Source organism: Streptomyces sp. NPDC058701 (genome assembly GCF_042715295.1).
Lineage (GTDB): Bacteria > Actinomycetota > Actinomycetes > Streptomycetales > Streptomycetaceae > Streptomyces.
The window spans coordinates 173,015-230,685 of the sequence record NZ_JBHXSY010000011.1 but is presented as its reverse complement, the minus strand read 5'-3'; the positions used below and the strand labels follow the sequence as shown (position 1 = coordinate 230,685).

Genomic DNA, 57,671 nt, shown 5'->3' with positions numbered 1-57,671 from the left:
AGTGGGACGCCCTCTGCCAGAACCCGGAGAAGGCCGACGCCGTCATAGCGGAGACCTGGTGGCGGCAGCCGCCGGTGCGGGTGGAGAGCAGGATCGCGCAGGAGGACGTCGAACTGGCCGGAGTGCCGATCCCCGCGGACGGGCATGTGGCGATCCTCCTCGCCGCCGCCCAGCGCGACCCGGCGGTCACCCCTGCCCCGACGGAGAACGGCACCGGCGCCCCCGAACAGGGCGACGGCGTCGGCGTCCCGCTGGGGCTCCTCGGCGATGCGCACTCCACCTCTGCCGCCCGGACGGTCCGCGCCCTCTCCCGCAGTGCGCTGCGGGTGCTAGCGCAGGAGGCACCGGGCCTGCGGCCGAGCGGGACCGCGGTACGCCTCAGGCGGGCACCCGTCACGCTCGGCCACGCCCGCTTCCCCGTCGCCCGGACGGGCTTTGGGGCACTGACCGACGCGGGTGCGGCATGAGCACCCGCGACGAACACCGACTGCCGAACGGGGAGACGAGCCGATGCGCGTCCTGATGACGTCGATTGCCCACAACACGCACTACTATCACCTGGTGCCGCTAGCCTGGGCCCTGAAAGCCGCAGGCCACGAGGTGCTAGTGGCCAGCCAGCCCCGCATCACCGACATCATCACCGGGTCCGGGCTCACCGCCGTGCCGGTCGGTGACGACAAAGACATGATGGAGCTGTTCGCCGAGATCGGCGGAGACATCACCCCGTATCAGGAGGGACTGGACTTCGCCGAGGAGCGGCCCGATGCGCGGTCCTGGGAACATCTGCTCGGCCAGCAGACCGTTCTGACCTCGCTGTGCTTCGCGCCGCTCAACGGCGACTCCACGATGGACGACATCGTCGCGCTGGCCCGCTCCTGGCAGCCGGACCTGGTGATCTGGGAAACCTTCACCTATGCGGGAGCGGTCGCCGCCCATGCCGTGGGCGCGGCGCACGCCCGCATCCTGTGGGGTCCCGATGTCATCGGTCAGGCCCGGGAAGGGTTCTTGGACGCCAAGGCACAGCAGGCTCCCGAACACCGGGAGGACCCGATGGCCGAGTGGCTCGGCTGGACCCTGGAGAGGCTGGGCCTCCCGGCAGCCGGAGACGGGCTGGAGGAGTTGCTGAACGGCCAGTGGGTCATCGACCCGGGCCCGGAGAGTGTCCGGCTCAACCTTCGCGAGCCGATCCTGCCCATGCGCTTCGTTCCCTACAACGGCCCTGCCGTCGTACCCGGCTGGCTGTCCGAGAAGCCGAAGCGACCGCGCATCTGCCTCACCCAGGGAGTGTCGGGGCGCGAGACCCACGGCAAGGACATCGTCCGCTTCCAGGACCTGCTCACGGCGCTGGGCGACCTCGACATCGAGATCATCGCCACGCTGGACAGCACCCAGCGGGAGAACCTGACGGAGGTCCCCGACAACGTCCGGATCGTCGACTTCGTCTCGATGGACGTGCTGCTGCCGAGTTGCGCCGCGATCATCTACCACGGTGGTGCCGGCACCTCGGCGACAGCCCTGCTGCACGGCGTTCCGCAGATCGTCATCGGAGCGCACTGGGACGTGCCGGTCAGGGCCCGGCAGCTCGACGACCTGGGCGCCGGCATCTTCATCCGGCCCGAGGACCTGGACGCGCCCACACTGCGCGCGGCGGTTCAGCGAGTGCTCACCGAGCCTTCCCTCCAGCAGGCCGCGGACCGGCTGCGGGCCGAGATGCGATCCAACCCCACCCCGGCCGAGACCGTACCGGTGTTGGAGCGGCTCTCCCAGAGCCACCGGCAGTCCCGCTGACCACCCGCGGTACACGGTGCGGGCCCACGTGCCGGGGGCACCACCGTTGCCGGCGGTCGTTCGGATCGCCACCCGGTCATTTCCCGGCACCCACGGACGGAGCAGAACAGAACATGGAATTCGAAGGCCAGGTCGCGCTCGTCACCGGGGCCAGCAGGGGGATCGGCCGTGCGACGATCGTCCGCCTGGCGGAAGCCGGATGTGACATCGCGCTCCACTACCACAGCTCGAAATCGCAGGCTGAGGAAGCCGCCGAGTGCATTGCCGCACTGGGCCGCAAGGTCGAACTGTTCCCGGGCGACATCTCCCGCCCCGAGACTGGGCGGCAGCTGGTGGCCGCGGTGCACCAGAAGTTCGACCGGATCGACATTCTGGTGAACAACGCGGGCATAGCACGGGACAAGCTTCTGCTGACCATGGAGGCGAACGACATCCACCAGGTCATCGCCACCAACCTCGTCGGCCCGATGTTCCTCACCCAAGCAGTCGCGCTCACCATGCTGCGTCAACGTTCCGGGCGCATCGTCAACATCTCCTCCGCGGCCGCGAGCAAGCCCGGAAAGGGCCAGGCCAATTACGCTGCGTCCAAGGCCGGTCTGGAGGCGTTCACCAGGGCCATGGCGGTGGAACTCGGATCCCGTGGAATCCTCGTCAACGCGGTCGCTCCCGGCATCGTCAAGACCGATTTGACCGAGGCTCTCCGTGATGGGGCGGAGCCGGAACTCCTGGCCCGGCAGGTGATCGGTTCCTTCGCCGAGCCTGAGGCGGTGGCGGAGGCAGTGGCCTACTTGGCGAGCCCTCGCAACACGCACACGACGGGCACGGTCCTCACCGTCGACGGCGGCCTCAAGATGGTGTGAGCGCCACCGGGCATACCCTATTCGGATGAACCGATGATGCGGCCTGTACCTCTGAGGGGTGCCGGCCCTTGAACTTGACATGCCGATATCTCGTTCGCGTCGGTTCCCCTCCGAGGGCAGCGGCGCCAAGACGGTCAACGGGGTGGCGTACAAGATCAGGTACAAGGCGCTCTCCGCGTACATGACCTCGACGACCAACTACGCGGGGGCGCGCACCGCGACCCTGAAAGCGGCGGCCGACCTGTACGGCGCCCCCCCGACACGAAGTACCAGCAGGTGGCGGCCGCTTGGGAGGCCGTCAACGTCAACTGAGCCCTGCTCGGGCGCCGCCGACGGGCAAGGCGTTGGCCGGGAGCGCGGAACCGCGCTCCCGGCGTGGGCCCCCGTCCAGGCGTTGCCCGTCGGCTCCTGGGGGAACCGCGCGCTATCCCCGGTCCGACCCGGTGAGCGGGTCGAGCCCGAGGTGGTCGCGCAGCGTCGTACCGGTGTAGTCGCTGCGGAAGAGCCCTCGTCTGCGCAGTTCGGGGATTATTCCGTCGACGATCAGTTCCAGGCCCTCCGGAAGGTAGGAGGGAAGGAGCATGAAGCCGTCCGCACCACCCTCGGCCACCCACTTCGCGAAGCGGTCGGCGATCTGCTCCGGGGCGCCCACGACCACCAGGTGGCCCGCGGACATCACCTCGGCCTCGATCAGCCTGTTGATGCTGTACTTCTCCTCCACGGCCAACTGCCTGAAGATCTCGTACCGGCTCCTGCGCTCCTGGACCGTGTCGACCGCGGGCAGGAGTTCCTCCGGAACGGGCTTCGACGGGTCGAGGCCGGAGATGTCGATGCCGCCCAACTGCTTGGACAGCCAGGTCATCCCGGTGTCCATCCGGATGAGGTGGCGGAGCTCGTCCTCCATGCGCAGCGCTTCAGCCTCCGTGCTGCCGACGAGCGGGTGGACCCCGGGGAAGACCTTCACCTTCTCGGGGTCGCGGCCCTCCGCGCGGACCCTGGCCTTGATGTCGCTGTAGAAGTCCTGGCAGCCGGCCAGAGTCTGCTGGGCGGTGAAGACGACCTCGGCGTGCTTCGCGGCGAAGGTCCGACCCGTGGCGGACGACCCGGCCTGAACGAGCACGGGGCGTCCCTGGGGGCTCCGGGGCACGTTCAGTGGGCCCTCGACCTTGAAGTGCTTGCCCACGTGGTCGATCCGGTGGACCTTCGCGGCGTCGGCGTACACCCCGTTGGCGCGGTCGAGGACGATCGCGTCGGACTCCCAGCTGTCCCAGAGCGCGGTCACGACCTCCAGGTACTCGTCCGCCCTCTCGTACCGGTCCGAGTGGCTCGGCAGGGAGGCGTCCCCGAAGTTCAGCTCCCCGTGTCCGGAGGTGACGATGTTCCACGCGGCGCGGCCCGCGCTGATGTGGTCGAGCGTCGCGAACTGCCGGGCGACGTTGTAGGGCTCGCTGAACGTCGTCGACACGCTGCCCACCAGGCCGATCCGGCTCGTGCGCGCGGCGAGCGCCGAGAGCATGGTCATCGGTTCCACGTGCGGGAACGAGGCGCTGGCCAGGCGGGGTCCGTTCACGGACAGGCCGTCGGCCATGAGCAGGGCGTCGATCTTGCCGCGCTCGGCGAGTGCCGCGATGTCACTGTAGTAGTCCAGCGTCATCGCGCCTTCGGCTCGGCTGTTCGGACGCCGCCAAGCTCCTTGGTGATGGCCGACCCCGCCTATCAGCGAGAACAGGTGCATTCAAATCTCCTGATTGTCAATATCGTGCATCGATCACGCGCAGGGTCGTCCGGCTCAGGAACCCCGCACCGTATGTGTTCGTATCGGTTTCCGCGTCACGTGAGAGAACCTCCAGGTGCAACGGCACGACCGGCGTCGGCTCCTGCCCGGTGGCCTCCCTGAGCCAGGTGCCATCGGTACGGTGCCCCGTTGGCCGGTCGCCGTCGTAGGCGACGAGGAGGCTGGGGTCGGAAAGGGCCGTCAATCGAAGCACCAGATCCGCCTCGTCAGCGGTCTGCATGGGGTGGGCGTCCGGCTGCAGCAGCTTCAGCGGGACCGGGAAGAGCCCGAACCTGCTCTTGAACACGAAGAGGCCCGGCTGGACTTGGTGTCCGTAGATGCTCGGATCACTGCCCAGCGAGACCCACCGATGGCCCCGTTCCCGCGCTTCTTGGAAGGCCGTCAGATAAATCGCGCGGACGAGCTTACCGTCGCGGTCCTCGTCCCCCAGGGCGGTGAACCGGACTCGGACGATCGACATCGCCGCGTCGATTTCGCAAAGGCACGCGCCCATCAGCGTACCGTCCGCATCCTCGGCCCTGACCGTGAAGTAGTTCTCCGGCCTATCCAGCAGTTGGTCACGGACTCGCCGGGCATACGGAACACCGTTCCGCAGGGTGGCGATATGGGCCTCGTACAGCGTGAGGAACTCGTCCATCTGGGTGGGGTCGAGGGGCGACCTGACGGCCAGCTTGATTCCGCGTTCCGCCAGAGCGGCGGGACCACTGCGAGCCCCGCGCCGAGAGCGGCGTGACATGCGCGTCAGGAACTCCTCTTCACTCGCGCACGCGGGCGCGAGCCAGGTGATCCAGCCGGGCTTGACCGTGAAACCGGCTCCGCGAAGAGCCGGCCAGTCCGTGACGTCGGGAGCCTTGACCCGTACCAGGTCGGCGTCCGGCCGTTCCTCACGCCAATCACGGGCGAGAGCCTCGTCTGCATCGACGTGGGCGATCACGATGCCGTTCTCATAGCTTGTGTGCACGTCTTTCCGTCCCTCTCGTGGCAGTTGTGAATGACGGTCCGCGGCCGAGCGGACGCGGACCGGATGTCACTCCTGCTTCCGGGAGCGGCCCGCCCTCGCGTTGGCCGAGGCCTCCCGCGTGATGGCGCGGAAGAACTTCGGATAGCTCGGCGAGATGTGCGCAGCGAACGCCAGGGTGATGTAGTGCCGGTCCCGCAGTTGGTTGATCGGCACCACCATGGCGGCGTGGTGCTCGATGTGCAGGTTGTTCCCATTGGTGTACCAGGTGCTGAACCAACTGCCGGTGATGGAACGGGTGTTGTTCAGCACGTTGGTGGTGGAGTTGTCGCACATGATGTGCTCGGGCAGCTCGACCAGGAAGTGCAGGGGCACCGCGACGAGCAACGGGAGCAGCCAGACCCACAGCACGAGGTTGCCGTGGCCGAGCGCGGCCAGCACCACCGCACCGAGGATCGGAAGGGCGAACATCTTGTACTCGGCCACCACGTCCCGCTCGCGGTCCCTGGATATCTGACCCATGTCGTAGGACCAGGTACCGGTCCAGCAGCGCACGATGTCCGCCACGGCGCCGATCACCCGGCCGAAGGCCAGCGCCTCACGGATCAACGCGGACCAGGTGACCAACTGCCGCGAGTCGAAGCCGAAGAACTCCGAGTCCTGGTCCGTGCCCAGGTAGCGGTGGTGCTGGAGGTGACGCACCCGGTAGTGGCTGTACGACACCAGCATCGGCACGCCCAACGGCACGCCCGCCAGGCGGTGCAGGCGGGCTCGCCGGAATGCGGAGTGGTGCAGGCACTGGTGCTGGAGCTCCAGCCAGTGGGAGTACATCGCGCCGATCAGCACGACTCCGAGCAATCGGACCGGCCACGCCTCCACGAAGAGGGCGAGCGCCACACCGATGCCCCAAATTCCTGACGCGACAACCAGTTTGATGATGAAGACGCGTTCGTCGGCAGCGGTGACCTTGGCCCGCCGGAACAGATCCTCCGGCGACGCAGTACCCGCGTCGGGCCTCATGAACGGAACCCCTTTCCCGCCGCATCCGGCATGTGACGCCGCGGATGACCGGCGGGGTCGGTCGCGGCGAAGGCCTGGTGGAGTTCACTGGCTGTGAGCATGCTCTTCTGGTCCCCCGGGATCGTGGTGACGGCCACGACGGCGCCGAAGGGCCGCCAGGTCTCGCCGGCGTCGTCGCAGCCCGGTGAGACGACCTGCGGCAGGTACAGCCGCAGACGGGGCACCTGACCGGCAGGCCGCCACCCGGCCATCGCGAGGTGACAGCTCAACCGCATGCGCATCTGGCCGAGCACCGAGTGGTCGCGAACACCAGGGGCGGAGTGGCCGAGGAGGCCGGCCAGGGCCTCCGCACGATCCGGGATCGGCAGGTGCCCGGTCGCGGCGAGTGCCTCGGCGACGGCGTCCTTCGTGTGGTGCGGGACCCCGTACCGGAGGTGCACGATCATGTCGTCGTCCGGGTTCGGCGGCTGCTCGGCGCGCGGCGGGTCGAGCAGGAACAGGTCCTCGATGCGGTCGGCGTCGCCGTCCGCCTGCGCTTGCCGGGCGATCTCGTAGACGATCGGCGCGCCCATGCACCAGCCGGCCAGGGAGTACGGGCCGGACGGCTTCGCCGCCCTGATCTGGGTCAGGTACCGACGGGCCAGGGCCTCCATCGTGGTGTTCTCGTAGGAGTGGTCATGCGGCAAGCCGTAACAGTCCCAGCCACGGCCGAGGGCGCCGGTGAGCGGCGTGTACCAGTCGATCAGCCCACCGCCGGGATGGACCATGAACAGCGTGCGCGCTGGGCGGGTGATAGGTCCGGGGGTGAGCGGGACCGTCCGGGCGACGCTCTCCAGCTCGGCGGCGAACCGGCCGGCGATCCGCTCCGCCTCGTCGGCGTCGAGCAGTGCCGGATCGATGGAGAAGTGGCAGGTGATGGTGGACTCGGCATCAGGGGCTACGGTCACGTCGACCGGTGTCGGCAGCACGTTGACGGCGGCTATGGTCGCCGCTTCGGGCCCGGCGGCCGGCCGCAGGACGTGGTCGCCGACGGGCGGTTGGTACCCCCCGAGGTAGTTGAAGGTGACCTGCGGTGACTCGACATCGCCTAGCTGCCGGCCCAGGGGCGACTCGGGGTGCAGGAAACGCGCCCGGCCGAAGCCGGTCCCCGCGTCGGGGACCGAGGCGAGCTGTCGGTCGATGGCGGCCGCGACGTCGACGAGGCGGGCCTGATCCGCCACGAGATCCGTGAGGAGGGCCGGGTAGAGCGAGGTCAGCCAACCGACCACGTTCTCGAGGTCGCCGTTGCCGGAGTGGGTCCGGCCGTGGCCTTCCAGCCACACGTACAGGTCCGGGCCGTCGCTGTACGGGACCAGCGCGCGGTGCAGCGCGGCCAGCAAGACGGCCTGGGCACTGACGTCGTGCAGCCGGCGGACGTCGTGGCGCAGGTACGCCGTGGCCCGGGGCGACAGGCGGTGCCTGATGCGAACCCGGTCTCCGGCCCCCGCCGCCCGTCCGGCCGTCGCGGTTCCGGCTCCGGAAAGGGCTGGCTTCGGAGCCTTGGCGAACGTCTCCCAGTGCGTGTCCGGCACGGGTTCGGCAGTGGCCTGGGCCGGCATGCCGGGTGCCGCACCGTCGGGCACGGCTCGCCCGTCCCGCAGTGTCCGGTAGCCCCGTTCGATGTCGTCGGTGAGGATCTGCCAGGACACCGCGTCGACGACGAGGTGGTGGGCGATCAGATAGACCCAGGCACGGGTGCCGGCCGGGTCACGCACGATGGTGATATCCGCCATCCGGCCGTCGGCGATGCCGATCCGCCGGTGCAGGCCGCGCAGGCTGGTCTCGAGCCGCTCGGTCAGCGGCTCATGGCCGTCCGGCAGGACGTGTTCACCCAGCAGGTCGGTCGCCGGCGCCTCGGAGAGGACGGCGGTCCAGGTGCCCCCCTGGCGGCCGAACCGGGTGCGGAACGCGTCGTGACGGCGGATCGTCCAGGCCAGTGCCGCCCGCAGCGTGACCAGGTCGCAGGCATCGGCGATCTCGAACAGGCGAGCCTGGTGGAAGTGGTCCGGGTCGGCGAACCGCTGGGCGAAGAACCAGGCCTGGATCGGAGTGAGCGGGAGGGTGGACCCGCCCGGACGGCGTTCGGCCACGACGGCGATGTCCCGGTCGGGGCGGGTGGTGATCAGGTGGTCCAGGGCACGGACGGTCGGCGCGGTCAGGAGATCGGCGACGCTCACGTCCACGCCGAGGGCACGCGTGCGCGCCGCCGCCCGGATCGCCTGGAGGGAGTCGCCCCCGCGGGCGAAGAAGTCGTCGTCCACGCCGGTGTCCGGCTGCTGGAGGATGTCCCGCCACACCTCCAGCAGCAACTGCTGACGGGGGGTCTCCGGCTCGGATGCCGCGCCGGTGCCGGCCTTCGCCGGCAGCTCCGGCAGCTGCGACGTCTGGATCTTCCCCGTCGACGTACGGGGAAGCCGTTCCATGATCACGAACCCGGCCGGCAGCATGTACGACGGCAGTCGCCGGCCCGCCCACTCGCGCAGCCGGTCCGGGAGGACGGTGCGCTCGGCAGGGGCGGCGATGTACGCCAACAGCCGCTGGGTGCCATCGGATTCCTGGAGGAGCACCGCCGCGTCGGCGACGTCCGGGTGCTTCAGCAGACAGCTGGTGACCTCGCCGAGCTCCACCCGGAATCCGCGGATCTTGACCTGGTCGTCGAGGCGCCCGAGGATCTCGAACCGTCCGGCGCTGATCCGGGCCCGGTCTCCGGTGCGGTACAGACGCTGCCCGGCGAGCGGGCCGGTCGTCGGTACGAGGAACCGCTCGTCGGTCAGCTCAGGCCGACGGTGGTAGCCGACGGCCACTCCGGCACCACCGATGTACAGCTCTCCGGCCGCACCGGCGGGCAGCAGGTGGCCGTCCGGTCCCAGCACCACCATGCTGTAGTTGGCCAGTGGGGCACCGACGCTCAGCCGTGCCGCCCCGCCGGGGCTCGCCGGGTGGAGGCGCTGCGCGGAGCACCACACGGTGCCCTCGGTCGGCCCGTATTCGTTGTCGAGGGCCACATCGGGTATGCGGACGCCGTGTTCGCGGAGGTCGTCCGGGCTGCACGCCTCACCGCCGATGGCAACGACCCTCAGCTCCGACCGCCACCCGACCGGCAGCGTCCGTACCAAATGCCGGTAGAAGGATGCGGTGAAGTTGACGTGCGTAACGCCGCTCCGCTCGATGAGGGAGCGGATCCTGCCGGTGTCCCGGGCGTGGTCGACGGTGTCCGGAACCACGATCGCGCCACCCGACCACAGCGTCCACAGCATCATGTGCGGCGACACGTCGAAGATCACCGGCAGGGTGACCAGGGTCTTCACCGGCGCGCCGGGCGCCGTGCCCGCGGTGTCCAGGAACCTGGTGCGGGCGTGCACCGCGGCGCAGGCGTTCGCGTGGCTGGTCAGGACCGCTTTCGGGGTCCCGGTGGAACCGGAGGTGTAGACGAGGTACGCGCCGTCGGCCGACTGGACGCCCGCATCCGCATCGGGCGGCACGGGGGTGTTCCGGGCCGTGTCGCAGGACGGATCGTCGGCGTATACGCAGGGAACCCCGTCGGGCGCGCCGGAAAGCGGCGCACCGTCGGAGGCCGCGCGGCCGGCGACGATGACGCTCGGGGCGGCATCGTCGAACATCGCGGCGGTGCGGGCCTGGGGCTGCGCCGGATCGACGCACACGTACATCGCGCCCGCTCGCAACGTGGCCAGGATCGCCGCGACGAGGTCGATGCCGGCGGGGCAGGTGATCGCGACGACCTCGCCGGCCCGGAGCCCCGCCTGCCGGAGTCGCCGCTGGAGGTCACGTGCGTGCTGGTCGAGCTGGTGGTACGTCCACGCGGATCCGGCGTGCTCGAGTGCGACGGCGTCCGGGTGGGCGGCCGCCGCGGCGTCGAAGCCGGCGTGCAGCGTGTCGAACGGCACCTGATCGGTCGGGCCGGTGCTCAGGTCCAGCATCCGTGTCGTCTCGGCGGCGCCCAGCAGGTCCAGCTCGTGAACGGCCTGGTCGGTCGAGCGCGACAGCTGGGTCAGGACCCTCTCGAACCCGCCCAGCAGTTCCTGGGCGGTGTCCGTGTCGAACAGGTCGGTGTCGTACTCCCACAGGATGGTCATCCCGCCCGGCCCGCTCCCGTCCGGGTGACGGGGGTCGGGTACGCACACCACGTTGATGTCGCCCTTGGCGGTGGCGTTGTGCTCGATGACCAGGGACGCCTCCACCGAACCCATCCGCAGGTGCGGTCGGGGGGTGTCGTGGAACGCGAACATGAGATTGAACAGCGGATTGCGGCCGGGATCGCGCGGCATGTCCAGATGTGCCAGCAGGTCCAGCAGCGGCAGTTCCTGGTGGTCCTGCGCGCCCAGCAGGACGGTCATCGTCGCGCGCAGGAGCTCGCCGAGCGAGGCGGCGGGGTCGACACCGACCCGCAGCGGAAGCGCGTTGACGAACATCCCCAGCAGCCGGTCCGTGCCGGGCTGACGGCGGTTGACCAGAGCCGAACCGAGCACGATGTCCTGCTCGCCGGTGTGCTGCCATACCTGCAGCGCGAACGCCGACAGGAACACGGCGAAACGGCTCACTCCGTGCCGGGCTGCCAGTTCGTCGAGGGCGCCCATGACCTCGGCCGGGATGTGGACGGCCGTGCGGCCGCCGCTGGACGAACGGGCCACGGGGCGCTGCCGGTCCGCGGCGAAGGTCGCGCCGTCACGGGGGCAGCCGGACAACCGTTCGCGCCAGTAGGTGACCTGGCCGGTGTAGTCGCCGGTCTCCCGCCACGCCCGGTACCAGGCGGCGAAGTCCCGGTACTGCACCGGGAGGGCCGGCAGGTCCGGCTGCCCCCCTGCGGTGATCGCTTCGTAGGCGTCGCGCAGTTCGGCCAGGAACAGCTGGGCGGACCAGCCGTCGTGCGCGAAATGGTGTTCCACCTGCAGCAGCCGCCACTCGTCGGCGGCGAGGCGGAACAGGTGCCAGCGGACCAGCGGCAGGGTGCTCACGTCGAATCCGGTGGCGATCTCCGCCCGCATCCGGGCTGCGAGCTCCACGTCGCGGTCAGGCTCGGGGATGCCGGTGAGGTCAACAACCTCGACGTGCGCCTGCCAGGGTTCGCGGACGACTTGGACCGGCCCGTCGGATCCGTCGTGGAACGTGGTGTGCAGGATCTCGTGCCGGGCCACGATGCGCGTCAGCGCCGCCTCCAGCGCGTCGACGTCCACCGGACCGTGCATCCGCAGGGAGAACTGGGTGTTGTACGCCAGCGCCTCGGGTGTCAGCTGGGTCAGGACCCAGATCTGCTCCTGCTGGCCGCTGAGCGGAAAGGCGGCGACACCTTCCGGTCCGGTCTCGGTGGGGCTGCTGCCCGGCTGGATCCGCAGACGGGCCGACGGCGCGCCGTCACGGACGAGGGCGGCGATCCCGGTGATGGTGGGGGCGGCGAAGAGAGCGCTGACGGGAACGTCGACGCCGTGGTCGGCGGCGGCGACGGCGGCCAGCCGGATCATCGCGAGGGAATTGGCTCCGAGCGACAGCAGCGACCGGTCCAGCGGTACGTGCGCCACGCCGAGGATGGCCGCGACCGTGGCGGCCAGCCGCTCTTCCAACGCGTCCCCGGCCCGGGCCGAGGACGGGCCGGCCGGGACCGAGGCCGGGTCCGGCAGCCGCCGCTCGTCGATCTTCCCGGCCGCGGTCCGGGGCAGTTCCCGCACCACGACGTACGCGGAAGGTACGAGATATACCGGCACCCGCTCCCGCAGATGGCGGTCGCAGGCGGCGATGAACGACGCCTCGCTCTCGGCCGCGCCGTCCGGCCCGGGGGCCGTCAGGCCGGGTACCGCTTCCGGAACCGGCATCAGGTAGGCGACGAGGGAGACCGATCCCGTCTCCCCGCCCACGGCACGTGCGGTGACGTGCGCCTGGACGATCCGGGGGTGGCCCATCAGGACGGATTCGATGTGGCCCGGTTCCACGCGGTGCCCCCCGACCTGAACCTGCCGGTCGGCGCGCTCCAGGAACACGAAGTCGCCCGACGGGTCCTGCCGGACGAGGTCACCGGTCCGGTAGGCCCGTTCGCCGTCGATGGTGACGAACCCCTGGGCGGTCAGCTCCGGGCGGTCGAGGTAGCCGAGCGCGAGGTTCGCCCCGGTGATGGCCAGCTCTCCGGTTCCCGTGGCGGGCCGGCCGTCGGCGTCGAGGAGGAGGTAGCCGGTGTCGCGTACCGGCCGACCGATGCTCATCGGCGCCCGCTGCCCGGTCGCGGCGTCGTAGACCAGGCCGTAGCTGGAGCAGACACACGCTTCCGTCGGGCCGAACTCGTTGACGAGGGAGGTGTTCGGCAGCAGGCGGGCGTGCCGTTCGATGACGGCGGGACTCCACCGCTCGCTGCCGATCCCGACGGCCTTCAGGTGGGTGGGCGGCCGGCCGGCGGCCCGGTCCAGGAAGACGCTGTACAGCGACGCCGGGTAGATCAGGTGCGTGACGCGGTGCTGGTGCACCAGGTCGACGGTCCTGGCGACGTCGGTGAGACCGGCCGGATCGATGATCAGCGTGCCGCCGGTCAGCAGTGTCCAGAACAGGACGCCGGTGGTGAGGTCGAACGCCGGTGAGTGCAGCATGAGCACACGGCCAGCCACGCCGAACCGGTCGAAGCGCGCCGCGGTGGAGTTCAGCAGTGCCGAGTGCGGTACCAGCACGCCCTTCGGCGTTCCGGTCGAACCGGAGGTGTAGATGACGTACGCCGGGCCGGCGGAGTCCGCTACGAGGTCCGTGACCGCGGCCGGCCGCTCCTGGCCGATCAGGTCCTGGTACGCCCACACCGGCGCGGAGGTCTGCTGCCGGAGCCGGGCGGCCCGGTCGGCGGTGGTCACGACGAGCGTCGGCCGGGCCTCGGCGAAGACCTGGCGCAGGAAGGCGTCCGGTGCGTCGGGGTCGAGGGGCAGGTACACGGCCCCGGCGGCGAGCACGCCCAGAACGGTGGCGACGAATTCGGGTGAACGTCCGAGGACCAGCGCCACGATGGGGGCCTCACCGGACGGGCCGGTACCCGAGGCACGCACGCCGTCGGCGACGGCGCGCGCCTTCTCGGCCAGGTCCTGATAGGTCCACGACCCCTCCGCGGTGACGACCGCGTCGGAGGTCAGGTGTTCGTGGTAGGCGGTCTCCAGAGCCGCGGCGAGGGTCAGCTCGGCGAGACCGGCCGGGGGATGCAGCGTCACGATGACTCTCTCGGTGGAAGGGCTTGACGGGCGGCAGCCAAGTGGGCCTGCAGGCCCTCCCGCGCCGCGGGGCTGAGCCGGGGGCCGATGTGCCGCTCGTACGCCAGCAGGAAGCTGAGCCGATCGGCCGGTGGGGTACCGGGCTGATCGGCGAACAGCAGGTCGTGGGGGGTCATGGCGCGGATGGCGAACATCGGTTCCGGACAGCGCATCACCGGGAACGCGCGGTTGTGCACACCGCCGACGGTGCTGGCCTCGTGGAACTCGCCCAGCATCAGGCCTCGTTCGACGGCCTCGGCCCGCAGCATGCGGTGGCCGCCGTCGATGAAGTCGGCCACGTGCTCGTCCGGCAGGCCGGGAAAGAAGCCGAGCAGGGCGGTGGACGCCCAGTGCGGCCCGGTGGCGATGCCCTCGAACACGTCCAACAGGAGCCGACCGGCATCGACGGCGTGAGCCGGGGTGGACCCGGGGACGGCGACCGCGACCAGCCATACGGTGTTGGCGCGGATCGCGGGCGCGAGCCGCGGGCAGACTGCGCCCGACCGGCCCAGGTTGAGGTGCGGCTGGGTGACGAACTCGTCCAGCCAGCGCATCCCGGCCCGGTACTGGGGGTGGCGATCGTAGGCCGCGACGGCGTCGGCGGCCCGGGTCAGCGACCCGGGGACGACCGACGGCGCCGCGGTCGAGATCACCGGTCCGGCGGTCCTCACCGGGTTTCCCGCGGGGACGAGCCGGCGGCCGAGGGCTCGATCAGCGGTTCGCCCGCCACCGCGTACGAGGTGAAGCCGTCCGGGCCGATGGGGATGTCACCGACGGTCGACGTCCGGTGCATGATGCGGATCTCGTCCTGGAGGTGGTCAATGTCGGCGGCGGCCAGGTGCGCCGTGGACCGGTTGTCCCACACCGCCACCGATCCCGGCTCCCAAGCGAACCGGACCGTGTACTGCGGCCGGGTGAGCTCCTCGAACAGCAGCTCCAGCAGCTTGCGGCTCTCGACCGGGTTCATGCCCATGATGCGGGCCGTGCGCGACGGGTTGACGAACAGTGCCTTCTCGCCGGTCTCCGGGTGCACGCGCACCACCGGGTGCACGGCCATCCGCTTGTTCCCGATCATGTCGAGAGCCTTCTTCTCGACCGGGTCCGACGGGTCCAGCTGCTGGGCGGGCCAGAAGGTGTGCTCGGCCTGGAGGCCGTCGATCATCTTCCGGATCGGCTCCGACAGGCCCTCGTAGGCCGCCACCAGATTCGTCCAGTGCGTGTCGCCGCCGAACGCGGGGATCTTCTCCGCGCGCAGGAACGCGATCGCCGGCGGGTTGACCACCTGCGAGGCGTCGACGTGCCAGCCACTGATGCTGGTCACCCACTTGTTGCGGAAGACCGCTTCGTAGTCGGCGCCCACGAGCTGCTTGTCGAGCTGCGGAGAGATCGTCAGGATCTGCGGAAACGGAGCGAGTTCCTCGGTGTCCTGTTCCCGGGCCCGTACGGCCAGCGGGCCGAACTTCTGCCCGAACGCGACGTGCGCGGCGTGGTCCAGGTGCTGCTCGCGGAAGAACAGCACCTTGTGCTTGTACAGCGCCTGGCGCAGCTGCTCGACCGTGGCGTCGTCGAGATCGGCGGCCAGGTCGATGTTGTCGACGTACGCGCCTATGAAGCCCGCGGCCTGACGCAGGTCCAGCTCGGTGGCGGTCGGCGTTTCCGGCATGGTCTAACTCCTTGGTGTTCCGTGTCGTGCCGGGCGGCGCGACGGGATGCGATTCGTCATGGCGCACGCGCAGGTGCGGCCACCGTCGAGATGACCCGCGCGCGGCTCGGCTCGCGGCGAAGGCCTGTGTGGTCGGAAGGTTTCGTACGGCGGGACCGCACGGTCCCGCCCCGGGCGGGCGGGCAGGCGGTTGCGGCGCTCGGCCGTGAGGCTCCGTCACGATGCGCTGGCCGGAGATGCGGGAGGCGGTTGGTGGTCCCCGTCCGTACCGGTGCGCAAGGCACCCCAGCGCGGGCCGGGTGCCGGGATCGCACCACGGCGTCACCCAGCAGTGCGTGCGTTCGGCACATCTTCGGTGTGCAGTCCCGCGGCCCACGGACGGGACGGCGGTTGGTCACCGCCTTCGCGTGGTCACACCACTTCGGCCCACACATCGCGTGCGGCTGCCGCGGCGGCGTTGAAGGACAGGTTCGGGGAGGGTGCGACGGTCAGGATCTGGCACAGCCAGCCCCGGTAGTCCATTGGAGGGAACACCTGCTCGCCGATCTGCGCGCCGGGAAGTACCGCCGCGACGAACGGAGCCCGGCCGGCCTCTTCGAGGCCGTGGACCGCGCGGAGTCTGCCCGCCACCGGCGGGTAGACCGTCATGGTGGTGGATGCCCGGCCGTTGTGCTCCAGCGACGGCAGCGCCGTGCCGAGTGCCGCGGCGGCGAGGATCTCGGCGACTGGGCTCTCCAGGCAGCCGTTCATCATCAGGGGGATTCCGGCACCGGGGGGCCGGATGTTGATCTCGATGATCACGGCTTCGTCGCCGAGCACGGCGAACTCGGTGTGGAGCGCTCCCTGGGGGATGTCCAGGGCGGCCACGCACGTCTCGACGGTGCTCCGCATGCCGGCTTCGATCGACGCCGGCAGGCGGACGGGGAAGGTGTAGGAAACCTCGCAGAAGGCGGGGTTGGGGCCGAGCTGGCGGTCGGTGACACCGAGATGGTGACAGCGGCCGTCCACGATCAGCGTTTCCAGGCTGTAGACGGGCCCGCGAGCGTACTCCTCGGCCAGCAACCCACCGCCCACGAACGGGTTGTCGCCGCTCAGTTCGGCAAAGACGGCGGGGGCCTGCGCCGGATCGCGGATCAGCCTGACGTGCAGACTGCCGGCGCCCTTGCTGTTCTTGAGCACCACCGGACCGTCCAGCTGCTCCATGAAGGCGACCAGCTCCTCCGGGGTACGGGGGTCACACCAGCGCATGCTCGGCACACCGACCTCGGTGTAGAAGCGGCGTGCCGAGCGCTTGTCACGGATCGTACGGACCGCGTCCGGACTGGGGTACGGGGCGCCGACCCGCTCCGCCAGCACGGCGGCGAACTCCACGCTCCGGTCCAGCGGACAGACGACGCCCACGGGGCCGCCGGCGGCGACGACCCTGTCGACGAGATCCGACGGAACATCACCGGTCATGGTGGAGGGGACCCGGAAGACGTTCCCACGGCGTTCGAGCTCTTCGACGACCTCGCCGTCGAGGCGCGACTTCGGCACCTCGAGCGGCTGGTCGGTGACGTACGCGGCATCGATGCCGTGGTCGACCGCCCACTTTACATGTGACATTCCGGGGCCAGTTGAAGAGGACTCTACGAAGAGCAGCATGGAACACATCCCCCGATGTGGGTTGAGCAGGATCGCAGCCTGATGCCGGTCGAGTCGGCCGCCACCGGAGCGGCACGGTGGCACTCCCGGTCCCAGTGGTGGCGACTCTGCCGACCTGCCGGGCTGTCGCCGAAACCCACCGCCGACCTCACCGCCGATGAAGCGGTCACGAGGCAGGTCCTGGACGGATCCACGACTCCGAGTTGACCGATTTAGGCGGGCATGCGACGCCAATGGAACGTGGTATTTGGATGACCGCACAATCGCCGAGCAGTCGTCTTGGATGAACGCACGGCCGACTGTACGTCAATTCGTAGGATCGCAAAAGATCTTTCTCTCGATGGGCCGAGGAGTAGTCGAGAGTCCGTCGGGGCAACGACTCCAAGTGGAGCGCAGTCGCGGGGCTTTCGGGGGTGTCGTCCACGTCTGCCCCGTGCGGTTCGAGCGACGACGGGTACGCCGAAGCGGACTCCCGCCATGACACCGGACCGCCGCCCCGGCCGCCCCGGCACCTACGGTCGGCAGTCGAAACCAGCAGGCCGCGCGCATGGCGAACATGTGTACAGTGGCGCTGCCGCAGCCCCGAGTTGGGTGGCAAGCGCCACCCCTGACCGTATGCGGGAGCGAAGTGGGAGCATGCCGGGACGGCGATCACTGATGGGTGACTGGAGCCTCTGCAGGCACAGTTGACCTGAAATCCGAACTGGTGGTGCTTCGATGCGAGTTCTTGTCCACGCTTCCCTCATACCCTGGTGGGGCGCATGAGGGTCGCCGACAAGTTCGGCGCCCTTGCCGAGCGCCGATTCCGTCTCCTGTGGATCGGGCGGACGACTTCGGCCCTCGGTGACGCGCTGATGCCGGTGACGCTCGCTTTCGCGGTCCTGTCGGTCGGCGGCAGCGCGACCGACATCGGGCTCGTCATCGCCGCCATTATGGTCGTCCGCACGCTGCTTCTCCTGATCGGCGGCGCGCTGGCCGACCGGTTGCCGCGCCGTTTGCTCCTTGGCAGTAGCGACCTCTTCCTGTGCGCGGTGCAGGCGGCCGTCGGTATCCTGCTCCTCACCGGCCACGGCAGCATGAGCCTCCTGCTGGGCACGGCGGTCTGCTACGGCGCAGCCTCGGCCGTCACCCGGCCGGCCATCGTCGGCCTCGTGCCCCAAACGGTCAGCCGGGAGAGGCTGCAGCAGGCCAACGGCCTGATGGAGCTGTCACGTGGCGCGTCACAGGTGATGGGGCCGGCGGTCGCCGGCGCGGCGGCGTCGATGGCCTCTCCCGGGTGGGTCTACCTGCTCGATGCGGTCACCTTCCTGGTGAGTGCCGCCACCATGGTGTTCCTTCCCCTCCCCTCGGGGCGGCGGGCGGGACAGACCCATATGCTCAAGGACATCGCCGCCGGATGGAACGAGGTCGTCCGCCGGCCCTGGTACTGGGTGACGCTCTGCGGCCACGCTGTCTCCAACCTTGGCTCCAGCGCGTTCTTCGTCCTGGGGCCCGTCCTCATCGCCCACCAGACGGGCGGTGCGGCCGACTGGGGCCTGGTGAGCGCGAGCATGGCAGTCGGCGCCCTCATCGGTGCGGCCACCGCCATGCGGTACCGCCCGCGCAGACCCCTCGTCACCTCCCACCTCGCGCTCCTACTGGGCGTGCTGCAGCTCGCCGCGCTGGCAGGGGAGTCCCCCACCGTTGTGGTCATGGGGGCAGGGCTGGCGAGCGCCGCCGGGGTTGCCTTCGCGAACAGCATGTGGACGACCGCGGTCCAGCGCCTCATTCCCGAGGAGGTGCTGTCCCGCGTGGCGTCGTACGACTGGCTCATCTCCTTCACGGTGGCGCCGCTCGGCTACGCCGCGGCGGGACCGTTGGCCGAAGCGATCGGCGCGACCTGGACGTTGCAGATCGCGCTCGCATCCATCGTGGTCGGTGTGGCGACCGTGCTCCTCGTACCGCGCATCCGGCAGCTGCGGCAGACGGGTGAGGGCGATCTGCACGGCTGGCCCGACCTCGAGGGCCCCGAACCCCGCGAGCGGTCGTCGAGTCTGACGCCTGCCGGAGAACCACGGTGAGCATGCCCTTCCGCGGGCCCGCCACTCGACCGCGCACGTGCCTGCGGCGCCAACCGTCCCGTTCGTCCTTTCTGACGGCCGACCCTGGAAGAGTCCCGTGCGTTATCAAGGTCAAGTCATCCGTTCGTTCCGACAGCTCGGAACCGATTTTCTCCCACCAGATTCCCCTGTCGTCACCCTGTTCAGCGGCGGATTGGACAGCAGCTACCTCCTGCTCCGGCTCAGGAACGCGGGCTTCGGCAACGTCCATGCCGTCAGTGTCGATCTCGGCGACGACGAAAGCAGTGCGGACAAGCAGCAGATCGCCGACGCACTGGGCGCGACCCTCCACGTCATCGACGGCCGCACGGCCTTCGCCGAGGAATTCGTCCGCCCGGCCATCAGCGCCCAGGCCGTGTACCTCGGTACGCACCCGGTCAGTTCGACCCTGAGCCGCCCCCTGATCGCCCGCTTCGCGATCGATCTGGCGCGCGGCCTGGGCGCGGGAGCCGTCCTGCACACTGCGAACCGCTCCCAGAACACCCTGCGCCGTCTCAACGGGGCGCTCTCGCTCCTCGGTTTCGAGGGCCGGTACGGAAGCCCGTACGACCTGGAGCCCGTCGACCGCGACCAGAAGATCCAGGAGCTCAAGGAAGCCGGCCTCGACGGGATGAGTCAGCGCATCGTCAGCGGAGACTCCAACCTGTGGTGCCGCGAGTTCGAATCGGGGATCCTCGACGACCCCGAGGACCACGCGGTGCCCGAACAGATGTACCGCTGGAGCAGCAAGGGTTCCGCAGACGGCACCGACGTGGTGGAAGTGCGCTTCCTGGAAGGCGTTCCGGTGGCCGTCGACGGCGTGGACATGCCGCTGGTGGACCTGATCCGTGAGCTGAACCGGCGGGTGGGCGCCTTCGGCCTGGGAAGGTACAGCGGACTGGAACACCTCGACCGGGGCGAGAAGGTGCTCGAGGTGAGGGAGATGCCGGCCGCATGGCTGTTGCTGCGCTCCTACCGCCACCTCGAGACGGCCACCCTCGAAGCGGAGACGATCCGGGAGAAGATGCACCTGGAGCAACTGTGGGTGCGCGAGGCCCTGGAGGGACGGTGGTTCGGTGAGCTGCGGGGTGCTCTCCAGAGCTTCGTCGACGCCTGTGCGCAGCGCGTGAGCGGCTCGGTGCGCTGGAAGCTGACCATGGGGTCGGCGGAGACCCGGGCCATCGTGGCGGACGAGCCCCGCTATCTGAGGGACAGGGAGGCGTGGGAGAAGGAGTCCGTCCTCCTCGAACACGCAGCGCACGCCTTCGCCTGAGGAGCACCGGCGGCCAACAGTGCGGCGGCACGCCGAACGGCCCCGCTCCGAACGGCGATCGAGCCGACGGAACGGGGCCGGACCGGCCGGGCGGCAGCCCGGCCGGTCACGTCACTCCCCGGCGTCGATGGCGGGCCGGCGTACCTCGATCTCCGCCCCGGTCTGCTTGAACGACTCGGACGACACCGAAACCAGCACCGCGTCCCGGTGGAAGTCCCGCAGGTTCGTCGACCCACAACTGATCATCGTGGAGGTCAGCTTCGTCCGGGTCCGCTCCACGTTGTCGTACAGGCTGCCGGCGTAGGGCACGTAGCCGTCGACGCCCTCCTCGAAGACCATCCGGCCGCCCTGGCCGTAGCGGGCCGCGTTCTGCGCCCGCCGCGAACCCTCACCCCAGTACTCCTTGTACCACTGGCCGCCGATCTGCAGCTTTCGCGACGGGCTCTCGTCGAGCCGGGCGAAGTAGCGGCCCAGCATGATGAAGTCCGCGCCCATCGCCAGCGCCATCGCCATGTGCGAGTCGTTGAGCAGACCGCCGTCGCAGCACAGCGGCACGTACACCCCGGTCTCCTGTGCGTAGGCGTCGCGCGCTTCGACCACGTCGATCAGCGCGGAGGCCTGCCCGCGGCCGATGCCCTTCTGGGCCCGCGTGGTGCAGATGGCCCCGCCACCGATGCCGACCTTCACGAACGCCGCGCCGGCGTCGGCCAGGTAACGGAAAGCCCGACCGTCGACGACGTTCCCCGCACCGACGGGGACGTCGTCCCCGAACTTCTCCCGGGCGAATTCGAGGGTCTTCGCCTGGTATTGGGAATAACCGTCGGAAGAGTCCAGGCACAGCACGTCCGCGCCGGCCTCCACGAGCGCGGGAATACGGTCCTTGTAGTCCCGGGAGTTGATGCCGGCACCCACGCGCAGACGCTTCTCGCCGTCCACGGTCGCACGGTGGTACGTCTTGTGGGCCTGGTAGTCCCGCTTGAGGACCAAGGAGGCGACCCGGCCGTCCTCGAGCATCGGCAGCACGTCCAAGTGGTGCTGCCAGATCAGCTCGTTCGCCTCGGACAGTGAGGCGGAAGCAGGCGCGGTGACCAGGTCGTCACGGGCCCGCATCCGGTTGCCGACCGTCTCGGAGGCCCCGTGGCGTTCCAAGTGGAAGTCGTCGAGGCTGATGATCCCGAGGAACTCGCCGTTCACTTCCCCGCTCTGCGTGACCACTGCCACGCCCTGCTCGTTCTCTGACAGCTGTCGGGCGACCTCACCGAGGGACGTCTGGGGCGCGACGGTGACCTCGCTGGTGCGGAAGCCGGCCTTGTGCCGCTTCACCGCCAGCACGTCCGCGGCCTGGTCCTCGATCCGCTGATTCTGATGGATGAACGACAGCCCGCCGACCTGGGCCAGTGCTACCGCCAGGGTCGGTGACGAGACCGCCTGCATGATGGCACTCACCATGGGCGTGGCGACCCGGATTCTCGGATCCTCGCCGACCCGGTGACGTACCAACGGCGCCCCGAGATCCACATTGTCCGACGTGCAGTCTTCTGTGGTCAGGCCCGGGATGAGGAGGTACTCACTCAGCGTACGAGAGATCTCGGGGAGGATTTTCACGTCGTCTCCAGAAAGGAGCCTGCGAACCAGTGCGGTGAATTGGCGAGGCTCATGCGGGTGGTGCAGATCGTCGCCAACCGGTAGCGCGCTGTGGATAAGCTGCTCTCCGGACATCCTGAGAGCAGACGCACTCGGTAGGACGGTGCTCGCGCGTTTGGCCGAATCGACCGTGAGGGCACTACAGACCCGACCTGCGCGGTGCTGCACAGGCGTTGATTTCCATTACGCCATACGAGATGGTACCTCACTTGACGTGTCCACTGATCAAGGCTCCGCAGGCTGGGAGCCCTGTGGGAGAGGCGTTGACCGGGCCCCGCTCAGCTCGGGATGAGTGCGACCCACTGCTCCCGCGTCGGGCCGTCGGACTCGGGCGAGAAGTCCGGATTGGCGTCCAGCCAGGCGGTGACGTGGCGGTCCACTTCGTCGGTGCCGTAGGCGTCGTCCGCCGGTCGCAGGAGATGTCGTACCTGGGCCCGGGCCCTCATGACGACGGGGTCGTCGAACGCGCAGGCCGCCCGGGCGGCGGCCCGCCGGTCCGAGAGCGGTGCGCTCTCGGCGAGGCGCTGCCCGTTGACGCGGTCGGCGGACACCTGTGCGTCGAACCACGGGCGCAGGGCCTGCGCCGTCCAGCGGTGGTAGACCAGGGTGTCCGCGGATATCCGGTCCGCGTGGGTGGCGAGCTGCTGGGCGGCGAGCAGGCCGAGAGCGACGCCGTGGCCGAAGGTGGGGTTCGTGTGGATGAGGCTGTCCCCGGCGTTGACGAGGCCGGCGACCACGGGTCCGGCATCGTCGGCGAGGGCGGTCCAGCGGTTGTCCAGGCCGGCCATCGCCAGGACGGGCGACTGCGGCTCGGGGTCCAGGTCGAGCCAGGCGGCGCTGGCGGGGAAACGGCGGGCGGCGGCCTCGAACACGGCGGGGTCGGTGAGCGCGCCGCGGGTCGGATCTCCGGTGGAGAGCACCAGGTTCACCGCGAAGGTGTCGTTGTCGGAGGGGAACACCCCGGCGAGCGCGAACGGTGCGGCCGAGCCGGTCTTGACCCGCCCGGGGTCGCGCGGGCCGTCGGCACGCAGTCGGTACCAGCGGCACAGGTACGCGAGGCCGGTGCGGTGGCTGTCGACCACCGGCGGGCGGCAGCCGGCCGCGATCAGCCAGGCGGGAACTGGCGAGCGGCGGCCGGAGGCGTCGACCACGAGGTCCGACCGGTGCATCCGCGCGCCCACCCGCACGCCGGTGACCCGGGGCGGGCGGCCCTCTCCGATGGCGAGCCCGCGTACCGGGCAGCCTTGCCGCACGTCGACGGTGCGTTCCCGCCGCACGGCAGCGGCCAGGGCGGCCTCCAGCACGATGCGGCGGGTGCGCAGGGTCACCAGCTCCTCGTCGCCGTCCCGGTGCGGCGGATGCTCACCGAACCAGTCGAACTCGTGGTACTCCCGGGCTCCGCGCGCCAGCAGGTCCGCGTGGACATCGGGGGTCTCGGTGCGCAACACCGTGCGCACGGGCGCGAGGAACGAGTGGGGCTGGACGGCCTGCGGGACCCGAGGCCTCTCCCAGTGGAAGAAGTCCCGGTCCAGGTCCTCTCCGGCTTTCCGGCCGTCCTGCTCGAACACCGTGACTGCATGACCCCGCCGGCCGAGCATGAGGGCCGTACCCAACCCGGTCATACCCCCACCGATCACCGTAACCCGCGCCACTCGAGCTCCCCCTCAGCGTCGTGTTGCGCAACGAGCCTACTGCCGGCCGTCTCCGATCGCCGGGATGACGGCTGTCGCTCCCCTCGCCGGCGATCAGGAGGCTGCCGAGCGGTCGAGCTGACGCTGCCTGAGTCGGGCGTCCGCGGCGGCGCGTGCCTGTTTGACCAGCCCGAGGCCGAGCAGGGGGCAGACGGCGGCGACTTCTGCGCCGCCCCGGCTCCCCGCAGGGGTCAATGCCGTTTCGCGACAGAGCAGGTGCTTGGAAGACGCCTGCTCTATTCCGTGTTGCCCACCCATCGGGCGCCTGAAGGTCTTTTCCATGGAGCAGTTCGCCGACGGCAGACGGGTAAGTGTGGACACGCACTGGAGTCGTTCTGCAGAGCCCGTCGGTGTCTTCACATCCGACTCTTCCCTTGCTCCGTAGAGCTGGGGCTTGCTGGGCGTCGGCCTTGTCTTGCCGTGCGGCCTAGGTTGCTGGGTGGAACGCAGCACGGGATCGCCGGTCAGCCAAACCGGGGATTTTCCCGCGGCGTGTCCCCGCGTGCCCAGACCGGCGGCGCTCCTGCAGGCCGAGATCGCCCGGCGTGACCTCGGCCCCGACGTCGCCGTATTCACCTGCGAGGACGGGCGGCCGCTGCCCGACGCGGTCTACCGAAGGGTCTGGAGGCAGCCGCGAGCGGCCGTTCTGGAATCAGACGAGATCGACTCGCCGCTCGGCAGGCGCGTCTGCAGGACGCCAAGACCTGGCTCGCGACGGCCCAGACCGACGTGCGGCGCCAAGAGGTTGGGGACCCGCGCGACGGCGGGTCCCAGAGAAGTCCCACGGACGCCGCCGCATTCCTTGCTGACCCGTGTAATAGCAGGTCAGATAGGGTGCGGCGGCTTTCGTCTGTCAGATGTCGCGGAAGATCTCGATCTGGGCGCCCACCGAGTTGAGCCGCTCGGCCAGTTCCTCGTAGCCGCGGTTGATGACGTAGACGTTGCGGAGCACCGAGGTGCCCTCCGCCGCCATCATCCCGAGGAGCACCACGACCGCCGGGCGGAGCGCCGGCGGGCACATCATCTCCGCCGCGCGCCAGCGCGTCGGGCCCTCGACCAGGACGCGGTGGGGGTCCAGGAGCTGGAGGCGGCCGCCGAGGCGGTTGAGGTCCGTCAGGTAGATGGCCCGGTTGTCGTACACCCAGTCGTGGATCAGCGTCTGGCCCTGGGCGACGGCCGCGATGGCCGCGAAGAACGGGACGTTGTCGATGTTCAGCCCGGGGAACGGCATCGGGTGGATCTTGTCGATCGGAGCTTCGAGCTTGGACGGGCGGACCGTGAGGTCGACCAGGCGGGTGCGGCCGTTGTCGGCCACGTACTCCGCCGAGCGGTCGTGGTCCAAACCCATCTCCTCCAGGACCGCGAGCTCGATCTCCATGAACTCGATCGGGACCCGGCGGATCGTCAGCTCCGACTCCGTGACCACCGCGGCGGCGAGCAGGCTCATCGCCTCGACCGGGTCCTCGGAGGGGGAGTAGTCCACGTCCACGTCGATGTTCGGGATGCCGTGCACGGTGAGGGTGGTCGTGCCGATGCCCTCGACCTTGACGCCGAGCGCCTCCAGGAAGAAGCAGAGGTCCTGGACCATGTAGTTGGAGGAGGCGTTGCGGATGACGGTGACGCCGTCGTGCCGGGCCGCGGCCAGCAGCGCGTTCTCGGTGACCGTGTCCCCGCGCTCGGTCAGCACGATCGGGCGGTCCGGGGAGACCCCGGCCTCGACCTGGGCGTGGTAGATGCCCTCGGTGGCGGTGATGTCCAGGCCGAACCGGCGCAGGGCGATCATGTGCGGCTCGATGGTGCGGGTGCCGAGGTCACAGCCGCCCGCGTACGGGAGGCGGAAGTGATCCATCCGGTGGAGCAGCGGGCCCAGGAACATGATGATGCTCCGGGTCCGGCGGGCGGCGTCCGCGTCCATGGACTCCATGTCGAGGCGGGCCGGCGGGACGAGTTCGAGGTCGACGCCGTCGTTGATCCATCGGCTGCGCACGCCGATGGAGTTCAGGACCTCCAGGAGGCGGTAGACCTCCTCGATGCGGGCCACCCGCCGCAGCACCGTACGGCCCTTGTTGAGCAGCGAGGCGCACAGCAGGGCGACGCAGGCGTTCTTGCTCGTCTTGACGTCGATGGCGCCGGAGAGTCGGCGGCCGCCGACGACCCGCAGGTGCATCGGTCCGGCATAGCCCAGAGAGACGATCTCGCTGTCGAGCGCCTCGCCGATGCGGGCGATCATCTCAAGGCTGATGTTCTGGTTGCCGCGCTCGATCCGGTTCACGGCACTCTGGCTGGTGCCGAGTGCGTCGGCGAGCTGACTCTGTGTCCAGCCCCGGTGCTGACGGGCGTCACGGATGAGCTTGCCGATGCGTACGAGGTAGTCGTCTGCCATGGGTGCACGGTATCTCAGATATGAGATGTCGCCCGCGCCGGGTGCGCCATACGGGTGTTACCGACCGTCAGCTCCCATCGTGCCGTCCGTGGGTGCGTGGTGCGCGACGAGACGGCCGAGCAGGTGAACGAGTTGCTCCCGCTCCTGGTGGGACAGGGGGGACAGCAGTTCCTCCTGGGCCGCTTCGAGGAGCTGTTCCAGCCTGCGCAGCCGCCGCCGGCCGAGCGGTGTGAGAGTGACGACATTGCGCCTGCGGTCCCCGGGATCGGGGGCCCGCTCGACGAGTTCGCGCTCGGCGAGCTCGTTGATGACGGCGACGAGGTCGCTGCGGTGGATGCCGGTGCGCCCGCTGAGTGCGGCCTGGCTCGCCGGTCCGGACTCCTCCAGGGCGACCAGGGCCGCATAGTGCCATTTGCGGGCGTCTGCCCCGTTCAGTCCCTCCGTCACCAGTCGTTGTGCGTGCGTCGAAGCCTGCCCGAGCAGTCGGCTGGGCAGGTTCCGCAGCCGCGCGGGGACGGCCCCGCTCTCGTCCGTGGTCATGAGGGGAGGGTACCCGTTGCGTTAGGGGCACTAACGGTATAGCTTCGTTGGTGTGGCTAACGTTTGCCACACCAACGAATTGTGAAGGGGGTCCTCCGATGGCCACGACCGGCGTGCTCGGCTCGACGATGCACCACGAGGAACGCGGCGCGGACGCCTCCGGCATCCCCTTCGTGTTCCTGCACGGCAACCCGACCTCCTCCCACCTGTGGCGCCGCGTGCTGCCCCGGATCGACGGGCGGATCCGCGTCCTGGCCCCCGACCTGATCGGCATGGGCCGCTCCGGCAAGCCGGGCGGCGCGTACCGCTTCGCGGACCACGCCCGGTACCTCGACGCCTGGTTCGACGCCCTCGGGCTCGACGACGCCGTCCTCGTCGGCCAGGACTGGGGCGGGGCGCTCGCCCTCGACCGGGCCGCCCGGCACCCCGGGCGGGTCCGCGGCGTCGCCGTCATGGAGACGATCCTGCGGCCGATGAGCTGGGAGGAGCACCCGCCCGCGTCCCGCGCCCGGTTCGAGGCGATGCGGACCCCGGGCGTGGGGGAGGAGATGGTTCTGGACCGGAACCTGTTCATCGAGGACGGCCTCGGCCGGACGGTGTCGCAGCCGATGTCCGAAGAGGACCGTGCCGTGTACGCGGCCCCCTACCCGACCCGCGAGAGCCGGCGGCCGCTGCTCCAGTGGGCCCGCTCGATGCCGCTCGACGGCGAGCCGGCGGACGTCGTGTCCCGCGTCGCGGAGTACGCGGCCTGGATGGGCGTGAGTCCGCAGGTGCCCAAGCTCCTGCTGACCTTCGACGGTTCGCCCACTCTGATGGTGGGCGACGCGCTCACCGCGTGGTGCCGGGAACACGTCTCCGCGCTGGAGACCGCTTACTGCGGCTCCGCCGCCCACCTCTGCCCGGAGGACCGGCCCGAGGAGATCGCCGCCGCGCTCAACGCCTGGGCGGACCGCCACGGCCTGGCGGACCGCCGCCCCGCGCGGTAGGCCACCGCCGGGCGGCCTGCCGGGCGTTCTCCCGGAAGGCCGCCCGGAACCCGCCCGGAACCCGCCGGGTCCCCGGCGGCCCCGCGAAGCCGGCCCCCGGCCGCAGCCCCCCGCCGCAGCCCCCGCCGCGGCCCCCGTCTCAGCCCGCCCCGCAGCCGCACGCGCGGTGGCGGCCGCCGTGCACCGCCGCGTACGACGCCGGTCGCGGCGCGGACGCCGCCCCGCGGGCCGCCCGGGCCGAAGCCGCGCGCCCCGTCGCCGAGTCCGCGTCGTGCACCACCCGGCCCCCGACCAGGGTCATCCGCACCTGCGTCCCGCTGATGTCGGCCACCGGGCAGCGGGTCACGTCCCGGTCCAGCACCACCAGGTCCGCCGCCCTGCCCTGCTCAACCGTTCCCGTCAGGCCCTCCTGGCGCAGCTGCCACGCGGTCCCGGACGTGTGCATCCGCAGGACCGAGCTGCGGCCGAGCCCCTCCAGTTCCCGGTACAGCGGGCCCGAGCCGTGCGCGCCCTGCCGGTCGACCGCCGTCCGCAACTGGTTCCACACCTGGAGCGCGTCCACGGGCCAGTCGGAGCCGCCGGACAGCCGCGCCCCCGCCTTCTCCAGGCTGCGCGCCGGGTACATCCACCGGTGGCGCACCGGCCCGATGTACGGCAGCAGCGCCTCCATCGTCCAGGTGTCCTCGGCCGCCCACTGGAGCTGCATGCAGGCCGCCACGCCCAGTTGCGCGAAGCGCCGCAGGTCGGCGGGGTCCACGAGCTGGAGGTGCGCGACCGCGTTGCGCGGGTCGCGCAGCCCGGTCACCCGGCGCGCGTACGCGTACCCGTCCAGGGCCGTGCGCACGGCCCGGTCGCCGAGCCCGTGCGCGTGCATCTGCCACCCGGCGGAGTTGAAGGCCGCGGTCAGCCGGCCGTAGTCCGCCGCCGAGGTGTAGAGCTCGCCGCGGTTGGCCGTCGGCTTCCCCGCCCCGTCCAGGTACGGCGCCAGCAGCGCGGCCGTCTGCGCCGGGTACTCGATCACCCCGTCCAGGAACACCTTCACCATGCCGAAGCGCAGACCCGGCACGCCCTCGAACTCCCGTTGCAGCCCCTTCGCGTACGCCAGCGCCGCCGCCGGGTCCTTCGCCTGCGCGGCGTCGAGCCGGATCGCCGGGACGATCCGCTGCGGCAGCCGGCCCGACCCGGCGAGCTCCCGGTAGAGCCCCAACTCGTGCCGTCCCGCGAGGGCGTCCATCATGGTCGTGACCCCGGAGGCGGCCGCCAGCCCCAGCACCCCGGCGCACGCCGCGACCAGCTCCGCCCGGGACGGCTCCGGCACGTGCCGCTTCACCAGGTCCTGGGCGTCGTCCTTGAGCACGCCCGTCGGCTGCCCGTCCGCCCCCTTCACGATCCTGCCGCCGACCGGGTCCGGCGTCGCGCCGGTGATCCCGGCGACGTCCAGGGCCCGGCGGTTCGCCCACAGGTTGTGGCCGTCGCCGCCGACCAGGATCACCGGTCGGCGGGTCGCCAGCGCGTCCAGCACCGAGTGGTGCGGCACGCTCCCGGTCGGCAGCAGCCCGACCGGGTTCCAGTCCTCCACCACCAGCCAGCGGTCCGGCTCCGCCGCCGCGCCCCCCGTGTCGGCGAGGAAGCCGGTCAGGATCGCCAGCAGCTCGTCCCGAGTGGTCTCCGCCCCCTCCAGGGAGGGCCGCAGCGACCGGTCCCCGGCGCCCAGCGGGTGCACGTGCCCGTCGTGGATGCCGCTCATCACCGTGTTGCCGCACGCGTCGACGGTGTCGGTGTCCCGCCCGACGTACCGGCGCAGCGCCGCGTCGGAGCCGGTGGCCAGGATGCGCCCGTCCCGGCCGACCGCCACGGCCCGCGCCGGGCGGCCCCCGTCGACCCCGCTGAACACGCGGGCGTTGTGGATGACCAGCGCCGCCGAACCGCGCGAGGAAGGCGCCGTCTGGGCGGCCGCCGGGCCGGCCGCGGTACCGAGCAGACCGGCCGCGCCCGCGGCGCCGGCCGCCGCGAGGAGCCCCCGCCGGGACAGCGCGCGGGGGGCCGCCGGGGCGGGGGGCGGGGTAGTCGACGGGGAAGGGGACGGGGAAGACGTCATGGCCACTCCGAACATTGGATGTGGCCAGGACACTCTTTGGTTAAGGCCGTAACCGGAACCCGTCCCGGGCGACGGAATCCGCAGGCCGCGTCCGTACGATGACCGCGTGCCCGGACCCGGACCGACCATCGCCGACATCGCGCGCGCCGCGGAGGTCTCCACCGCGACCGTCTCGCACGCCCTCAACGGCACCGGCCGCCTCGGCGAGGGCACCCGCCGCCGGGTCCGCGAGACGGCGGCCTCCCTCGGCTACGGGGTCCGCCGGGGACCGCGCACGCGCACCCTCGGCGTCGCCGTCACCACGTACGCCGGCTCGGCCTGGGACTACGCGGGCGTCGCCTACTTCTCCCGGCTGCTGACCGCCGCGACCTCCGCGGCCCACGCCCGCGGTTACGCGCTGACCACCCTGCCCGCCGACCGCGGCGCCGAGCCGCTGTGGCACACCCTCGCCGTCGACGGGATGCTGCTCCTCGACAGCCCGGACGGCGACGCCGTGCTCCGGGCCCTGCGGGCGCGCGGCCTGCCGGTGGTGTTCGACGGCCGCCCCGCAGACCCGCTGCCCGGCGACGTGTGGGTGGACAACGACCACGCCGCCACCACCGCCGCCGTCCTCGACCACCTCGCCGCGTCCGGGGCCCGCCGCATCGCCCTGCACTCCGGCTACGGCCGCGAGCACTACACCGGGGCCGTCACCGCGGCGTACACCCGTTGGTGCGCCGAGCGCGGCCGCCCCGCCCTGGTGGTCCCCTTCGACCCCGAGGACGTGGCCGGGCACGCCTTCGACGCGGCCTTCGCCGCGCCCGGCCGCCCCGACGCCGTCTACTGCGTGTACGACCCCGGCGGCCGGCAGGTGCTTGCGGCCGCCGCGCGCCACGGGATGCGTACGCCCGACGACGTGCTCCTGGTCTGCGCGAGCGAGGATCCGGCGTACGAGAGCCGTGAACCGGCCGTGACCACCGTCACGCTGCATCCCGAGCGGATCGCCGTGACGGCGGTGTCCGCGCTGGTCACACTGATCGAATCCGGACAAGCGGAATCCCCGGGGCAGCACACCGTGCCGACAGGTATACGGGTGCGCGCCTCGTCCCTTCCCCCGGACATGTACTAGAGTTATCTCGACATCGAGATATCTGCCGAGAGGCGTACCGCAGCCGTCCCGCTGGTAAGGGTAACCTAACTTAGCCTCACCTCAGCGGATTGGCCAGAGTGCCACGCGGCAGGATTGCGGTAAAACGCGCGAATTCATGCATGAAGGAGACTGTCGTGTCGGCGAACAGCTTCGACGCCCGCAGCACGCTGCAGGTGGGCGACGAGTCGTACGAGATCTTCAAGCTGGACAAGGTCGAGGGCTCCGCCCGCCTTCCCTACAGCCTGAAGGTCCTGCTGGAGAACCTGCTCCGTACCGAGGACGGCGCGAACATCACCGCCGACCACATCCGGTCGCTCGGCAACTGGGACTCGCAGGCCCAGCCCAGCGAGGAGATCCAGTTCACGCCGGCTCGCGTGATCATGCAGGACTTCACCGGCGTTCCGTGCGTCGTGGACCTCGCCACCATGCGCGAGGCCGTGAAGGCCCTCGGCGGCGACGCCTCCAAGATCAACCCGCTGGCCCCGGCCGAGCTGGTCATCGACCACTCCGTGATCGCGGACAAGTTCGGCACCCCGGAGGCGTTCCTCCAGAACGTGGAGCTGGAGTACGGCCGCAACCGCGAGCGCTACCAGTTCCTGCGCTGGGGCCAGACCGCCTTCGACGAGTTCAAGGTCGTCCCCCCGGGCACCGGCATCGTCCACCAGGTCAACATCGAGCACCTGGCCCGTACGGTCATGGTCCGCAACGGACAGGCGTACCCCGACACCCTCGTCGGCACCGACTCGCACACCACCATGGTCAACGGCCTGGGCGTGCTGGGCTGGGGCGTCGGCGGCATCGAGGCCGAGGCCGCGATGCTCGGCCAGCCGGTCTCCATGCTGATCCCGCGCGTCGTCGGCTTCAAGCTGACCGGCGAGCTGCCCGCCGGCACCACCGCCACCGACCTGGTGCTGACGATCACCGAGATGCTGCGCAAGCACGGCGTCGTCGGCAAGTTCGTCGAGTTCTACGGCGAGGGCGTCGCCGCCACCTCGCTGGCGAACCGCGCCACCATCGGCAACATGTCGCCGGAGTTCGGCTCCACCGCCGCGATGTTCCCGATCGACGACGAGACCCTGAAGTACCTGCGCCTGACCGGCCGCGACGCCCAGCAGGTCGCGCTCGTCGAGGCGTACGCCAAGGAGCAGGGCCTGTGGCTGGACCCGGCCGCCGAGCCGGACTTCTCCGAGAAGCTGGAGCTCGACCTCTCCACGGTCGTCCCCTCCATCGCCGGCCCGAAGCGCCCGCAGGACCGCATCGTCCTCGCCAACGCCTCGCAGCAGTTCGCGCTCGACGTGCGCAACTACGTCAACGACGACGAGGAGGCCGGCAAGGAGTCCTTCCCGGCGTCCGACGCCCCGGCGTCCTCCAACGGCGTGCCGACCAAGCCCACCCCGGTCACGCTGGCCGACGGCACCTCCTTCGAGATCGACCACGGCGCCGTCACCGTCGCCGCGATCACCTCGTGCACCAACACCTCGAACCCCTACGTCATGGTCGCCGCGGCGCTCGTGGCCAAGAAGGCGGTCGAGAAGGGCCTGACGCGCAAGCCGTGGGTCAAGACCACCCTGGCCCCGGGCTCGAAGGTCGTCACCGACTACTTCGACAAGGCCGGCCTCACCCCGTACCTCGACAAGATGGGCTTCAACCTCGTCGGGTACGGCTGCACCACCTGCATCGGAAACTCCGGTCCGCTGGACGAGGAGATCTCGAAGGCGATCAACGAGGCCGACCTCGCGGTCACCTCGGTCCTCTCGGGCAACCGCAACTTCGAGGGCCGCATCAACCCCGACGTCAAGATGAACTACCTGGCGTCCCCGCCGCTGGTCGTCGCGTACGCCATCGCGGGCTCCATGAAGGTGGACATCACCACCGACGCGATCGGCACCGACACCGAGGGCGAGCCGGTCTTCCTCCAGGACATCTGGCCCTCCGAGGCCGAGGTCAACGACGTCGTGGCGAACGCCATCGGCGAGGACATGTTCAACAAGTCCTACCAGGACGTCTTCGCGGGCGACGCCCAGTGGCAGGCGCTGCCGATCCCGACCGGCAACACCTTCGAGTGGGACCCGCAGTCCACCTACGTGCGCAAGCCCCCCTACTTCGAGGGCATGACGATGGAGACCACCCCGGTCTCCGACATCGCCGGCGCGCGCGTCCTGGCGAAGCTGGGCGACTCGGTCACCACCGACCACATCTCCCCGGCCGGTGCGATCAAGGCCGACACCCCGGCCGGCAAGTACCTCACGGAGCACGGCGTCGAGCGCCGCGACTTCAACTCGTACGGTTCCCGCCGCGGCAACCACGAGGTCATGATCCGCGGTACCTTCGCCAACATCCGCCTCCGCAACCAGATCGCGGCGGGCACCGAGGGCGGCTTCACCCGCGACTTCACCGTCGAGGGCGCGCCGGTCTCCTTCATCTACGACGCCTCGCAGAACTACCAGGCCGCCGGCATCCCGCTGGTCATCCTGGCGGGCAAGGAGTACGGCTCGGGCTCGTCCCGCGACTGGGCCGCCAAGGGCACCGCGCTGCTCGGAGTCAAGGCCGTCATCGCCGAGTCCTACGAGCGCATCCACCGCTCCAACCTGATCGGCATGGGCGTCCTGCCCCTGCAGTTCCCCGAGGGCGCCACCGCGGCCTCCCTGGGCCTCACCGGCGAGGAGACCTTCGCCTTCACCGGTGTGGAGGAGCTGAACAACGGCACCACCCCGCGCACCGTCAGGGTGACCACCGACACCGGTGTGGAGTTCGACGCGGTCGTGCGCATCGACACGCCGGGCGAGGCGGACTACTACCGCAACGGCGGCATCATGCAGTACGTGCTCCGGAACCTCATCCGAGGCTGAGAGGCGCGCCAGGCGGAGCCGAATCAGTCGGGTCGGCTCCGTCAGTCGGCACCATAGGGCCGTATCCCCGGACACGGGGGTACGGCCCTTCCGTCTGTTCCGGTGCCGTCCGCGGCCCCGGGCCAGGTGACGGTGAGGTCTCAACTCGGAAAAGCCGGAGCTGATCCTTGTGCATGATCTTGCTCACTCGAACGGAAGTGGACTATACCTGTGCCCGTCCGGACCACCGCGCATCGAGCGGTCCCGGGCCGGGGGACGGCGGGGACCTGCGGCGATGTCGCATGCGCGGCAACTGCCGCGCTGTCCCGCTTCCTTCACACTTCTGACGAAGGCGAGGACTTGAGCATGGGATCCACCTCCGCCCACGGCGAGAACAGCACCGACGGCCTCGGCCGCCGCGACCTGATCAAGCGCTCCGCGGCACTCGGCCTCATCACCGTGCCGACGATGAGCTTCCTGTCCGCGTGCGCCTCGGGTGCCGAGGAGGCTCCCAAGGGCGGCGCCCCCAAGGGGCCGGTCACCAAGGAGAACCCCTTCGGCGTCGCCAAGGGCGGCAAGCTCGACGTCGTCGTCTTCAAGGGCGGCTTCGGCGACGACTACGCGAAGGCCTGGGAGGCCGCCTTCGACAAGAAGTGGGGCACCACCAGCTCCCACCTGGGCACCCAGGAGATCACCGCCAAGCTCCAGCCGCGCTTCAACGCCGGCAACCCGCCGGACGTCGTCGACGACTCGGGCGCGCAGCAGATCAAGCTGGACGTCCTGGCCAAGGGCGGCCAGCTCGCCGACCTCACCGCCGTGCTCGACGCGCCCTCGCTGGACGACCCGACCAAGAAGGTGCGCGACACCCTCGTCGAGGGGGCCTACGAACAGGGACTCCAGGGCGGCAAGTTCGTCGTCCTCAAGTACGTCTACGCCGTCTTCGGCCTCTGGTACTCGGGCAAGCTCTTCAAGGAGAAGGGCTGGACCCCGCCCAAGACGTGGGACGAGTTCCTGGCCATCTGCACCAAGGCCAAGGAAGCGGGCATCGGCGGCCTCGCCCACCAGGGCAAGTTCCCGTACTACATCAACGTCGTCATCATGGACCTGATCGCCAAGAAGGGCGGCCTGGACGCCATGAAGGCGATCGACAACCTGGAGCCGAACGCCTTCGAGGGCAACCCGGCCGCGCTGGCCGCCGTCGAGGCCGTCTACGAGGTCGTGGAGAAGGGCCTCCTGCTGCCCGGCACCAACGGACTCACCCACACGGAGTCCCAGACCGCGTGGAACCAGTACAAGGCCGTCTTCATCCCCAGCGGCTCCTGGCTGGAGAACGAGCAGCTCAAGCAGACCCCCGAGGACTTCGACATGAAGTTCCTGCCGATTCCGCTGCTGCCGGACAGCAAGCTGCCCCTCGAGGCCGTCCGCGCCGGTGTGGACGAGCCTTTCATCGTCCCGGAGAAGGCCGCCAACAAGGCCGCCGGCATGGAGTTCCTCCGCTCGATGCTCTCCCGCGAGTGGTCAACGATCTTCGCCCAGCAGGCCAACTCCCTCACCGTCGTCAAGGACGGCGTGGACCCCGCCGTCAAGCTCCGCCCGGGCACCCAGTCGGCCGTCGAGGCACTCAAGGCCGCCGACGGCAACATCATCAGCTACCAGTACCCGGACTGGTACAGCGAGATGGACACCGAGATCCAGAACGCGTCCAATGAGCTGATGGCGCAGCGCATCCAGCCGAAGGAATGGATCAAGCGCGCCCAGGCTGCGGTAGACAAGGCTGCCAAGGACCCGAACGCGAAGAACAACAAGCGCAGCTGACGACGCGTCCACCGGACACCCGGCGACACCAGGGACGGACACCATGAGCCACGCAGCCCAGGGGAGGGGGAAGGCCGGCTTCATCACCGGTTTCCTCATCGCACCGATCGCGCTGTACCTGACCTTCGTCATCTGGCCGTATGTTCAGACATTCGGCTATTCCTTCACCAACTGGTCGGGCCAGTCACCGGTCTTCGACTTCGTCGGCCTGGACAACTACACGGTGTTGCTGAAGGACGAGGTCTTCCGGGGCGCGCTGTGGCACAACCTGCTGCTCCTGGTGTTCGTCCCGGTGATCACCATCCTGCTCGCCCTCTTCTTCGCCTTCATGGTGAACGCCGGAGGGCGCAGCGGGGCCGGCGGCGTCCAGGGCGTCTCCGGCTCGCGCCTCTACAAGGTCGTCTACTTCTTCCCCCAGGTCCTCTCCCTCGCGATCCTCGCCGTGCTCTTCGGCGCGATCTACCGCAGCGACGAGGGGGGCCTGCTCAACGGCTTCCTCATCAAGACCGGCCTGGTCGACCCGCAGCACCCCGTCGAATGGCTCAACGAGCCGAACCTCGTCCTGTGGTGCCTGCTGTTCGTGGTGGTCTGGCACGGCGTCGGCTTCTACCTCGTCCTCTTCTCCGCGGCCATGCAGTCCGTACCGAAGGACATCTACGAGGCCGCGCTCCTCGACGGCGCCGGGCGCGCCCAGACCTTCTTCAAGGTCACCCTGCCCCTGCTGTGGGATTCTGTGCAGACCTCCGCGGTCTACCTGGGCATCGCCGCGATGGACATGTTCGTCCTGGTGTCGACCATGACCTCGGGCCAGTTCGGCGGCGGACCCGACCACCACAGCGAGGTCATGGCCACGGTGCTGATGCGCAACTTCCTGTACTTCGGCAAGAGCGGTTACGCCTGTGCCATGGGCGTGGTCATGCTCGTCCTGACCATGATCCTCTCCGTCATCACGCTGCGCGCCACCCGCCGCGAGCGCATCGAGTTCTGAAGCGGAGTGCCCTGATGACCACACAGTCCACAGTGATCAAGGTTCCGGGCGAAGCCGCCTCGGAGAGCTCCTCCGGAGCCGGACGGACGGGGGAACCGGACCGGCGCTCCGAGGGCGTGGTCCTCAACGTCTTCTCGCACGGGTTCCTCGCCCTCTGGGCGGTCATGATCGTGCTGCCCCTGATCTGGCTCGTCCTCGGCTCCTTCAAGACCGACGCGCAGATCGGCGGCTCCGCCCTCAGCTGGCCCTCGAACTGGCACCTGGACGCGTTCGGCCGGGCCTGGGACAAGGGCATCGGCGGCTACTTCGGCAACACGCTCGTCGTACTGGCGTTCTCGGTCCCGCTGACCATGCTGTTCGGCTCCATGGCCGCGTACGTCCTGGCCCGCTACCCCTTCAGGGGGAACCGGGTCGTCTACTACTTCTTCGTCAGCGGCGCGATGTTCCCCGTGTTCCTCGCGCTCGTCCCGCTGTTCTTCATGGTCAAGCGCTTCGACATGCTGAACACCTACCAGGGCCTGATCCTCGTGTACATCGCGTACTCGATGCCCTTCACCATCTTCTTCATGCACTCGTTCTTCCGGACGCTGCCCACGGCCGTGTACGAGGCGGCCGTGATCGACGGGGCGTCCGACACCCGGATCTTCTTCCAGGTGATGCTGCCGATGGCCAAGCCCGGCCTGATCAGCGTCGGGATATTCAATGTCCTGGGCCAGTGGAACCAGTACATCCTGCCCGCCGTGCTGATGCAGCCCCAGTCGAGCGCGGACCCCGAGCGCTACATGCTCACCCAGGGCCTGATCCAGCTCCAGCAGCAGATGGGGTACGAGACGGACCTGCCCGTGCTGTTCGCCGGGGCGACCATCGCGATCATCCCCATGCTCGCGGTGTACCTGTCCTTCCAGCGCCAGATCCAGGCCGGCCTCACCTCCGCCACCCTCAAGTAGCAGCCGGGCCCGGACCCCTGACGGGGGTCCGGGCCCGCGCCGCGTCCCCCGGCCCACGCCCGGTCCGGCCGCCGGCTCCGGCGGGCGCGGCGGGAGGTTGGCACCCACCGTGCCCACGGTGCCGCAGGCGGCCAGGACGAACAGGCCGGCCGTCACAGCCAGGTGTTGAACCGGCGGATGTACCAGGTCTTCACGAGCTGGGTGAGCGTGCAGTACGCGAGGAGCACGCCGATCAGCCAGGGGAAGTAGCCGGCCGGCAGCGCCGTGAAGCCCAGCGGGGCGGCCAGCGGCGAGAACGGCAGCCACAGCCCGGTCAGGACCGCGAGGACCGTCATCACCATCACCGGCCAGGAGGCGCGGGACTGGATGAAGGGGATCTTCCGGGTACGGATCATGTGGACGATCAGGGTCTGCGAGAGCAGGCCCTCGATGAACCAGCCGGACTGGAAGAGCGCCTCGTGCGCCTCGCTGTTCGCCCCGAAGACGTGCCACATGATCAGGAACATCGAGATGTCGAAGACGGAGCTGACGGGGCCGATGGTGACCATGAAGCGGCCGATGCCCTTGGCGTCCCAGTTGCGGGGCCGCCGCAGGTACTCCTCGTCCATCCGGTCCCACGGGGTGGCCAGCTGCGAGATGTCGTAGACCAGGTTCTGGACCAGCAGCATGATCGCGAGCATCGGCTGGAAGGGGATGAAGGCACTCGCGACGAGGACCGAGAGGACGTTGCCGAAGTTCGACGAGGCCGTCATCTTGATGTACTTGATGGTGTTGCCGAAGGTGGTCCGGCCCTGGACCACACCCTGCTCCAGGACGGTCAGGTCCTTCTCCAGCAGGATGATGTCGGCCGACTCCTTGGCGATGTCCACGGCCGTGTCCACCGAGATGCCGACGTCGGCGTCGCGCAGCGCGGCAGCGTCGTTGATGCCGTCCCCGAGAAACCCGACGGTGTGCCCCTCGGCCTGCAGGGCCCGTACGATCCGGGCCTTCTGGACGGGGTTGACCTTGGCGAAGACCGTCGTACGGGCGGCCAGCGCGCGCAGCGCGTGCTCGTCGAGGGCGTCGGTCGCGGCGCCGGGCACCACGTGCCCGACGTCGAGGCCGACGTCCGCGCAGACCCGGGCGGCGACGAGCTCGTTGTCGCCGGTGACCACCTTGACCGCGATGCCCTTGCCGGCCAGCCCCTGGAGGGCCCGGGCGGCGTCGGCCTTCGGCGGGTCGAGGAAGGCGAGGAAGCCGACCAGGGTAAGCCCGTCCTCGTCCGCGACGGTGTAGGTGTCGCGCGGTGCGGCGACCGTGCGGGTGGCGACGGCCAGGACGCGCAGGCCCTGCCGGTTGTTCTCCTCGGCGATGCGGGTGGCGTGCCACCGCAGCTGCTCGGTCAGGTCGACGCGCTCACCGCGGTCCTTCACGTGGGTGCAGAGGTCCAGGACCTCTTCGACGGCGCCCTTGGTGATCACGACGTGCTCGGTGCGGCCGGCGTCGCCGACGATCGCGTTGCGGTTCAGGACCACGGACATCCGGCGCCGGGCGAAGTCGAAGGGGATCTCGTCGACCATCGAGAACCGTGCGTCGACGACAACCTCCTCGGCCTCGTCGACGCGGTCGATGACCGCCTGGTCCATCAGGTTGCGTAGTCCGGTCTGGAAGTGGGCGTTGAGGTAGCCGTACTCCAGGACCTCGTCGTCCTCCGTGCCGTGCACGTCCAGGTGGCGGTCCAGGACGATCCGGTCCTCGGTGAGGGTGCCGGTCTTGTCCGTGCAGAGCACGTCCATGGCACCCAGGTTCTGGATCGCGCCCAGCCGCTTGACGACGACCTTGCGCCGGGACAGGGCGACGGCGCCGCGGGCCAGGTTGGCGGAGACGACCATCGGCAGCATTTCCGGGGTCAGGCCGACCGCGACGGCGACACCGAAGAGGAAGGCCTCGTTCCAGTCGCCCTTCGTGAAGCCGTTGATCATGAAGACGACCGGGACCATGACGAGCATGAAGCGGATCAGCAGGAGGCTGACCCGGCGCACGCCGGTGTCGAAGTTGGTCTGCGGGCGCTCGCCCACCAGGGAGCCGGCCATCGAGCCGAAGTAGGTGTCGGAGCCGGTGGCGACGACGACGCCGGTGGCGGTGCCGGAGGTGACCGAGGTCCCCATGAGCACGAGGTTGTCGGCCTCGACCGGGTCGGTGGTCCCGGGCCGGCCGAGGTCCTCGGTCCGGGTGTCGGCCTTGGCGACGGGCAGGGACTCGCCGGACAGGGCGGCCTGGCCGACCATCAGGTCCTTGGACGTGATCAGCCGCAGGTCCGCCGGGACGAGGTCGCCCGCGGCCAGCTTGACCATGTCGCCCGGGACCACCTGGTCCATGGGCACCTCGAACGTGGTGGGGCCGGAGCCGCTGCCGGCCCGGCGCTGCACGGCGCAGGTGGTGGTCACGAGCCGGCCCAGCGCGCCGGCGGCCCGGCCGGACCGGAACTCCTGCCAGAAGCGCAGCAGGCCGCTGATCGCCACCATCACGCAGAGGATGACGACACCCGGGTCCCCCGGGTCCTGCCAGTACATGACCGCGGCCAGGAAGACCAGGACGCCGATGAAGGGGTTCCGGTACGCCATCGCCAGCTGGAGGTACCAGCGCGGGGTGCGCTCCTGGGCGACGGTGTTGGGGCCGTGCCGCTCCAGGCGCAGCGCGGCCTCGGCGTGGGTGAGGCCGTGGCGCGAGGCGTCGGCGGACCGGAGGACCCGGACGGCAGGGCGGGCGCTCGTCGCGGCGAGCCGCTCGCCGACGAGCCGGGTACGGGCCTCCAGCTCGGCGGCCTTGCGCTCGCGGCGGGTCCGGCCCGGCGGTGCGAGCTTCGCCGGGGAACGGGGGGTGAGCATGGTCATGACGAATACCTCCCTCCACGGTGTCCGGGCAGCGCGGAGCCGTACGGTCACGTGGAGTGATTATGGGTCGGCGCGCGACGGCATGGAACGGCCGCGGCGCACGCCGGTGGGCATGGATGACGCAGGCCCGACGGAGCCGTCAGGGCATGCGGAGGGGAAGCGGGGGCAGGCTGAGGCGGAACGCGTGGAGGCGACCACGGGGTGCCGCGGCCGTGCGCACTCGGGGAAAGGGGCGGCCGAGCCGGAGATCAGCCGACGGGAGCGCTGCAAGGACTTCGGTCGGGACTCATCCCGAACACCTCCTTGCGTAGAGCGCTGTCATCACGAGCGCCCGGTCCGGCCGGAAAGGCCGCAGAGGATCGGCGCCTTTGCGACCGTAGCACGATCAGAGCGACCGTTCCCTCCCCCTTCCGGCCGGTAGTGGCCGATTCGTGCTGCGTCAGCCTCTTGACGTCTGGAGGCGCAAAGGCTCGACTTAAGGTTCACAAGTTGGAGAGACGCCGGGGTCTCGGAGCGCCAAGCCGTCAGGGCCCGGCTCGGGGGGCGACGGCTTGCCGTCGCTTATGGGCAGGAGTGGATGAGTCGTGCAGACTCCCGGATCGCAGTCCTCGCTGCATCGAGCGAATCTGGAACGGGTCGTGCGGGCCGTGCGGCTCGCGGGATCGCTGACCCAGGCGGAGATCGCCCGTGCCACCGGACTGTCGGCGGCCACGGTCTCCAACATCGTCCGGGAACTCAAGGAGGCCGGGACCGTCGAGGTCACGGACACGTCGGCGGGAGGCCGGCGGGCCCGGAGCGTATCGCTCAGCGGGGACGCGGGCATCGTCATCGGCGTCGACTTCGGCCACACCCACCTGCGCGTGGCGGTCGGGAACCTCGCCCACCAGGTGCTGGCCGAGGAGGCCGAGCCACTGGACGTGGACGCCTCCTGGGCGGACGGCTTCAACCGGGCGGAAACCCTGGTCGGACGGCTGGTCACCGGCGTGGGGGTGGGCCTGGACAAGGTCATCGGCGTCGGGCTGGGCGTGCCGGGGCCCATCGACGTGGAGTCCGGGACCCTGGGCTCGACCGCGATCCTGCCGGGCTGGGCCGGGATCAACCCCCGCCAGGAGCTGTCGCAGCGCCTCGGCGTGCCCGTGTACGTGGACAACGACGCCAACCTCGGTGCGCTGGGCGAGCTGGTGTGGGGGAGCGGCCGGGGGGTCAAGGACCTCGCGTACATCAAGGTCGCCAGCGGTGTGGGCGCCGGACTGGTGATCAACGGCCAGATCTACCGGGGGCCGGGCGGCACCGCCGGCGAGATCGGGCACATCACGCTGGACGAGTCGGGCCCGGTCTGCCGCTGCGGCAACCGCGGCTGCCTGGAGACCTTCGCGGCCGCCCGGTACGTCCTGCCGCTGCTCCAGAGCACGCACGGGCCGGAGCTGACGATGGAGCGGGTGGTGGAGCTGGCCCGCGGCGGCGACCCCGGCTGCCGCCGGGTGATCACGGATGTGGGCCGCCACATCGGCAGCGGCGTGGCTAGCCTCTGCAACCTCCTGAACCCGAGCCGGGTGGTCCTGGGCGGATCGCTCGCGGACGCCGGTGAACTGGTTCTGGCCCCCATCCGTGAATCAGTGGGGAGGTACGCGATCCCGAGCGCGGCCCGGCAGTTGTCGGTGCTCACGGGATCGCTCGGAGGACGGGCCGAGGTGCTGGGGGCGCTGGCCCTCGTACTCAGCGAGATGGGCGATTCGACACTTTTGTCGGACCATGGAAGTGGAGTCCGAGCGCCAGTCGTCTTGTCTTCAGGTAGATAACGGATGGCACCGTTGTCATCTCGTTAAGGATTCACTCCTTGACGGCAAAACGCGGCCGGGGTTGACTCACATCCACCTCGGCCGCAGTGTTGCGGCCTCGTCAGGGAGGTTCAACTAATGAACACTCGTATGCGTAGAGCCGCCGTAGCCGTTGCCGCCGGCGCCATGGCCGTCTCGCTTGCCGCTTGCGGCAGTGCGAAGGAGGCAGGCGAGAAGCCGAAGGACTCCGCCGCGGTCGGCGACGCCATCAAGGTCGGGCTGCTCCTTCCGGAGAACCAGACCGCGCGGTACGAGAAGTTCGACAAGCCGCTGATCGAGAAGAAGGTCGCCGAACTGACCCGCGGCAAGGGCGAGGTCGTCTACGCCAACGCCAAGCAGGACGCGACCACGCAGAACTCCCAGGTCGACACGATGATCACCAACAAGGTGAACGTCCTCATCGTGGACGCGGTGGACTCCAAGGCCATCGCCGGCGCGGTCAAGCGCGCCAAGGACGCCGGCATCCCGGTCGTCGCCTACGACCGCCTGGCCGAGGGCCCGATCGACGCCTACACCTCCTTCGACAACGAAGAGGTCGGCAAGGTCCAGGGCAAGGCGCTCCTGGAGGCCCTGGGCGACAAGGCCAAGGACGGCCAGATCGTCATGATGAACGGTTCGGTCACCGACCCGAACGCCAAGCTCTTCAAGTCCGGTGCCCACTCCGTCCTCGACGGCAAGGTGAACATCGGCAAGGAGTACGACACGGTCGAGTGGAAGCCGGAGAACGCCAACACCAACATGGCGGCGGCCCTCTCGGCGCTCGGCAAGGACAAGATCGTCGGCGTCTACTCCGCCAACGACGGCATGGCCGGCGGCATCATCACCGCCCTCAAGGCGGCCGGCCTGTCCACCCTGCCCCCGGTCACCGGCCAGGACGCCGAACTCGCCGGTGTGCAGCGGATCGTGGCGGGCGAGCAGTTCATGAGCGTCTACAAGCCGTACGCCCCCGAGGCCTCGGCCGCGGCCGAGATGGCCGTCGCCCTCGCCAAGGGCGAGAAGATCGACGGGATCATCAACCAGAAGATCGACAGCCCGACCACCAAGGCCGTCCCGTCCGTCCTGATCCCGGTCGTCTCGCTGACCAAGGCGAACATCAACGACACCGTCGTCAAGGACGGGGTCTACAAGGTCGAAGAGATCTGCACCGACAAGTACGCGGCCGCCTGCGCCACCGCCGGCATCAAGTAAGGCCCCCGTCGCCCGCTCGCACGGCGACCCCCACACCTGCCCGGCGCTCCGCCCCTTCTTACCCCGCCACTCGCGGGGCGCCGGGCAGAAACGTTTCCCCCGCTGTACCCCCCATTCGCCCCGCTCCTGCTCTTTTGCACGACATCCCCGCCGGTCAGGCGGCGAAGGAGATGGTTCATGTGTCCGCTGCGCCCGTGCTGGCGTTGCGAGGGGTCTCGAAGCGGTTCGGCGCCGTTCAGGCCCTGACCGACGTAGAACTCGAGATCCACTCCGGTGAGGTGGTCGCCCTGGTGGGCGACAACGGCGCCGGCAAGTCCACGCTGGTCAAGACGATCGCCGGCGTGCACCCCATCGATGACGGTGTCATCGAGTGGGAGGGCCGCCCGGTCTCCATCGGCAAGCCCCACGACGCCCAGAACCTGGGCATCGCGACGGTCTACCAGGACCTCGCGCTGTGCGACAACATCGACGTCGTCGGCAACCTCTTCCTCGGCCGCGAGCTCAAGCGCCGCGGTGTCCTCGACGAGGTGGAGATGGAGCGCCGCGCCCGCGAGCTCCTCACCACCCTGTCCATCCGGATCCCCAGTGTCCGGATCCCCATCGCCTCGCTCTCCGGCGGCCAGCGCCAGACCGTGGCGATCGCCCGCTCGATGCTCGGCGAGCCCCAGCTCGTCATCCTCGACGAGCCCACCGCCGCCCTCGGCGTCGAGCAGACCGCACAGGTCCTCGACCTCGTGGAGCGGCTGCGCGAGCGCGGCCACGCCGTGATCCTCATCAGCCACAACATGGCCGATGTGAAGGCCGTCGCCGACAAGGTGGCGGTCCTGCGGCTGGGCCGCAACAACGGTGTCTTCAGCGTCGCCGACACCTCGCAGGAAGAGATCATCTCCGCCATCACGGGAGCCACGGACAACGCCGTGACCCGCCGCGCGGCCCGCACCGGGGAGGCCCGCAAGTGAGCACCGAGAACCCTGCCCCGCTGCACAAGACGACGGACGGCGCCGGCGGCCACACCGTGGTCAACCCGGCCGCCGCGGCGGACGCCATCCCCGCCGTGGACCCGCGCCTGCTCGTCCGCGAGCAGGGCCTGGCCGGATACCTGAGCGAGTTCGGCCGCAAGATGAAGGCCGGCGACCTGGGATCCATCCCGGTCGTCATCGGCCTGATCATCATCTGGGGCATCTTCCAGGGGCTGAACGCGAACTTCCTCTCCCCGGAGAACCTCACCAACATCGCGATCACGATGACCGCCACCGGCATGATGGCCGTCGGCATCATCTTCGTGCTGCTGCTCGGCGAGATCGACCTGTCGGTCGGCTCGGTCAGCGGCGTCTCGGGCGCCATCGTCGCCGTCCTGTCGGTCACCCACGGCATGAACGAGTGGCTGGCCATCCTCGCGGCGGTCGCGGGCGGCGCCCTCATCGGTTCGATCCACGGCTTCTTCTTCGCCCGGATCGGTGCCCCGGCCTTCGCCGTCACCCTGTCGGGCCTGCTGTTCTGGTCCGGCGCGATGCTGCAGATCCTCGGCAGCAACGGCACGATCAACCTGGACTCCGACGGTGTGGTCGGCAAGCTGACCACGTACTTCTTCTCGGACGTGGCCGTCGGCTACGCCCTGGCGGCCCTCGCGGTGGCCGGCTACTTCCTCGGCTCCTTCTTCGACGCCCGGCGTCGAGAGGCCGCCGGAGTGCCGTCCCGGCCGCTGGGCGAGATCCTGCTGCGCACCGGTCTGCTCGCGGTGTTCACCTTCGGTCCCGCCCTCGTGTTCAACCAGTACAAGGGCCTGCCGCTCGCGGTGGTGCTCTTCATCCTGGCCCTGGTCGGCACGGACTTCCTCCTGCGCCGCACCACCTTCGGCCGCCAGGTCTTCGCGCTCGGCGGCAGCGTCGAGGCCTCCCGGCGCGCCGGCATCAACATCAACCGGGTCCGGATCACGGTCTTCGCGATCGCCGGCACCTTCGCCGCCATCGGCGGCCTCTTCTGGGCCTCCAAGATCGCGGCGGCCAACCAGAGCGCCGGCGCCGGCGACCTGCTGATGAACGTCATCGCCGCGGCCGTCATCGGCGGCACCAGCCTCTTCGGCGGCCGGGGCCGGACCTGGAACGCCCTCCTCGGCGTCATGGTCATCACCTCGATCCAGTACGGTCTGGCCCTGGAGGGCATCGCGACGCCGATCCAGTACATGATCACCGGTGCGGTGCTGCTGGCCACCGTGGTGATCGACTCGGTCACGCGCAAGACCCAGAAGACCGCCGGACGTGCCTGACCGCATGCCCGGAAGCGACACCCGCCGGTAAGACCGGTCACAGTGCCCGGTGCCACGTCCTGTGGCACCGGGCACCGGTGCGTGTAAATACACGTACACCTGTGCGGGTATACGCCCGTTTGGGATGTGTGACCGCACAGCGGTGTGTACATGTATGACAAAGGCGTGACACCGCCGGGACGGCCCGATGACCGCGCCCGCGAGCGGAACATTAGACTCGTCAGACCAGCTGGCGATTGCAAGGAGGCACGGGTGCTGCTGACCCGCATCAAGGGACCGCGCGATCTGGACCGGCTCGGCAAGGAGGAGCTCGACCAGCTCGCCGCCGAGATCAGGTCCTTCCTCGTCGATGCCGTCTCCAAGACCGGCGGGCACCTCGGCCCCAACCTCGGGGTGGTCGAACTGACGATCGCCCTGCACCGGGTCTTCGACTCGCCCAAGGACAAGATCCTCTTCGACACCGGCCACCAGGCCTACGTCCACAAGCTCCTCACCGGCCGCCAGGACTTCGGCGGGCTGCGCACCAAGGGCGGCCTGTCCGGCTACCCCTCGCGCGCCGAGTCCGAGCACGACGTGATCGAGAACTCGCACGCCTCCACCGTGCTGGGCTGGGCCGACGGTTTCGCCAAGGCCAACGAGGTGCTCGGCCGCGAGGACCACCACGTCGCCGCCGTCATCGGCGACGGCGCGCTCACCGGCGGCATGGCATGGGAGGCGCTGAACAACATCGCCGCCGCCAAGGACCGCCCGCTGGTCATCGTGGTCAACGACAACGAGCGCTCGTACGGCCCCACGATCGGCGGCCTCGCGAACCACCTCGCGACCCTGCGCACCACCGACGGCTACGAACGCTTCCTGGCCCGCGGCAAGGACCTCCTGGAGCGCACCCCGGTCGTCGGCAAGCCCCTCTACGAGACCCTGCACGGCGCCAAGAAGGGCCTCAAGGACTTCATCGCCCCGCAGGGCATGTTCGAGGACCTCGGGCTCAAGTACGTCGGCCCCATCGACGGCCACGACATCGAGGCGCTGGAATCGGCGCTGCAGCGCGCCAAGCGCTTCGGCGGACCGGTCATCGTGCACTGCCTCACGCAGAAGGGCCGGGGCTACGAGCCGGCCGTCCAGGACGAGGCGGACCGCTTCCACGCGGTCGGCGTCATCCACCCGGACACCGGTCTGCCGGTGAAGACCGCCGCCGCCAGCTGGACCTCCGTCTTCGCCGACGAGATGGTGAAACTCGGCAAGGAGCGCAAGGACATCGTCGCGATCACCGCGGCCATGCTCCAGCCGGTGGGCCTGAAGAAGTTCGCGGACGCCTACCCGGACCGCATCTTCGACGTCGGCATCGCCGAGCAGCACGGCGCCACCTCCGCCGCGGGCCTGGCCAGCGGCGGCGTGCACCCCGTCTTCGCGGTCTACGCGACCTTCCTCAACCGCGCCTTCGACCAGGTCCTGATGGACGTGGCCCTGCACAAGTGCGGGGTGACCTTCGTCCTGGACCGCGCGGGCGTCACCGGCGACGACGGCGCCTCCCACAACGGCATGTGGGACATGTCCATCCTCCAGGTCGTCCCCGGCCTGCGCCTCGCGGCCCCGCGCGACGCCGAGCAGCTGCGCGCCCAGCTCCGCGAGGCCGTCGCCGTCCAGGACGCCCCCACCGTCGTGCGCTACTCGAAGGGCGTCGTCGGCCCGGCCGTCCCGGCCGTCGGACGCGTCGGCGGCATGGACGTACTGCGTACCCCGGCACCCGAGGTCACCCGACCGGACGTACTCATCGTCTCGGTCGGCGCACTCGCCCCCATGTGCCTGGAGATCGCCGCCCTGCTGGACAAGCAGGGCATCACCTCGACCGTCGTCGACCCCCGTTGGGTCAAGCCGGTGGACGAGGCCCTGGCCCCGCTGGCGGACGGCCACCGGGTGGTCGTCACCGTCGAGGACAACGGCCGCACCGGCGGCGTGGGCGCCGCCGTCTCCCAGGCCCTGCGGGACGCGGGCGTCGACGTACCGCTGCGCGACTTCGGCATTCCGCAGCGCTTCCTGGACCACGCGCTGCGCAAGGAGATCCTGGCCGAGATCGGTCTGACCGCTCCGGACATCGCCCGGCAGGTGACGGGCCTGGTGGCCAAGCTCGACGGGCGCTACGACACCGAGCCGACGGCCGTCGTCGACTGAGCCGGCGGACCGCCGAGCGGTTGCACGTCGCGGGCCGGGAGATCACCCTTGGAGAGGGCCTCCCGGCCCGTTCGCGTGCATAGACACCTGTTCGGAGGCGCGTCGGTGAGTAGGGATACGAGCAGCCCCTTCCGCACCAAAACGGTGGAGCAGTCCATCCGCGACACGGAGGAGCCGGAACACGCGCTCCGCAAGTCGCTCTCCGCCTGGGACCTGACGGTGTTCGGTGTGGGTGTGATCATCGGCACCGGCATCTTCGTCCTCACGGGCATCGCGGCCCGGAACAACGCCGGGCCCGCCACGGCCCTCGCCTTCGTGGCAGCGGGCATCGTCTGCGGCCTCGCGGCGCTCTGCTACGCCGAGTTCGCGTCCACCGTGCCGGTGGCCGGCTCGGCCTACACCTTCGCGTACGCCTCGATCGGTGAGCTGCCCGCCTGGATCATCGGCTGGGACCTGGTGCTGGAGTTCGCGCTCGGCACCGCCGTCGTGGCGGTCGGCTGGTCCGGGTACGTGCGCAACCTCCTGGAGACCAACCTCGGCTGGAACATCCCCACCGCGCTGGCCGGGCCCGACGCGGGAGGAACCTTCGACCTGCTGGCCTTCCTGCTGATCCTGGCGCTGACCGCGGTCCTGGTCGTCGGGACGAAGCTCTCGGCCCGGATCACCGCGATCGTGGTGGCCATCAAGGTCACCGTGGTGGTGCTCGTCATCATCGCGGGGCTGTTCTTCATCAAGGCCGACAACTACTCGCCGTTCATCCCCCCGGCCCAGGCGCAGGAGGCGGGCAGCGGCCTGCACGCGCCCCTGGTCCAGCTGCTCTTCGGCTACGCGCCCACCAACTTCGGCGTCATGGGCATCTTCACCGCGGCCTCACTCATCTTCTTCGCCTTCATCGGCTTCGACGTGGTGGCCACCGCGGCCGAGGAGACCAAGAACCCCCAGCGGGACATGCCGCGCGGCATTCTCGGCTCGCTGCTGGTCTGCACGGTGCTCTACGTCGCCGTGACGCTGGTGGTCACCGGCATGCAGAAGTACTCGGAGATGTCGCCCACCGCCCCGCTCGCCGAGGCCTTCAAATCCGTGAACCAGCCGTTCTTCTCCGGCGCCATCAGTCTCGGGGCGTCCATCGGTCTGATCACCGTGTGCATGATCCTGCTGCTCGGCCAGACCCGGGTGTTCTTCGCGATGAGCCGTGACGGGCTGCTGCCGCGCGTCTTCTCGGTCACCCACCCCAAGTACCGCACCCCCTACCGGGCGACCGTGCTGCTCGGTGTGGTCATCGCGGTCGTCGCGGGCTTCACCAGTCTGGAGAAGCTCGCCGAGCTGGTGAACATCGGCACCCTGTTCGCCTTCGTGGTGGTCGCCCTCGGTGTGATCGTCCTGCGGCGCACCCGCCCCGACCTCCACCGGGCGTTCCGCACCCCGTGGGTGCCGTTCGTCCCGATCGTCTCGATCGCGGCCTCGCTCTGGCTGATGCTCAACCTGCCGGCCGAGACCTGGATCCGCTTCGGGGTCTGGATGGCGATCGGCGTCGTCGTCTACTTCCTGTACGGCCGCCGCAACAGCCGCCTCGGCAAGGCCGGCGCGAACGCCAAGTACTAGGCGGTCCCTTCCGGATCCGTGCCGGGTCCGCGCCGCCCGGATCCTGCCGGGGCGCTGCCCGGCAGGAAGCCGGCCGTACGGGTCGCCCGTGCGGCCGGCTCCGTGCGCGCGGCCCGACGGTCAGCCCTTGGCGGGGGAGTTCTTCGCGGAGGCGGGGATCTTCTGGTCGTTGCGCAGGGCCTCCCACAGCTGGGTCGCCTGCGGCTCCGCCGTGATCACGCGGTTCGGGTCGACCTTGTCGTAGGCGACCGGGAGCATGATCGTCTCCATGGTGTCCGGGTCCACGCCCTTCATGCTCTGCGCGAAGTCCGAGAGCGCGGTGAGCGAGGCGAGATCGGAGTCCGTGGTCAGCGACTTGGTGCCGGCGTCCGCGAGCTTGTAGAGCCGGGCCGGGTTGCCGAGGGCGTCCTGCTTCTTGATCTCGGACAGCATCGCCATCATGAACTGCTGCTGCAGACCGATCCGGCCGAGGTCGCTGCCGTCGCCGTAGCCGTACCGGGTACGGACGAACTTGAGCGAGTCGGTGCCGTTCAGCCGGTGGGTGCCCGCGTCGAGCTTCAGGCCGCCCTTGGCACCGGTCATCGGCTTGTCGAGGGTGACCGTGACCCCGCCGAGCGCGTCCACCAGGCCCTTGAAGCCGGCGAAGTCCACCTCGACGAAGTGGTCGACGCGAACGCCGGACATGGCCTCGACGGTCTTGACGACGCACGCCGGGCCGCCGGTGCTGTAGATGCTGTTGAACATGGCCCGCTTCTGCGCCGGGGCCGTCTTGCCGTCCGCGCCCTTGCACTCGGGCCGGTTGACCAGGGTGTCGCGCGGGATGCTGACCGCGGTCGCCTTGGCCCGGCCCTCGGGTATGTGCATCAGCATGGTGGTGTCGGAACGGGCCCCGCTGACGTCGCCGTGGTCCAGGTCGCCGTTGGCCCCGGCCCGGGAGTCGGAGCCGAGCACCAGGACGTTCTGCGCCCCGGCGACGACCTTCTTCGGCCGGTCGTCCCCGATGGCCCGGTCCAGGTCGACGCTGGAGATGTTGCCGTTGAGGCTGCTATACATCCACCACCCCGTCCCGCCCGCGGCGAGGATCAGGAGCGCGACCGACAGCAGGACGATCCACAGGACGCGCTTGCCGCGACGCGGCTTGCGCCGACTGGTGCGCGAGGGTGCGGCAGGCTGGTCGGTCATGGAGGCAGAGCCCTTCTGCTATAGATGAATGTGAATAATAGACAGACTTTCGAGTGGGTCGGTCCGGGGGTGAACCGGAGCGGACGCTCACACGACAGACGGCACATGGCGGAAGGACGGACGGCGTCGTGAACCGAGGCAGGGGCGGCACCCGGGCCGCCCATCCGGGTCGCGGGGCGCAGGAAGCCGCGCCCGGCGCGGCCGGTCCCGCCCACTCCTCGGCCCCCACCGGAAAGTGGCTGTTCAGGGGCAACGACGGCCGTCTGACGGCCTACGCGTGCGCCGCCGGGGGATTGCTCCGCTGGACCGAGACGCACGCCCCCGGAACCGGCTGGACGGGCCCCGAGGAACTGGAAGTACCGGGCTGGACCGGGTCGGCGGCCATGGCGCAGAGCCACGAGGGCTACATCCATTTCGTTACCCTCCGGACGCCGTCGGACGACTCCGGCGGCCCCGAAGTCGCCGTCGCGACCCAGTTCCAGTCCGGCCGCGGCCTGACCGCCTGGCGTGGTCTCGGCGTTCCCGGCGTACGCGGCGGGCCGGAGGGCGACCGCCCGGTCCGGCCGCCGTGCGTCGTCGTCAACCAGCGCTCCGGCAGCGTGCACGTCATCGTGTCCCTGCGCCTCGGCGGCATCGTGCGGCGCAGCCGCAACGCCCAGGGCACGTGGGGCGGGTGGAAGCAGCTGGCTCCCGAGCCCTACCTGGGCGGCGTGACCGCCCTGATGCCCGTCGGCGGGCCGCTGGAGGTCCTCGCGGCCGGGCGGGCCGGGGTCGACCGCTGGGTGGGCGCCGGGCAGGGGCAGTTCCGCCTCGGCGACCGCGTCGCCACGCAGATGGGCGGAGCCCCCGTCGGGTGCGAGACGGGCGCGCGCAGGGCGACGTACTTCTGGCGGTACCCGGGTGACGGTTCGCTGGTCGCCTGGCGCGCCGACGCACAGGGGGTGCAGAGCGGCATGATGGGGCTCGGCGGGGCGGGCGGCCACGGCACGCCCGGCGTCGGGCAGGCCGTCATTGGCGGCTACGACTGCACCGTCCTCGCGCAGAACGGCGCCGAGGGCGACATCGAACTCACCGCCTACGTCAACGAGAACGAGGGGTACGGCACCTGGTGGGCCTCCCTCGGCGGCCACGGCCTGCACTCCCCCCAGGTCGCCGTCGACGCGGCGGACCGCGTCGTGGTGGCCGCGCTCGACCGGGACGGCGCCCTGGTCGTCACGCGCCAGGAGACCGACCGGGAGGGCCTCGCCTTCGGCCCCTGGCACCGGGCCTGACCCACCGGGGGCCGGCCCGGTGGGCCGGCTGCCCGGTGGCGTCGCGCGGACCGGCGGCCGCCGGACCCGACGTCAGCCGCGGTCCGGCAGCGGGGTGCGCTGGGAGATCTCCACGCTGAGGCCGCCGGACTTGGTGTAGTACGGCGTGGCCACCAGCTCCAGGCCCTGCGTGCCGGGCGCCGGGGCGACCACCACCGGCTGCCGGGCCGTGGTGTCCAGGTCGTCGGCCCGGCGCTCGCCGAGCCGCACCTCCTGGGTCACGCCCTCGAAGGAGACGGCCAGGTGGAAGTCCCAGACGCCGGGCGGGACCGGCCAGCCGCTGGAGGTCTGCGCCAGGTTGATCCGGGTCGAGAAGCGGCCCATAGCCCGGGTGTTGCCCTTGGCGTTGGTCAGGGTGTCGTCGCGGCGGGCCGTCACGGAGAAGCCCTCCTCCGCACCGCTCGACCGCTCCCGCATCACCACGCGGGTCGCCCGGTCCTTCGTCGACAACTGCTCGAAGAAGGCGAAACCGTCCAGGAGCAGCATCGGACCGTCCCAGCCCACGCTTTGCAGCTGGTGGCTGACGGTCATGTCGCCGGTGATGTCGAACAGCTCGTCCTCCAGCCCCACCTGCGGGTCGCGGAAGAACGGCAGCGTCGTGAACACCTTGCCGCCCTCGACCGTCTTGCGGACGCCCGGCCGGTCCTTGTCCGCCTCGAAGGCGGCCATCGTCGCCGCTTCGGCGACCCGGCCCCGCACGAGCAGCGCGTACCGTACGGCCAGCATCCGCGGCAGCAGCGCCAGCGCTCCGGGCGAGACCTGGGAGCGCAGCACCTCGGCTGCGGCCCACAGGGTCTGCTCCCGGCCCGCCGGGTCCTCGGCGGTCAGCAGCGCGGCCGCGGTCGCCTTGCCGAGCTCGACCTCCAGGTGCCGTGCGTGCAGCCGGTCGCGGCGCGGCCCCTCCGGAAGCTGCGAGCTGACCAGTGCCAGCATCCGCGACACCAGGGCGACCCGGTCCGGCAGCGCCGCCGGAAGCGCCTGCGAGGGGCCCTTGACCACGCACGTGCGGTCGCCGACCACGGAGACGTTGTCCGCCCCGATATACGCGGCGGCGGTGAAGGCCTGCTCCTCGCCGAACGGCATGTCGGTGGGGAAGGCCAGCCCGCGCCGCTGGAGCAGGCTGGTGCGGAACAGCTTGTCCGGCGTCAGCGACCAGTAGGCGCGCGAGCTGTAGATGTCGCTGTGCGTCTGGTTCTTGCGGAACATCGACGTCGCCACCGTGTGCCGGCCGGAGCTCTCCAGCCTTCCGAGCACGATGTCGGCCTCGTTCGCGTCGGCCGCGGCCACCATCCGCTCCAGGGCGTCGGGCACGAGGCGGTCCATGGCGTCCAGGAAGATGACGTACCGTCCGCGGGCCTGGCTCAGCGCCCAGTTCCGGGCCGAGGCCGTGCTCAGCGCGCGCGGCACCTGGCCCACGCGCAGCAGCGCCGGGTACTGGTGGGCGGCGCGGGCCAGCAGGGCCCCGCTGTCGTCGGTCGAGCCGTCGTCGACGGCGATGACCTCCAGCCGCTCCGGTCCGATCGACTGCGCGACGAGGGAGTCCAGGCACGCTTCGATCGAGGCGGCCTGGTTGCGGACCCGCAGCGCGACCGTCACGTCTCGGATGTCGGCGGCGTGCACGATCGCTTGGTTCATGATCCGTTGATCCTCATCGGTTCCGCTCGGACTGGTCGGGCCGGGGCCAGGGCATCTCCCCGACGAGCTCGGGCCACTGCCACGGGCGGAAGGCGACGTCCGTCGTGTGCTGCGGGAACACACCCGGGATGTGCGCCGTCGGCCCCACGAAGACGTTCACGTGCGAGGTCAGCTTCGCGGCCGCGGGCGTGCCCACCACGTACTCGAACCGGTCGTAGCCGGTGAAGCCGGGGGCGGGCGTGTAGGTGACCCAGCCGTCGTAGGACAGCTGGGCGTCACCGTTGACCGGCTGGGTGACGGAGATGGCCGTACTGCCCGCGGGGGCGGCCGACAGGATGTTCACCGAGCCCGGCCGGCCCGGTTCGGCCTCGATGCGCAGGCTCCGGGCGGCGGGTGCCCGCAGTCGCAGCGCCTCGTCCGAGAGCTTGCCGGTGCGTACCAGCCTGCGCCCGGTGGCGTCGGGAACGCCCACCGTGATCTGCGGGCGCAGAACGGGAGCGGTGACCGATTCTCGCAGCCGCAGGTGCAGGACGCCCGTGGCGGTCTCGCCGGCATCCGCCCGGACGCGGTACCAGCGCTGCCGCGGGAAGTACTCCAGCCCCTGCAGCGCCACGACCTCGGCGATCCCCTTCAGCGGCGCCTCCAGGAGGTACGCGCAGCCGCGCGAGGCGTTCTGGTCGGGCGCCACGGACAGGCCGAGCTGGAAGGTCTCGCCGGGCACGACGCCGCGCCGCGGGTCGGCCGAGCTGTAGAGGGCGGCGTAGACGACGCCCAGGGACGGGTCGTCGCCGAGGGCCCGGCCCCGGCACAGGAGATTCACGCGCCGGACTCCTCAACTACTGGGGGACATGGACACACGGGACTTGGTGTTGTGGGCGAACGTCTCCTCGTCCAGCCAGCCCAGTTCGTCGTACGAGAACCGGCGGCGGTCGAGGTCCCGTCCCCAGTGGGACGGGATGATGCCCTGCTCGATCATGCTGCGGGCGATGAAGCGGGCGCACTCGATGGCACCCTCGGCCCGCAGGTGGACGTTGTCGCCGTCCTGGACGTGCCGCTGGAGCGGCTCGCCCGGCCGCAGGTAGGTGAAGACGCGCTTGGACGCCTCCGGACCGAGCTCCTCCCACCACTGCAGGCTCTGGCGGTACAGGTCGACGACCGGGACGTGCTCGTCCTCGGCCAGCTGGCGGGCTGCGAGCGGGTAGTCGCCCAGGAACCGGGCGACGTTGCCGTGCCGGTCGATGCGGCGCCGTTCGTACGGCAGCAGGATCACCGGGTGGGCCTGCCGCTCGCGCGTGCCGTGCACGTAGGCGGCCATGTGCTCCAGGAAGGTGGAGAACGGCTCCGTGTGCAGGCCCGGGTCGGGCTTCCAGTCCGTCTGGCCGAAGCCGAACAGGAGGTAGTCGCCCGGCTGCATGGTGTCCAGGATCCACTGGAGCCGCCCGCGCTCGCGGAAGCTCTTCGAACTGGCCCGCGCGCGGGCGCAGTTGACGACCTCTACCGCGTCGGTGAGGAAGAGCGGCAGCGCCTGCGTCCAGCCCGCCATCGGAAGGAAGCTGTACGGGCGGCCCACCGCGTTCGAGCCGCCGGCCACGAAGATCCGTGGGCGCCCGCCCTGCTGGTTTCCGGGTGCGTACGTCACGCCTAGACCTCCTGCTCCTCCGCGGTCTGGGTGAGTAGCACCGACTCCAGCGCCGCTTCGAAGGCCGACCGCTGGGCGGGGGACGAGGTCGGGTCCTGCTTGCGCACGTCGATGACGTGCCCGGTCATCTCGGACAGCAGGACGTCGAGGGAGCTGAGGGCCACCGACTCCGAGGTCAGCAGGGAACCGGTGGGCTCCTGGCCGAAGGCCTTGGTCCGCATCGGGGTGGCGGTGCGCTCGGGGTTCACGCAGTTGACGCGGATCCGGTCGCCGGCCCACTCGTCGGCGAGCGCCTGCGTCAGGTTGACCATGGCGGCCTTGGTGGAGGAGTACAGGCTGTACTCGGCGCGGCCGCGGGTGTAGCTGCTGGAGGTGAACAGCAGCAGCTGGCCCTCGGTCTCGCTCAGGTACTTGTACGAGGCGCGGGCGATGTTCACGGGGGCGAGGTAGTTGACCTCCAGCGCCTCCCGGATCGTCTCGTTGTCGGTCTCGTCGAGACGGCCGACGCGCAGCACGCCCGCGGTGTTCACGACGTAGTCGATGCGGCCGGTCTCCGCGTACGCGCGGGCGAGGGCCTCCTCGACGTGGTCGAGGTTCTCGACGTGGGTGCCGGTCGTGGAGCGGCCCAGGGCGAAGACGCGGGCGCCGAAGCCCTCGGCGATCCGCGCGATGTCGGCGCCGATGCCGTAGGAGCCTCCGAAGACGAGCAGGGTCTTGCCGGACAGCTGCTCGCGGTAGGCGTCCTCGCCGGCCTGCGCGGGCGCGGTGTGCGAGGCGAGCTGGAACAGCTTGTCGGCGATGAACACGTCGACGGGCTGGGTGACCTTCATGTTGTACTCGTCGCCCTGCACGACGTGCACGGGCACGTCCGGCAGGTACTTGACCACGACGGAGCAGTCGTCGGTGGCCTGGAACGACGGGTCGGCCTCGGCCCGGTCGTAGGCGGCGCGGATCGTGGAGAGCCGGAAGCCCTGCGGGGTCTGGCCGCGGCGCAGCCGGGAGCGGTCCGGCACCTCGGTGATGAACTCGCCGTCGTCACCGTGGGTGCGCGTGACGATGACGGTGTCGGAGGAGGGGATGGCCACGTCGACGGCCTGGAACTTCTCCAGGGCCTCGACGCACTCCTTGACCACGCGCTGCGACAGCAGCGGACGGACCGCGTCGTGGAAGAGGAGGTTGACGTCCTCGCCGGCCGCGAGGTCCTCGGCCGCCGCGCGGATCGCGATGCGGGTGGTCTCGCTGCGGGTGGAGCCGCCCGCCAGGACCCGGGTCACCTTGCCGAGGCCCGCGCGGTCCACGATGCGCTGGGCGTCCTCCACGTAGGCGGGCGTCATCAGGAGGATGACGTCGTCGACGTCCGGAGCGGTCTCGAAGATGTGCAGGGTGTGCTCGAGGATCGGCTTACCGGCGATCTTGAGCAGCTGCTTCGGTATCTCTAGACCGATGCGCTGACCGGTGCCACCGGCGAGGACGACGGCAATGGTGCGGCGCGGGGTGGCACTGGAGGACAAGGTCTCCTTCTTCCTGGCAGGGGGATGGGGCACGACGTGCTCGGGAGGGGTCCGGCTACGCGGGCAGGTGCGTGTGTTCCGGGTATTCCACGGGGAAATCGAGCAGCCCCCGCCGGTACAGGTTGTTGGCGGCGGCGTTGAAGCGGACGCCGGAGGGCGGGTACTCCGGGCCGAGGAGGTATTCCTTGAGCTGCTCGCGGTAGGGCGCCATGACGTCCTCGCGCGGATTGAGCATGGCGTCGATGGCCGTGCTCAGGCCGTTGCAGTCGGGGTCCAGGAGGTACGAGGCGTACGCCGTCCGCTGTTCGTTGCGGAACTCGGCGTCGGGCAGCCCGTCGAGATTGAAGATCGCGTACGGCTTCAGCGTCGCGACGAAGTCGGACACGACGCTCGACATGTCGCCGATGAGCAGGTCGGACTGGTTGAAGCAGTCGTACAGGGCGGGGATCCGCTCGGTCACCACGTGGTGGGCGGTGTCCGGGATGGCGCTCCAGTACAGGGTCGCGGCCTGGTTGCGGCTGCGCCGGATGCGGGCGGTCCGCTCCTCCTCGGTCAGGTCCGGGAACTTGGAGCGGACGCCGCGCTCGGAGAGGTCGGCGATCCGCTGGTCGATCCGGGCCAGCTTCCTCGCCGCCGACTTGGAGTCGGTGGCGTTGCGGCCGAAGCGCCGGGCGTTGTCCTCCTGGAGCATGGCGATGACGCGGCGGTGCGCGGCGGCGGCCTCGGCGGAGCGCGAGCCGGTGAGCGGGTGCGGCTTGTAGATGATCCGGATCTCCTGCTCGTGGTCGAGCAGGGCCTGGATCAGGGTCTCGCCGGCCGGGATGACGGAGGTGTAGCAGGCGTCGTCGGTCCAGCCCTCCCAGGTGGGGGCGTAGATGACGGTGGGCATCGGGCCGGCGACCTTGCCGGTCCAGCGGTGCAGCGGCATGAGCTGCGGCCGGCCGACCTCGACGATCTGGTTGTGCGTCACGGCGTGCTTGATGCGCTCGTAGCGGTCGCGGCCCGCGCGCCCGGCCACCCATATCTCGTCGAAGACCTTGCTGACGCGGTTGCTGCTCGCGAGTT

37 protein-coding genes and 1 pseudogene (2 of these 38 running past the window's edge) are annotated in these 57,671 nt (G+C 70.3%); 19 read left to right on the top strand and 19 right to left on the bottom strand.

Features of this window, described 5'->3' with window-relative positions; all coding sequences use genetic code 11:
* From ACFWW8_RS15305 to ACFWW8_RS15290, 4 genes and pseudogenes are all read left to right on the top strand, one after another.
* Positions 1 to 467 carry the 3' portion of a P450-derived glycosyltransferase activator gene (locus tag ACFWW8_RS15305; RefSeq protein WP_386528547.1) on the top strand. It extends 775 nt beyond the left edge of the window, so only the last 467 of its 1,242 coding nucleotides appear in the window; the start codon falls outside the window, past its left edge; the stop codon is at positions 465 to 467.
* Positions 468 to 510: 43 nt separating this feature from the next.
* The gene (locus ACFWW8_RS15300; RefSeq protein ID WP_386528545.1) at positions 511 to 1,788 is read left to right on the top strand and encodes an activator-dependent family glycosyltransferase; all 1,278 of its coding nucleotides are present in this window, start codon (positions 511 to 513) and stop codon (positions 1,786 to 1,788) included.
* A gap of 113 nt (positions 1,789 to 1,901) precedes the next feature.
* Entirely contained in the window at positions 1,902 to 2,648 is a 747-nt protein-coding gene (locus tag ACFWW8_RS15295) for a 3-oxoacyl-ACP reductase family protein (RefSeq protein WP_386528542.1), read from the top strand.
* Between the two features lie 109 nt (positions 2,649 to 2,757).
* Positions 2,758 to 2,960: pseudogene (locus tag ACFWW8_RS15290) on the top strand (M4 family metallopeptidase); the annotation flags it as partial.
* Between the two features lie 112 nt (positions 2,961 to 3,072).
* Here ACFWW8_RS15290 and ACFWW8_RS15285 read toward each other — a convergent pair.
* From ACFWW8_RS15285 to ACFWW8_RS15255, 7 genes are all read right to left on the bottom strand, one after another.
* Complete coding sequence (locus ACFWW8_RS15285; protein ID WP_386528540.1) at positions 3,073 to 4,383, bottom strand: LLM class flavin-dependent oxidoreductase; 1,311 nt, start codon at positions 4,381 to 4,383, stop codon at positions 3,073 to 3,075.
* 16 nt (positions 4,384 to 4,399) lie between these two features.
* The gene (locus ACFWW8_RS15280; protein ID WP_386528538.1) at positions 4,400 to 5,404 is read right to left on the bottom strand and encodes a GNAT family N-acetyltransferase; all 1,005 of its coding nucleotides are present in this window, start codon (positions 5,402 to 5,404) and stop codon (positions 4,400 to 4,402) included.
* Between the two features lie 66 nt (positions 5,405 to 5,470).
* Entirely contained in the window at positions 5,471 to 6,421 is a 951-nt protein-coding gene (locus ACFWW8_RS15275) for a fatty acid desaturase family protein (protein WP_386528537.1), read from the bottom strand.
* On the bottom strand, positions 6,418 to 13,647 hold the full coding sequence (locus ACFWW8_RS15270; protein WP_386528534.1) for an amino acid adenylation domain-containing protein: 7,230 nt from the start codon (positions 13,645 to 13,647) through the stop codon (positions 6,418 to 6,420). Before ACFWW8_RS15270 ends, ACFWW8_RS15275 begins: the two co-directional genes overlap by 4 nt.
* Positions 13,644 to 14,339, bottom strand: coding sequence for a DUF6875 domain-containing protein (locus tag ACFWW8_RS15265; protein ID WP_386528531.1), 696 nt, complete (start codon positions 14,337 to 14,339; stop codon positions 13,644 to 13,646). The genes ACFWW8_RS15270 and ACFWW8_RS15265 overlap by 4 nt, the downstream gene beginning before the upstream one ends.
* Positions 14,340 to 14,353: 14 nt before the next feature.
* Positions 14,354 to 15,349 carry a TauD/TfdA dioxygenase family protein gene (locus ACFWW8_RS15260; protein WP_386528528.1) on the bottom strand — a complete coding sequence of 332 codons (996 nt, stop codon included), beginning with the start codon at positions 15,347 to 15,349 and terminating at the stop codon, positions 14,354 to 14,356.
* 411 nt (positions 15,350 to 15,760) lie between these two features.
* Positions 15,761 to 16,954 carry an ATP-grasp domain-containing protein gene (locus ACFWW8_RS15255; RefSeq protein ID WP_386528525.1) on the bottom strand — a complete coding sequence of 398 codons (1,194 nt, stop codon included), beginning with the start codon at positions 16,952 to 16,954 and terminating at the stop codon, positions 15,761 to 15,763.
* An 800-nt stretch (positions 16,955 to 17,754) separates the two neighbouring features.
* On the opposite strand from ACFWW8_RS15255, the gene ACFWW8_RS15250 reads away from it, so the two are divergent.
* Positions 17,755 to 19,053, top strand: coding sequence for an MFS transporter (locus ACFWW8_RS15250; protein WP_386528523.1), 1,299 nt, complete (start codon positions 17,755 to 17,757; stop codon positions 19,051 to 19,053).
* Positions 19,054 to 19,150: 97 nt separating this feature from the next.
* The gene (locus ACFWW8_RS15245; RefSeq protein ID WP_386528521.1) at positions 19,151 to 20,344 is read left to right on the top strand and encodes an argininosuccinate synthase-related protein; all 1,194 of its coding nucleotides are present in this window, start codon (positions 19,151 to 19,153) and stop codon (positions 20,342 to 20,344) included.
* A 111-nt stretch (positions 20,345 to 20,455) separates the two neighbouring features.
* Here the strand turns inward: ACFWW8_RS15245 and ACFWW8_RS15240 are convergent, their stop codons facing one another.
* The 4 genes from ACFWW8_RS15240 to ACFWW8_RS15225 form a co-directional block, all read right to left on the bottom strand.
* On the bottom strand, positions 20,456 to 21,949 hold the full coding sequence (locus ACFWW8_RS15240) for an IMP dehydrogenase (protein ID WP_386528519.1): 1,494 nt from the start codon (positions 21,947 to 21,949) through the stop codon (positions 20,456 to 20,458).
* Between the two features lie 317 nt (positions 21,950 to 22,266).
* A complete protein-coding gene (locus ACFWW8_RS15235) occupies positions 22,267 to 23,640 on the bottom strand; it encodes an FAD-dependent oxidoreductase (RefSeq protein WP_386528516.1) in 1,374 nt (457 codons plus the stop codon).
* 892 nt (positions 23,641 to 24,532) lie between these two features.
* A complete protein-coding gene (locus ACFWW8_RS15230) occupies positions 24,533 to 26,062 on the bottom strand; it encodes a helix-turn-helix domain-containing protein (RefSeq protein WP_386528513.1) in 1,530 nt (509 codons plus the stop codon).
* Between the two features lie 57 nt (positions 26,063 to 26,119).
* Positions 26,120 to 26,602 carry a MarR family winged helix-turn-helix transcriptional regulator gene (locus ACFWW8_RS15225; RefSeq protein WP_386528510.1) on the bottom strand — a complete coding sequence of 161 codons (483 nt, stop codon included), beginning with the start codon at positions 26,600 to 26,602 and terminating at the stop codon, positions 26,120 to 26,122.
* A 98-nt stretch (positions 26,603 to 26,700) separates the two neighbouring features.
* Here ACFWW8_RS15225 and ACFWW8_RS15220 point away from each other — a divergent pair, with 98 nt between their 5' ends.
* A complete protein-coding gene (locus tag ACFWW8_RS15220) occupies positions 26,701 to 27,588 on the top strand; it encodes a haloalkane dehalogenase (RefSeq protein ID WP_386528507.1) in 888 nt (295 codons plus the stop codon).
* A 139-nt stretch (positions 27,589 to 27,727) separates the two neighbouring features.
* Here ACFWW8_RS15220 and ACFWW8_RS15215 read toward each other — a convergent pair whose 3' ends face one another.
* On the bottom strand, positions 27,728 to 29,686 hold the full coding sequence (locus ACFWW8_RS15215) for an amidohydrolase (RefSeq protein WP_386528504.1): 1,959 nt from the start codon (positions 29,684 to 29,686) through the stop codon (positions 27,728 to 27,730).
* Between the two features lie 106 nt (positions 29,687 to 29,792).
* Here ACFWW8_RS15215 and ACFWW8_RS15210 point away from each other — a divergent pair, with 106 nt between their 5' ends.
* From ACFWW8_RS15210 to ACFWW8_RS15190, 5 genes are all read left to right on the top strand, one after another.
* Positions 29,793 to 30,794, top strand: a complete 1,002-nt coding sequence (locus ACFWW8_RS15210) for a LacI family DNA-binding transcriptional regulator (protein ID WP_386528501.1) — start codon at positions 29,793 to 29,795, stop codon at positions 30,792 to 30,794.
* 140 nt (positions 30,795 to 30,934) lie between these two features.
* Positions 30,935 to 33,664: an aconitate hydratase AcnA gene (gene acnA / locus ACFWW8_RS15205; RefSeq protein ID WP_386528498.1), complete on the top strand. Its 2,730-nt coding sequence runs from the start codon at positions 30,935 to 30,937 to the stop codon at positions 33,662 to 33,664.
* A 345-nt stretch (positions 33,665 to 34,009) separates the two neighbouring features.
* Positions 34,010 to 35,458, top strand: coding sequence for an N-acetylglucosamine/diacetylchitobiose ABC transporter substrate-binding protein (ngcE, locus tag ACFWW8_RS15200; RefSeq protein ID WP_386528495.1), 1,449 nt, complete (start codon positions 34,010 to 34,012; stop codon positions 35,456 to 35,458).
* A 43-nt stretch (positions 35,459 to 35,501) separates the two neighbouring features.
* On the top strand, positions 35,502 to 36,446 hold the full coding sequence (locus ACFWW8_RS15195) for a carbohydrate ABC transporter permease (RefSeq protein WP_386528493.1): 945 nt from the start codon (positions 35,502 to 35,504) through the stop codon (positions 36,444 to 36,446).
* 14 nt (positions 36,447 to 36,460) lie between these two features.
* The gene (locus ACFWW8_RS15190) at positions 36,461 to 37,393 is read left to right on the top strand and encodes a carbohydrate ABC transporter permease (protein ID WP_386528491.1); all 933 of its coding nucleotides are present in this window, start codon (positions 36,461 to 36,463) and stop codon (positions 37,391 to 37,393) included.
* Positions 37,394 to 37,545: 152 nt separating this feature from the next.
* Here ACFWW8_RS15190 and mgtA read toward each other — a convergent pair whose 3' ends face one another.
* A complete protein-coding gene (gene mgtA, locus ACFWW8_RS15185; protein ID WP_386528488.1) occupies positions 37,546 to 40,266 on the bottom strand; it encodes a magnesium-translocating P-type ATPase in 2,721 nt (906 codons plus the stop codon).
* Positions 40,267 to 40,850: 584 nt separating this feature from the next.
* Here mgtA and ACFWW8_RS15180 point away from each other — a divergent pair.
* The 6 genes from ACFWW8_RS15180 to ACFWW8_RS15155 all read left to right on the top strand — a co-directional run bounded on the left by ACFWW8_RS15180 (position 40,851) and on the right by ACFWW8_RS15155 (position 49,329).
* Positions 40,851 to 42,065 (top strand): ROK family protein, encoded by a 1,215-nt coding sequence (locus ACFWW8_RS15180; protein WP_386528486.1) that lies wholly within the window; start codon positions 40,851 to 40,853, stop codon positions 42,063 to 42,065.
* A 129-nt stretch (positions 42,066 to 42,194) separates the two neighbouring features.
* Entirely contained in the window at positions 42,195 to 43,292 is a 1,098-nt protein-coding gene (locus ACFWW8_RS15175; RefSeq protein WP_386528483.1) for a sugar ABC transporter substrate-binding protein, read from the top strand.
* 170 nt (positions 43,293 to 43,462) lie between these two features.
* A complete protein-coding gene (locus ACFWW8_RS15170) occupies positions 43,463 to 44,251 on the top strand; it encodes an ATP-binding cassette domain-containing protein (RefSeq protein WP_267720043.1) in 789 nt (262 codons plus the stop codon).
* Positions 44,252 to 44,271: 20 nt separating this feature from the next.
* Positions 44,272 to 45,558, top strand: coding sequence for a sugar ABC transporter permease (locus ACFWW8_RS15165; protein WP_386528575.1), 1,287 nt, complete (start codon positions 44,272 to 44,274; stop codon positions 45,556 to 45,558).
* 252 nt (positions 45,559 to 45,810) lie between these two features.
* Entirely contained in the window at positions 45,811 to 47,727 is a 1,917-nt protein-coding gene (gene dxs, locus ACFWW8_RS15160) for a 1-deoxy-D-xylulose-5-phosphate synthase (RefSeq protein ID WP_386528480.1), read from the top strand.
* 105 nt (positions 47,728 to 47,832) lie between these two features.
* The gene (locus ACFWW8_RS15155) at positions 47,833 to 49,329 is read left to right on the top strand and encodes an amino acid permease (RefSeq protein ID WP_386528477.1); all 1,497 of its coding nucleotides are present in this window, start codon (positions 47,833 to 47,835) and stop codon (positions 49,327 to 49,329) included.
* A gap of 120 nt (positions 49,330 to 49,449) precedes the next feature.
* Here ACFWW8_RS15155 and ACFWW8_RS15150 read toward each other — a convergent pair whose 3' ends face one another.
* Positions 49,450 to 50,511: an LCP family protein gene (locus ACFWW8_RS15150; protein ID WP_386528474.1), complete on the bottom strand. Its 1,062-nt coding sequence runs from the start codon at positions 50,509 to 50,511 to the stop codon at positions 49,450 to 49,452.
* A gap of 128 nt (positions 50,512 to 50,639) precedes the next feature.
* Between ACFWW8_RS15150 and ACFWW8_RS15145 the strand changes: the two genes are divergently transcribed.
* Positions 50,640 to 51,782 (top strand): hypothetical protein, encoded by a 1,143-nt coding sequence (locus ACFWW8_RS15145; RefSeq protein WP_386528471.1) that lies wholly within the window; start codon positions 50,640 to 50,642, stop codon positions 51,780 to 51,782.
* Between the two features lie 72 nt (positions 51,783 to 51,854).
* Here the strand turns inward: ACFWW8_RS15145 and ACFWW8_RS15140 are convergent, their stop codons facing one another.
* The 5 genes in view from ACFWW8_RS15140 to ACFWW8_RS15120 are tightly spaced (at most 55 nt apart) and all read right to left on the bottom strand, a layout consistent with a single transcriptional unit that may run on beyond the window.
* Complete coding sequence (locus ACFWW8_RS15140) at positions 51,855 to 53,456, bottom strand: glycosyltransferase family 2 protein (protein WP_386528469.1); 1,602 nt, start codon at positions 53,454 to 53,456, stop codon at positions 51,855 to 51,857.
* A gap of 13 nt (positions 53,457 to 53,469) precedes the next feature.
* A complete protein-coding gene (locus tag ACFWW8_RS15135; protein WP_386528467.1) occupies positions 53,470 to 54,276 on the bottom strand; it encodes an Ig-like domain-containing protein in 807 nt (268 codons plus the stop codon).
* Between the two features lie 12 nt (positions 54,277 to 54,288).
* The gene (locus ACFWW8_RS15130; RefSeq protein ID WP_386528464.1) at positions 54,289 to 55,095 is read right to left on the bottom strand and encodes a rhamnogalacturonan acetylesterase; all 807 of its coding nucleotides are present in this window, start codon (positions 55,093 to 55,095) and stop codon (positions 54,289 to 54,291) included.
* 2 nt (positions 55,096 to 55,097) lie between these two features.
* Positions 55,098 to 56,606 carry an SDR family NAD(P)-dependent oxidoreductase gene (locus tag ACFWW8_RS15125; RefSeq protein WP_386528461.1) on the bottom strand — a complete coding sequence of 503 codons (1,509 nt, stop codon included), beginning with the start codon at positions 56,604 to 56,606 and terminating at the stop codon, positions 55,098 to 55,100.
* Between the two features lie 55 nt (positions 56,607 to 56,661).
* On the bottom strand, positions 56,662 to 57,671 hold the 3' portion of the coding sequence (locus tag ACFWW8_RS15120; protein WP_386528459.1) for a hypothetical protein. It continues 985 nt past the right edge of the window; 1,010 of the gene's 1,995 nt are visible here — the last part of the coding sequence; its start codon lies beyond the right edge, outside the window; it ends in the stop codon at positions 56,662 to 56,664.

What these genes read in the sequence shown, in the direction of transcription:
- ACFWW8_RS15300 (WP_386528545.1), top strand. Translation starts at nt 511, where the DNA reads ATGCGCGTCCTGATGACGTCGATTGCCCACAACACGCACTACTATCAC.
- ACFWW8_RS15295 (WP_386528542.1), top strand. Translation starts at nt 1,902, where the DNA reads ATGGAATTCGAAGGCCAGGTCGCGCTCGTCACCGGGGCCAGCAGGGGG.
- ACFWW8_RS15285 (WP_386528540.1), bottom strand. Translation starts at nt 4,383, where the DNA reads ATGCACCTGTTCTCGCTGATAGGCGGGGTCGGCCATCACCAAGGAGCT.
- ACFWW8_RS15275 (WP_386528537.1), bottom strand. Translation starts at nt 6,421, where the DNA reads ATGAGGCCCGACGCGGGTACTGCGTCGCCGGAGGATCTGTTCCGGCGG.
- ACFWW8_RS15260 (WP_386528528.1), bottom strand. Translation starts at nt 15,349, where the DNA reads ATGCCGGAAACGCCGACCGCCACCGAGCTGGACCTGCGTCAGGCCGCG.
- ACFWW8_RS15255 (WP_386528525.1), bottom strand. Translation starts at nt 16,954, where the DNA reads ATGTCACATGTAAAGTGGGCGGTCGACCACGGCATCGATGCCGCGTAC.
- ACFWW8_RS15250 (WP_386528523.1), top strand. Translation starts at nt 17,755, where the DNA reads ATGAGGGTCGCCGACAAGTTCGGCGCCCTTGCCGAGCGCCGATTCCGT.
- ACFWW8_RS15230 (WP_386528513.1), bottom strand. Translation starts at nt 26,062, where the DNA reads ATGGCAGACGACTACCTCGTACGCATCGGCAAGCTCATCCGTGACGCC.
- ACFWW8_RS15225 (WP_386528510.1), bottom strand. Translation starts at nt 26,602, where the DNA reads ATGACCACGGACGAGAGCGGGGCCGTCCCCGCGCGGCTGCGGAACCTG.
- ACFWW8_RS15220 (WP_386528507.1), top strand. Translation starts at nt 26,701, where the DNA reads ATGGCCACGACCGGCGTGCTCGGCTCGACGATGCACCACGAGGAACGC.
- ACFWW8_RS15215 (WP_386528504.1), bottom strand. Translation starts at nt 29,686, where the DNA reads ATGACGTCTTCCCCGTCCCCTTCCCCGTCGACTACCCCGCCCCCCGCC.
- acnA (WP_386528498.1), top strand. Translation starts at nt 30,935, where the DNA reads ATGAAGGAGACTGTCGTGTCGGCGAACAGCTTCGACGCCCGCAGCACG.
- ngcE (WP_386528495.1), top strand. Translation starts at nt 34,010, where the DNA reads ATGGGATCCACCTCCGCCCACGGCGAGAACAGCACCGACGGCCTCGGC.
- ACFWW8_RS15195 (WP_386528493.1), top strand. Translation starts at nt 35,502, where the DNA reads ATGAGCCACGCAGCCCAGGGGAGGGGGAAGGCCGGCTTCATCACCGGT.
- ACFWW8_RS15190 (WP_386528491.1), top strand. Translation starts at nt 36,461, where the DNA reads ATGACCACACAGTCCACAGTGATCAAGGTTCCGGGCGAAGCCGCCTCG.
- mgtA (WP_386528488.1), bottom strand. Translation starts at nt 40,266, where the DNA reads ATGACCATGCTCACCCCCCGTTCCCCGGCGAAGCTCGCACCGCCGGGC.
- ACFWW8_RS15175 (WP_386528483.1), top strand. Translation starts at nt 42,195, where the DNA reads ATGCGTAGAGCCGCCGTAGCCGTTGCCGCCGGCGCCATGGCCGTCTCG.
- ACFWW8_RS15170 (WP_267720043.1), top strand. Translation starts at nt 43,463, where the DNA reads ATGGTTCATGTGTCCGCTGCGCCCGTGCTGGCGTTGCGAGGGGTCTCG.
- ACFWW8_RS15150 (WP_386528474.1), bottom strand. Translation starts at nt 50,511, where the DNA reads ATGACCGACCAGCCTGCCGCACCCTCGCGCACCAGTCGGCGCAAGCCG.
- ACFWW8_RS15140 (WP_386528469.1), bottom strand. Translation starts at nt 53,456, where the DNA reads ATGAACCAAGCGATCGTGCACGCCGCCGACATCCGAGACGTGACGGTC.